The organism is Achromobacter sp. GbtcB20 (genome assembly GCF_019091095.1).
Lineage (GTDB): Bacteria > Pseudomonadota > Gammaproteobacteria > Burkholderiales > Burkholderiaceae_B > Achromobacter > Achromobacter mucicolens.
In genome coordinates, this window is the sequence record NZ_JAGXJZ010000021.1 from 1 (window position 1) to 56,319 (window position 56,319).

Here is a 56,319-nt window from a genome sequence, read left to right on the forward strand (position 1 = left end):
GACTGGTGCTCGGTGGTGCTGCGCTGCTCGTAGGCCTGAGTGATGCCATGCGCCTTGAGCACGGCCTCGGCGATCTGTGGAACGGTCAGCGCCTGGAAGATCCGCCAGTCAGAACTGAGCGCGAGGCGTGCCAGACGCGGTTCGACGACAGCCGAATAGCGCGTGCGCCGAAAGCCGGTTTCGCCCTGGACGAATGAAGACACCGCGCCGTGCACGTACCGGACAGGCATGTCGCCGTGCCAGATGGTAAGCAGCGCAGCGCGGTCCAGCACCGCGCCGAAATCGATGGCGGGATTGGCGCTGGCCAGTTCCGCTTGCAGCACGAAAGGCTCGGACAAGCCTTCCTGGAGCGAGAACTCGACGACCTCGAAGGGCTCTTCGCCAATGGCGAACGTGAAGCGAAGATCGGATTGGGTAGGCATGGCGAGCTTCCGGTTGGGACAGACCGCTCGGGTCGTCCTTGGTGCCAAAGGGCACCACCGGTTGTAAAAGCCGCCGATATTTCGTGTAAATCAGAAGAGTCTTATTAATTAAGAAAATCGATGTGCGCAAGCATGTTGCGGGTGAAGACCTGACTACTTCCCGATGCAAAAACTGGAAAAAATCTCCCCCAGCAAATCATCGCTGGTGAACTTGCCAGTGATACTCGACAAGCTGTCGTGCGCCAGCCGCAGTTCCTCGGCAAACAGGTCCAGCACCCGGTCATCCTGACTGGCATGCGCGGCGGCCAGTTCCAGATGTTCGGCAGCCTCCTGCAATGCATGCAGATGCCGTTCGCGCGCGAGCCACGGCGACTCGGCGCCAGGGTTCCATCCCGCGATTTGAAGCAGTTCGGCGCGAAGCGCGTCCAGCCCCGCGCCGCGTTTGGCCGAGATGCCCAGTTCGCCGGGACCGGGGACGAAAGGCTCGGGCAGCAGGTCGACCTTGTTGAATACCTTCAGCACCGGCGTGCGGGCGGGCAGGCGCGCGGTGATCTGCGCGTCGAGTTCGTCGCCCGGCTGGGTGGCATCCTGCAAATGGAGGATGACGTCGGCGCGTTCGATTTCCTGCCAGGTGCGCGCGATGCCGATGCTTTCGACGGTGTCTTCGGTTTCGCGCAGGCCGGCCGTGTCGACAATATGCAGCGGCACGCCATCAATATGGATTTCCTGCACCACTTTGTCGCGCGTGGTGCCGGCAATGGGGGTGACGATGGCGATGTCGTCGCCCGCCAGCGCATTGAGCAGGCTGGACTTGCCCACGTTGGGCTGGCCGGCCAACACCACATGCAGGCCTTCTCGCAGGATGACGCCCTGGCGTGCTTGCGCGATCAGCGCGGACAGGTCGCCGGCCAACGCGTCCAGGGTGGGACGCGCCTGATACTTTTCCAGGAAGTCGATCTCTTCTTCGGGAAAATCCAGCGTCGCTTCGACCAGCATGCGCAGGTGAATGATGCGGTCGGACAGGTCGTTGACGCGCGCCGAGAATTCGCCCGATAGCGACGCCATGGCGCCGCGCGCGGCCGCGACCGACGAGGCTTCGATCAGGTCCGCCACCGCTTCGGCCTGCGCCAGATCCATGCGGTCGTTCAGGAAGGCGCGGCGCGTGAATTCGCCGGGTTCGGCCAGTCGCACGCCCAGGTCGCGGCCGGCGGCAAGGCAGCTGTCCAGCACGCGGCGCAGCACGGCCGGGCCGCCGTGGCCCTGCAGTTCCAGCACGTCTTCTCCGGTGTAGGAATGCGGCGCGCGAAAGTAGATGGCGATGCCTTCGTCCAGCAGTTCGCCTTCGACAGTCTTGAAGGGAAGATAGTGCGCATGGCGCGGCGTGAGATCGCGCTGAAACAGGCGCCGCACCAATTCGGACAGGTCCGCACCAGAAATGCGCACGACGCCGATGCCGCCTCTTCCGGGAGCGGTGGCAATGGCGGCAATGGGGGCGTAAGCGGACATATCGGGGCAGATGACAAGGCGAAACAATAGGGGAATATAACTGTTGCGCGGCGCGTTGTTTGCTGGTTACTGTGGCCCCGAGGTTCAAAACCCGAAACAACTCTGGGAGATCACGATGGCATCTCGGTTTTCGCGTGTCTTGGCCTGCGGCGCTGCCGCGGTGGTGATGGCCTGTGGCACATTCAGTGCGGCCATGGCCCGCGACCTGGTGATAGGACTGAAGACCGAGCCGTCTTCGATGGATCCGCAATACCACGCGTTGACGCCGAACACGCAGATCTCCCAAACCATTTTCGATACGCTTGTTGCCACCGACGCGCAGCTCAAGCCTCAGCCGTCGCTGGCGGAATCCTGGACGGTCGATGGCAAGGTCTGGACCTTCAAGCTGCGCCCGAACGTGAAGTTCTCCGATGGCACGCCGTTCACCGCCGAGGACGTCGTGTTCACGTACGACCGCGTGCCGAAGGTGCCCAATAGCCCCTCGCCGTTCACGCTGTATCTGGGATCTGTCGCCAAGACCGAAGCGGTCGATCCGATGACGATCCGCATCACCACCAAGGACGTCGCGCCCAATCTGCTGGTCAACCTGGCGCAGCTGCCCATCATGTCGAAGAAGGCCGCGTCTGGCCCCGCCGCGGAAGGCAAGACGACGACTGAATTGAACAGCGGCGACGGCCTCATCGGGACGGGGCCCTACAAGTTCGTGTCCTGGAAGCGCGGCGCGGAGTTCGTGCTGGCCCGCAACGACAACTATTGGGGCAAGAAACCCGAATGGGATCGCGTGGTCTATCGTCCGATCAGTAACGCCGCCGCGCGCGTGGCCGCGCTGTTGGCGGGCGACGTGGACATGATCGAAGATCCTCCCACCGACGACCTGCCCAAGCTCAAGTCCGACAAGAAACTCTTTGTCGAGGAAACGCCGTCGGTGCGCGTGGTGTACGTGGCGCTGGACCAGTACGCGGAGCCCTCGCCCGGCGTGCAGGGCACCGACAAGAATCCGATGAAGGACAAGCGCGTGCGCGAGGCCTTGTCGCTGGCGATCAATCGCGATGCGCTGGTCGAACGCGTGATGGGTGGCGTCGCCCTGCCCGCGGGCAACCTGCTGCCGTATCCGATGTTCGGCGCCAGCAAGGAACATTCGAAGGCCCCCAAGGCCGATGTCGAAAAGGCCAAGGCGCTGCTCAAGGAAGCGGGTTATCCCAACGGGTTTTCGATCACGCTGGGTTCGCCGTCCGGCCGCTATGTCAACGATTCGAAGGTGGCGCAGGCCATTGCATCGATGTGGACGCGCATCGGCGTGAAGACCAGCGTGGATGCGATGGCGCCCCCGGTGTTCTTCAAGAACCGCGACAGCTACTCGTTCTCGGCTTACCTGGCGGGCTGGTCGGTGACCAGCGGTGAAATGTCGAACGCGCTGACGTCGCTGCTGATGACGCGCAACCCGGAAGCGGGCCAGGGCACGACGAACCGCAGCCGCTACTCCAACCCCAAGATGGATGAACTGGTGAAGCAGGCCTCGTCCACGATGGATGACGCCAAGCGCGCGGAGCTGCTGTCCACGGCAAGCAACATCGCCATGGATGATTTCGCGATGCTGCCCGTGCATTTCGAGCTGTCGGTCTGGGCGATGAAGAACGACATCCGCTATCAAGGCCGTCCGGACCAGGTCACCTTGGCGCAGAACGCTACGCTGAAGAAGTAAGCGCGCCGGGCGATATCTCGTGCTTGCAACCATTGTCAGAAGGCTGCTGCAGACCATCGTCGTCATGCTTGTCATGTCGGCGTTGGTCTTTGCCGGCATTTACATGGTCGGCGATCCGGTCTCGATGCTGGCCAGTCCGGAAGCGACCGAGGCGCAGCGCGCCGCGATCAGTGCATCGCTGGGGTTGGACCAGCCCTTGTGGCGGCAGTACCTGATCTTCATGAGCCAGGCCGTGCGCGGCGATTTCGGGAACAGCTTCCTGACCGGCGAACCGGCCATGCACCTGATCCTGGAGCGCATGCCGGCGACGGTCGAGCTGGCCTGTGTGGCGATGCTGCTGTCGGTGCTGATCGGCGTGCCGCTCGGCATCCTGGCGGGTTTGAAACCCGCGGCGGTGGGCTCGCGCGCGATCATGACGGGCTCTGTGCTGGGATTTTCGCTGCCCAATTTCTGGGTGGGCCTGATGCTCATCATGGTGTTTGCGGTGATGCTGGGCTGGGTGCCGGCCGGCGGCCGCGGCGACACCGTCAGCATCGGCTCGCTGCAACTGAGCGTCCTGACGCTCGACGGCTGGCTGAGCCTGGCCCTGCCCGCCGCGACCATCGCGTTCGCCAAGTGCGCGATGATCATCCGCGTGACGCGGGCCGCCACGCGCGAGGCGCTGCCCATGGACTACATCAAGTTCGCGCGCGCCAAGGGCCTGTCTGAAAAGCGTGTGCTGGGCGTGCATCTGCTCAAGAACATCCTGATTCCCGTAGTGACGGTGGCCGGCCTGGAGTTCGGTCAGGTGATGGCATTTGCCGTCGTGACGGAGACCGTGTTTTCGTGGCCGGGCATGGGCAAGCTGCTGATCGATTCCATCATCAACCTGGATCGGCCGGTGGTGGTGGCGTATCTGCTGCTGATCGTTTTCTTCCTGGTCATGTTGAATCTGGTGGTGGACATCATCTACACGGTGCTGGACCCCCGCGTACGCCTGGATAGCCGCCGATGATGAATACGCCCGCCACCGCTGCCTCGCCCCCGGCGCCGACGAAAGAGCAGTCGCCCTGGCGCCGTTTCGTGTCGGACTTCTTTGCCAGCAAGCTGGCTACGCTGGGTCTGGTGATGCTGGTCGTGATCGTGGGGGCGGCGCTGCTGGCGCCGTGGATCGCGCCGCAGAATCCCTATGATCTGGCCAGCTTGGACATCATGGATTCGAAGCTCAAGCCGGGCAGCGAAAGCGGGGATGGTTCGATGCGGCATTGGCTGGGCACCGACGGCCAGGCGCGCGACCTTTTTTCCGCCATTCTTTACGGCATGCGCACGAGCCTGATGGTGGCCACGGTGTCGGTGCTGGCCGCCTTTGGCATCGGCGCCACCGTGGGGCTGATTGCCGCGTACTTTGGCGGACGCATCGACGCCTTGCTGATGCGGGTTGTGGATATCCAGTTGTCGTTCCCGGCGATCCTGGTGGCGCTGATGCTGCTGGCCATTCTGGGCAAGGGTGTGGATAAGGTGATCATCGCGCTTATCGTCGTGCAATGGGCGTATTTTGCGCGGGCCGCGCGTGGCGCGGCGCTGGTCGAGCGCGGCAAGGAATACGTGGAGGCGGCGCGGTGCATGTCGCTGTCGTGGTCGCGCGTGTTGTTCCGGCACGTGCTGCCGAACTGCATGCCGCCGCTCATCGTGATCGCCACGATCGACCTGGCGCACGCGATTGCGCTGGAGGCAACGCTGTCGTTCCTGGGCGTGGGCGTGCCGGTCACCGAGCCGTCGCTGGGCATGCTGATCTACAACGGCTTCGAGTACCTGCTTTCCGGCCAGTATTGGATTTCGTTCTTTCCCGGCATTGCGCTGGCGCTGGCCATCATCGCCATCAACCTGGTGGGCGACCACCTGCGCGATGTGCTCAACCCGCGGCACGCGAATTGAGGACAGGGGCGATGCAGACGAACGCCGCGCAGCGATCCGTGCCGGGCCCGGCACCAGTGCTTGATGTGCATGGCCTGAAGACGCATTTCTTCACGCGCAATGGCGTGGTCAAGGCCGTGGACGGCGTGGACCTGACGCTGGCCGAAGGAGAGATCCTGGGGCTGGTGGGCGAGTCCGGATCGGGCAAGAGCATCACGGGCTTTTCGTTGATGGGGCTGCTGGATGAGCCCGGGCGCATCGTCGACGGCGATCTCAGGCTGAACGGCGAGGACCTGCGCGCGGCCACGCCTGCGCGATGGCGTCAGTTGCGGGGACAGGAGATCGCGATGATCTTCCAGGATCCGATGATGACGCTCAATCCGGTGCTGCGGGTGGACACGCAGATGATCGAGGCGGTGCAGGCGCATGCCAAGGTCTCGCGCGAAGCGGCGCGAAAGCGCGCGCTGCAGACGCTGGCGATGGTGGGCATTCCCTCTCCGGAAGAGCGCCTGCGCACGTATCCGCATCAGCTGTCCGGCGGCATGCGCCAGCGGGTGGCGATCGCCATTGCGCTTCTGAATTCGCCGCGCCTCATCATTGCGGACGAGCCCACGACCGCGCTGGACGTCACGATACAAGGGCAGATCCTGTTCGAAGTGCAGAAGCTCTGCCGCGAAACGGGCACGGGCCTCATCTGGATCACGCATGACCTGGCCGTGGTGGCGGGCCTGGCCGACCGTGTGTCGGTGATGTATGCGGGCCGTGTCGTGGAAACGGGCAGCACCGAGGCGGTCATCAGCCATCCGATGCATCCGTATACGCACGGGTTGATCGCGTCGATTCCGACGCCGGCGTCGCGGGGCAAGCCGCTGGTGCCGATTCCCGGCATGACGCCGTCGCTCTTGAACCTGCCGCAGGGCTGTGCATTCCGGGGGCGCTGTCCGCGCGCTACGGACGCGTGTCTGACCGAACCGCCGCCTGTCGAAGTCCGCCCGGCGCAATGGGTGCGCTGCTGGCATGCCGGAGCGCCGGACACGTTATGACCGAAGCTGCAATCAACCCCACGCCGATCCTCGCGCTGAACGAAGTCGAACTGCGCTTCGTGCAACCGGTGGATCTGGCCGGCCGCATTGCCAACCTGCTGGGTGCGGGCCTGAAGACGCAGGTGGTGCATGCCGTGGCGGGCGTCGACCTGGCGGTCAAACCCGGCGAAGTGATCGGCATCGTTGGCGAATCGGGCTGTGGAAAATCCACATTGGGCCGCATCGTGTCGGGCATCCTGCCGCCCACTGCGGGCCAGGTGCACTATCAGGGCAGGCCCGTGCATGCCATGAAGGGCGCGGAGCGGCGCGCGTACGAGCTGGGCGTGCAGATGATCTTTCAGGATCCGTACGCGTCCCTGAATCCGCGCATGCGGGTGCGCGACATCATCGGCGAAGCGCCTGCGGCGCACGGCCTGATTGCCTCGCGCGACAAGCTGGAGTACGTGGCCGGGCTAATGCGTCAGGTGGGCTTGGATCCGAGCTTTGCACAGCGTTATCCCCATCAGTTCTCGGGCGGCCAGCGCCAGCGCATCGGCATTGCACGGGCGCTGGCGCTCAAGCCTTCGGTGATCGTCTGCGACGAGGCCGTGGCTGCGCTGGATGTGTCGATCCAGGCGCAGGTGCTGAACCTGTTCGAACAACTGCGCGCGGACCTGGACCTGACGTATCTGTTCATCAGCCACAATCTCAGCGTCGTGAGCCACATTTCGGACCGCGTGGCGATCATGTATCTGGGACGCATCGTCGAACTGGCCGATACCGATACGGTTTTCGCGCGCGCCAACCATCCTTACACGCAGGCGCTGCTCAAGGAGCTGCCCACGCTGACGCCCGGGCGCCGCGCCTATCAGCCCATTCGCGGCGAGCTGCCCTCACCGCTGGATCCGCCCTCCGGTTGCGCGTTTCACCCCCGATGTCCCCACGCGATGCCGCGCTGCAAAACGGAACGCCCGCTCCTGCGGGAAGTCGCGCCGGGCCAGTTCAGCGCCTGCCATTTGAACGATGGCGCCTGACCTGCGCCGAAAAAGGGCTGGACGCGGGGCGCGGGGCGGCGCGAGAATTCCCGCACCAGCAAGCCTTTTACGCCTGCGCCATCCATCCACCCAGACAGCTTATCCACAGCCATGAAAACCATTGCCGAAATCGAACGCGTACACGGGGACCTGACTGCGCTGAGGCGCGATATCCATGCCCATCCCGAACTGGCGTTTCAGGAAACGCGCACTTCCAACCTGGTGGCCGAGCGCCTGCGCGGCTGGGGACTGGAAGTCCACACGGGGCTGGGGAAAACCGGGGTGGTGGGCATTCTGCGCGCCGGCAGCGGCGGCAAGACCATCGGCCTGCGCGCCGACATGGATGCGCTGCCGATGCCGGAGCACAACCGGTTTGCCCACAAGTCCACGATCAGCGGGCGCATGCATGGCTGCGGCCACGATGGGCACACGACGATGCTGCTGGGCGCTGCGCAGTATCTGTCGACGCATCGCAATTTTGACGGCACCGTGGTGTTCATCTTCCAGCCGGCCGAGGAAGGCGGCAACGCCGGCGCGCGCGCCATGATGCAGGACGGGCTGTTCGACAAGTTCCCCTGCGATGCGGTCTTTGGCATTCACAACATGCCCGGCATGCCGGTGAATCAGTTCGGGTTCCGCTCCGGTCCCACGATGGCTTCGAGCAACCGCTGGGACATCGTCATCAAGGGTGTCGGTGGCCACGCCGCGCAGCCGCATTCGTCGGTCGACCCCATCATCGTGGCCGCCGACATGGTGCATGCGCTGCAGACGGTCATTTCGCGCAGCAAGAATCCGCTGGAGCAGGCGGTGCTGTCGATCACGCAGATCCACGCAGGCGATGCCTACAACGTGATTCCCGGCGAAGCCGTGCTGCGCGGCACGGTGCGCACGTATTCGGTGGACACGCTGGACAAGATCGAAGCCGACATGCGGCGCATCGCGACCACCTTGCCGCAGGTGTATGGCGGCACGGGCGAGCTGGATTTCGTGCGTGCGTATCCGCCGCTGGTGAACTGGGAAAAGGAAACTGCCTTTGCGGCGAAGGTCGCCGAAGACGCCTTTGGCGCGGAGAACGTGCTGCGCGACATGCCGCCGTTCATGGGGGCGGAAGACTTTTCGTTCTTCCTGGAATCCGTGCCGGGCTCGTATTTGTTCCTGGGCAATGGCGACGGCGACCACCGCATGGAAACCTATCACGGCATGGGTCCGTGCCAGCTGCACAATCCGAATTACGACTTCAACGACGCGTTGCTGCCGGTGGGCGCGACGTATTGGGTGAAGCTGGTCGAGGCGTTCTTGCCGGCCCGGTAACGACCGATCCGCTATTTGTTTATGTGCGGTTGGCCATGAAGCCGCGGGGCGCCCCCGCGGCTTTTTGCTATATGACGTAGAGCTTTGATCAAACGCCGATAACTTCGTTTGAGATGGATGGCGGCGTTTTCATAATCGGTCGTTCCTGCCATGCCGATAAGGCGAACCGGAGCGACCGATGTCCCAGAGCAATGCCTTGCGGCGCGAAGCGCACGCCGCCTCCCAACCTGACACGCAAACGTTTGACGTGCGCCCTCTGCCCGGTCCGCTGGGCGCGGAGGTCATCGGCCTGGACCTGTCGCGTGAACTGGCGCCTGCCGATTTTGCCCGCGTGCACAAGGCCCACCTGGACCATCACCTGCTGGTGTTTCGCGACCAGCGCGTCACGCCGCAGCAGCACATCGATTTCAGCCGCCGCTTCGGCCGCCTGATGATCCACGTGCTGCACCAATTCCATTTGCCCGGTCATCCGGAGATCCTGACGGTCTCGAACATTGTTGAGGACGGCAAGCCCATCGGTCTGGGCGACGCGGGCAAATACTGGCATTCGGATATCTCGTACAAGGAACTGCCCAGCCTGGGTTCGCTGCTGCACGCGCAGGAACTGCCTGCCGAGGGCGGAGACACCTTGTTCGCGAACATGCATCTGGCCTACGACACGCTGCCGCAGGCGCTCAAGAACGCCATCGACGGCAGGCGCGGCGTGCATTCCTATCTGGCGCAATACGGCCAACTGCAGAAGGAAGGCAACTGGCGCCCAAATCTGAGTGCCGCGCAGATTGCGCAGGTGCAGGAGGTGGTGCATCCGGTGGTCCGCACGCACCCCGAGAACGGCCGGCGCGCGCTGTTTGTGAGCGAAGGCTTCACGACCCGGATCGAGGGCCTGCCGGACGACGAAAGCCGCGCGCTGCTGAACGAGTTGTTTATCCACAGCGTGCGTCCAGAGCATATCTACCGCCATCAGTGGCAGCCGCATGACCTGGTGTTCTGGGACAACCGGTCGCTGATCCACCTGGCCGGCGGCACGCCCGATCACCTGCGCCGCAAGCTCTACCGCACGACGATCGAGGGCGATGCGCCCTTCTGACGCCGCGCTCGTGACCTCACACCACTTATCCACAAGGAACGCCATGCGTTTGACCTCCACGCTACGGGATCGACTGGTCCAGACCGCCACGGGCGCCGGCCTGGCGCTGATGCTCGCCGTGCTGGCGCTGGCTTCGCCCACGCCCGCCCAGGCCGAAGGACGCATCCGGATTGCCGAGCAATACGGCATCGTCTATCTGCTGCTGAACGTCGCACGGGACCAGCAGCTGATCGAAAAGCACGGCAAGGCCGAAGGTGTGGATATCTCGGTCGAATGGGCCAAGCTGTCCGGCGGCGCGGCCGTGAACGATGCGCTGCTGTCCGGGGCTGTGGATATCGCGGGGGCGGGTGTGGGACCGTTGCTGACGATCTGGGATCGCACGCACGGCAAGCAGAACGTGAAGGGCGTGGCGTCGCTGGGCAACTTCCCATACTACCTGGTGACCAACAATCCGAACGTGAAGACGATTGCCGACTTCACGGACAAGGATCGCATCGCCGTGCCCGCGGTGGGGGTATCGGTGCAATCGCGTGTGCTGCAACTGGCATCGGCCAAGCTGTGGGGCGATGCGCATTACAACAAGCTGGACAAGATCTCGGTGGCACTGCCGCACCCGGACGCGGCGGCGGCCATCATCGCCGGCGGCACGGAAATCACGGGCCATTTCGGCAACCCGCCCTTCCAGGAGCAGGAACTGGCCGAGAACCCGAAGGCACGCATCGTGCTCAATTCGTACGACGTGCTGGGCGGGCCCAGTTCGTCTACCGTGCTGTTCGCCACCGAGAAATTCCGCCGCGAGAATCCCAAGACCTACAAGGCCTTCCAGGAAGCCTTGAAGGAGGCGGCCAGCTTTGCGGCGGCCAATCCGGAACAGGCGGCCGACATCTATCTGCGGGTCACGGGCGCCAAGCAGGATCGCGACTTCCTCATCAAGGTCATCAAGAATCCCGATGTGCAGTTCAAGCTGGCGCCGCAGAATACGTACGCGCTGGCGCAGTTCATGCACAAGGTCGGCGCGATCAAACATGCGCCGGCAAGCTGGCGCGACTACTTCTTCGACGATCCCGTCACGGCGCAGGGAAGCTGACATGGCCGTGAGCCGCGCCACCCCTGTGGATAACGTTGATCGGCCCTCGCCTTTGCTGGCTGTGGATAAGGTGTCGATCGAATATAAGACGCGCGAACGGCGCGTGCGGGCGACGCATCAGGTCAGTTTCGACGTGCATGGCGCCGAGCGATTCATCCTTTTGGGGCCGTCCGGCTGCGGGAAATCGACGCTGCTCAAGGCGATCGCCGGATTCATCGAACCGACCGAGGGACGGATCGCGATCGACGGCAAGACGATTCAGGGGCCGGGCCCGGACCGCATCGTGGTGTTCCAGGAATTCGACCAGCTGCCGCCGTGGAAGACGTTGCGCCAGAACGTGGCGTTTCCGCTGGTGGCGTCGCGCAAGCTCAATCGGCGCGAGGCCGACGAACGGGCGATGCACTACCTGGACAAGGTCGGGCTGGCGGCGTTTGCCGATGCGTATCCCCACACGCTTTCCGGCGGCATGAAGCAGCGCGTGGCCATTGCGCGAGCGCTGGCCATGCAGCCGCGCGTGCTGCTGATGGATGAGCCGTTTGCCGCGCTGGATGCGCTGACGCGGCGGCGCATGCAGGAGGAACTGATGGCGCTGTGGGACGACGTGCGGTTCACGCTGCTGTTTGTCACCCATTCCATCGAAGAGGCGCTGGTGCTGGGCAGCCGCATTCTGCTGCTCTCCCCGCATCCGGGCCGTGTGCGCGCCGAACTGAATGCGCACAGCTTTGACCTGCACAGCCAGGGATCGGCCGCCTTTCAATCGGCGTCGCGCCGCATTCACGACCTGTTGTTCGATACCCCGCCGCTGGCTCAGGCCGCGCGCGCGGCGGCATGAAGGAGCGCGCATGAGCATCGGCCATGCCGGATCGGCGTTCACCCGCCCCGAGGTGGAATACGACCTGCCGCCCCTGCCCCCGCAAGCCGCCGAGACGCCGCTGCCGTGGCACGAACGGCTGTGGCAGCATGCCGCCCTGCGCAAGGGCGTGATCCTTGCCCTGTTGGCGGTGGTGTGGGAACTGGCGGCGCGCTATACCGACAACGACCTGCTGTTGCCCGGCGCCTGGCAGACCGCCCAGGCCTTTGTCGAGGGCGTGACCAGCGGTGAGCTGCTGGCGCGCGCCGGTCAGTCGATGCGCGTTCTGGTGCAGGGCTACCTGGCGGGTGTCGTGCTGGCCTTTGTGCTGACGACGCTGGCGGTGTCCACGCGGTTCGGCCGCGATCTGCTGTCCACACTGACCGCGATGTTCAATCCCCTGCCGGCGATCGCCCTGTTGCCGCTGGCGTTGCTGTGGTTCGGGTTGGGCGAAGGCAGCCTGGTGTTCGTGCTGATTCACTCGGTGCTATGGGCGTTGGCGCTGAACATGTATGCGGGCTTTCTGGGAGTGTCTGACACCCTGCGGATGGCGGGGCGCAATTACGGGCTGACCGGGTTGCGCTATGTGCTGCAGATTCTGGTGCCGGCCGCGCTGCCCGCCATTCTGGCCGGGTTGAAGATCGGCTGGGCGTTTGCGTGGCGCACGCTGATCGCCGCCGAACTGGTGTTTGGCGCATCCAGCGGCAAGGGTGGATTGGGCTGGTACATCTTTCAGAACCGCAACGAGTTATACACAGACCGGGTGTTCGCAGGTCTGGCCGCGGTGGTCATCATTGGGCTGCTTGTGGAAAACCTGGCGTTCGATACGCTGGAACGGCTGACGGTTCGGCGTTGGGGGATGCAGCGGTGATTGTTGCAGTGATCGAGCGATCAGAATGAAAAAGGGGGCGGCCATGATGCCGCCCCTTTTTTTCATGGTTGGCGCGTAACGTTTACAGCTTCAGCCCCAGCGCCTTGGCCACGCCTTCGGCATAGGCCGGGTCGGCCTTCTTGAAGTGATCCAGCTGGCGGCGCTGGATGACTTCGGGCACGCCCGCCATGTGGCGGCCGATGTTGCCAAAGAGCTGCTCCTGCTGCGCCGGCGTCATCAGGCGGAACAACGCGCCCGGCTGCGAGTAGTAGTCGTCGTCGACGCGATGGTTCCAGCGGGCCGCGGCCTGGCCGTCCAGCGCCAGCGGCGGTTCGGCGGCAGACGGGGTTTCCTTCCACTCGCCCGCGCTGTTGGGCTCGTAGTTGATGGTGGCCCCGGCGTTGCCGTCCACGCGGCCCGCGCCGTCGCGATGGAAGCTGTGGAACGGGCACTTGGGCGCGTTCACCGGGATCTGGTGATGGTTGATGCCCAGGCGATAGCGGTGCGTGTCGCCATACGAGAACAGGCGCCCCTGCAGCATCTTGTCCGGCGAGAAGCCGATGCCCGGCACCACGTTGGCCGGCGTGAACGCGGCCTGCTCGACCTCGGCAAAGTAGTTTTCGGGGTTGCGGTTCAGTTCCAGCACACCGACTTCGATCAGCGGATAGTCGCCATGCGGCCAGACCTTGGTCAGGTCGAAGGGGTTGATGTGATACGTCGCTGCTTCGGCCTCGGGCATGATCTGCACCTTCAGCGTCCACTTCGGGAAGTTGCCCTCTTCGATGTTCTGGAACAGGTCGCGCTGCGAGCTTTCGCGGTCATGGGCGACGACCTGCGCGGCTTCCTCGTCCGTCAGACAGGCGATGCCCTGCTGCGACTTGAAGTGGAACTTCACGTAGAAGCGCTCGTTGTTGGCGTTGATGAAGCTGAACGTGTGCGAGCCGAATCCGTGCTGTTGGCGCAGGTTGGCGGGGATGCCGCGATCGCTCATCAGCGTGGTGACCTGATGCAGCGATTCGGGGTTGAGCGACCAGAAGTCCCAGGCGGCCGTGGCGTTGCGCAGGTTGGTCTTGGGATCGCGCTTCTGGGTGTGGATAAAGTCGGGGAACTTCAGGGGGTCGCGGATGAAGAAGACCGGCGTGTTGTTGCCCACCAGGTCCCAGTTGCCTTCCTCGGTGTAGAACTTGATCGCAAATCCGCGCACGTCGCGTTCGGCGTCGGCGGCGCCGCGTTCGCCGGCGACCGTCGAAAAGCGCAGAAACAGCGGGGTCTGCTTGCCGACCTGGGAAAAGATCTTGGCGCGGGTGTAGCGGCTGATGTCGTGGGTGACGGTAAAGGTGCCGTAGGCGCCGGAGCCCTTGGCATGGACGACGCGCTCGGGGATGCGTTCGCGGTCGAAGTGGGCAAGTTTTTCAATGAGCCAGAAATCTTCCAGCAGGGCGGGACCGCGGGGGCCGGCGGTCAAGGTGTTGTTGTTGTCCGGCACTGGGGCGCCCGAGGCGGTGGTCAAAGGCTTCTTGTCGGTCATGGCACACTCCCTAAGTCATTCCTGGATGTCGCGGATCCGCCTTGCGGGCCGCGCGCGTTGCAGCAAAAACTCCGGCGCACAGGACGCCGGAGGGCAAATTCAGAGCCATCATAGGTGCCATGGTTGGCTGTGTGAAGTTGATTGATCCTGCTTTGCCGATAAGTAATACCTATGTATAGGCCTCGTGGGCATGGAAAGTGCTGAATGTGCCTTCCGCGTTTCGATCGCAACGGGCAAAAAAAACCGGCCTCGAAAGGCCGGTTTCTTGTTTCTGAAGGGCGATCAGCGATTGGCCGCCACTTCCGATTTCTTCTGGATGGCGCGGGTGATGGACCACTGCTGCGCGATCGACAGGATGTTGTTGACGCACCAGTACAGCACCAGGCCGGCCGGGAAGAAGAACATCATCCCGCCGAACACCAGCGGCATGATCATCATGACCTTGGCCTGGATGGGATCCGGCGGCGTCGGGTTCAGTTTGATCTGCAGGAACATGGTGGCCATCATGATGGCGGGCAGAATGAAGAACGGATCGCGAACGGACAGGTCGTGCACCCACAGGATCCACGGCGCGCCGCGCATTTCCACGCTGGCCAGCAGCACCCAGTACAGCGAGATGAACACCGGAATCTGAACCACCATCGGCAAGCAGCCGCCCAGCGGGTTGATCTTTTCGGTGCGGTACATCTCCATCATGGCCGCATTGAGCTTCTGCTTGTCGTCGCCGTACTTTTCCTTCAGGGCCTGCAGGCGCGGAGCCACCTGCTTCATGCGGGCCATCGAGCGGTAGCTGGCGGCGGCCAGGGGGTAGAACACGGCCTTGATCAGCACGGTCAGCGCGACGATCGTCCAGCCCCAGTTGCCCAGGATGGAATGCAGCCAGGTCATCAGCGTGAAGAGCGGCTTGGCGATGATGGTCAGCCAGCCGTAGTCGACCACCAGTTCCAGGCCCGGGGCCAACGCGGCCATGGCCTTCTGGTCCTGCGGACCGACCCACAGGTGCGAGTCGACACGCGCGGCAGCGCCCGGGGCGATCTCGCCGACGGCTTCGATGCTGCGACCGGCGTACAGGTTCGGCTGGACTTCGAGCAGTTCGTTCGTGCGCGGCTTGCCTTGCGGGGGCACCCAGGCCGTGGCGAAGTAGTGCTGGACCACGGCGATCCAGCCGTTGTCCGCCTGCTTGATGTAGCTGGCCTTCTTCTTTTGGATGTCGCTGAACGTGCTCTTCTGGAACTTGTCCTGTTCCGAGTAGACGGCAAAGCCCGTGAACGTGTGATAGAAGCTGGACGTATCGGCCGGATCGTTGCCGTCGCGCTCGATCTGCAGATACAGGGACGGGGCCACGGGGGCGGCGCCGACGTTGGCCAGGTCATGGCGCACGTCGATGTCGTAGCGGCCGCGATGCAGGGTGAACGTCTTGGTGACCTTCACGCCGCCGGATTCGCCTTCGAACGTGACGACCAGGTTGTCGCCGGTCAGTTCGCGTTCTTGCGAGACCAGGCGGAACGGCGTCTGGTGCGTGGGGAAGCTCTGGCCGCTGGGTGCGCCGACCACGCCGGTCTGCACCACGTAGTTCAGGCCCGCCGAGCGGTCCAGAAGCACCGTGGGCTTGTCGGGCTGGCCGGTGGCCGGATACTTCAGCAGCTCGGCGCGCACCAGCTGGGCGCCCATCGTGTCGAAGGTCAGGCGCAGCACGTCGGTGGTGATGACGACTTCTTCGGAACGCGTGGGGACGGGGGTAGCGGCGCCAGGCACCGTGGAGGCCGGTGCGGCGGCCGCGGTCGGCGCGCTGGGCACGGACGGCGTCGCATTGTTGGCGGCAGCCGGAGATTCGGTCGTGCTGGCCGCGGGCGGGGCCCCGAACAGCGACGGCTTGCCGTTATGGATTTGCCAGTTGTTCCAAAGGAGCAACAGCGAAAAGGAAAAAATCATCCAGAGGACGGTTCGTCGGATATCCATGGTGCCTACTGAAGTGAATACGGGCCAGCAAAGCCCGCCAGTTTAGCGTCAATCGTGCTCGATGCGGTGGCTGTGGGAGCAGCACCGGGCGTCGTTGGTTCCCTTGGCCGGCGGAACCGGATCCAGTCCGCCGGGTGACCAGGGATGGCACCGGCCTATGCGCCGGACCGCCATCCAGAAGCCGCGCCATGCACCGTGGCGCTCGATCGCTTCGATCGCGTACGCCGAGCAGGTCGGAGTAAAACGGCACTGCCTGCCAATCCAGGGACTCAGGAAAAACCTGTAGAACCGGATCGGGGCAATGAGTAGAGCCTTGATCATCGCGCGATGCGCTCAAAGTGAGCGTCCACTTCGGCTCTGGCGGCGCGTTTCAGTGCCGTGAGCGTGGCGGGAGCGACCTTGCTGTGCAGGCGCACGACGTAATCTTTCGCCGGCAGCGCCAGGCGCCGATGGCGGAACGCTTCGCGGATGACCCGCTTCAAAGCGTTGCGCGTGGTGGCGTGGGCGGCAAACCGCTTGGCGATGACGAGCCCCAGGCGAGCACAGGCGTCCTGGCCGGGAGGCAGATCATTGGGAGCCGCGCTCACAATGAAGAATGCCCCTCGGGCAAGACGCCGGCCTTTGAGGGCGGCGGCAAACTCGGAGGGGCGATGCAGCCGCGCCTCCCGAGGAAGCGTGGAGCGCGGCATGGACTGCGGGTCAGGCGGTTGCGCGGAACCGGGACAGGATTGCGAGAGGTCTTGCAATATGGTCGGTCCGTGCGAAAGTCAGATTCCGGAAAACCGGAAAACTGGACTTAGACGGCCAGACGCTTGCGGCCCTTGGCGCGACGGGCGCTCAGGATCGCGCGGCCAGCGCGGGTTTTCATGCGCACGCGAAAGCCATGGGTGCGCTTGCGGCGGGTAACGGAAGGTTGGTAGGTGCGTTTCATGGACGATCCACAAAAAGAACAAAGTCAGAAGGGACCTGCCCGGAGGGTTCCACGTCGCGCTAAGCAGAAGCGGGTATCTAGGAGCATTTTTGCAACGGGTTTCGCAACCGGTGCGAAAAACGACTCTAAGACGGGGCTCTGTACCGAGAATTTCATCTCGGGCGACCTATTCAGCAAAGCTAAAAACCGGACAAATTGCTCTTGTAGGAGCGTGTCCGGCCAGCTTTCTGCGAAACCTTCTGACAGACAGAATTCGGAAAAGCCCACCATTTCAGCAAGTTTTCCCTGTCTTGTCAAACAGTTAAGGGGGCGCCATGTAGACGCTTATGGCCCTCCCTGTGGATAACCCCAGCCCAGGCAAGGTAGAATCGAGGTTTGAATAAGAGCGACATGAAAGAATTCTGGCAGACCTGCGTCAGTCGTCTTGAGCAGGAACTCCCCCCCCAACAAATCAGCGCGTGGATACGACCGCTGGTCCCGCTTGCGTACGACGAAACGCAGGCGGTGCTGCGCGTTGCCGCGCCCAACCGCTTCAAGCTGGATTGGGTGCGCAAGAACTTTTCCCACCAGATCGAAGCGTTGGCCGCGGAGTGGTTCAAGCGTCCGGTGCAGGTTCTGTTCGAGCTGCCTTCGCACGGCGCCGCGCCGCGCATGCCGGTCGCGCCCGTGCGCGCCCAGCAGCCCGCCCAGCAGCCGCACCTGTCCGCTGCTCCTCCCTCCGGCGCTGCGCCGCCAGTGACCGTCACCGTGACGACCGCGCCGCCGGCGCCCGCCACGACCGCCGCTGCGCAGGCCGTGAACGCGGACGCCGCCAACATCGTGTACGAGCGGTCGCGCCTGAACACCGACCTCACGTTCGAGAACTTCGTGACCGGTAAGGCCAACCAGCTTGCGCGCGCCGCCGCGCTGCAGGTCGCTGAAAACCCGGGCACCTCGTACAACCCGCTGTTCCTGTATGGGGGCGTCGGCCTGGGCAAGACCCACCTGATCCACGCCATCGGCAACGCCATGGTTGCGGCGGGCACCGGGGTGCGCGTGCGTTACGTGCATGCGGACCAGTACGTGTCCGACGTGGTGAAGGCCTACCAGCGCAAGGCGTTCGACGATTTCAAGCGTTACTACCATTCGCTCGATCTGCTGCTGATCGACGACATCCAGTTCTTCTCCGGCAAGAACCGCACGCAGGAAGAATTCTTCTATGCGTTCGAGGCGATGGTTGCGCAGCGCAAGCAGATCATCATCACAAGCGATACGTACCCGAAGGAACTGTCGGGCATCGACAGCCGCCTGATTTCGCGCTTCGACTCGGGCCTGACGGTGGCCATCGAGCCGCCGGAGCTGGAGATGCGCGTGGCGATCCTGCTGCGCAAGGCCGAGTCCGAAGGCGTGCCCATGCCCGAGGAAGTGGCGTTCTTCATCGCCAAGCATCTGCGCAGCAACGTGCGCGAGCTGGAAGGCGCGCTGCGCAAGGTGCTTGCCTATGCGCGTTTCCACGGCCGCGACGTGCTGACGGTCGATGTCTGCAAGGAAGCGCTGAAGGACCTGCTGTCGGTGTCCAACGGCCAGATCACCGTCGAAAACATCCAGAAGACGGTGGCGGACTTCTACAAGATCAAGGTCGCCGACATGTACTCGAAACGCCGGCCGGCCAATATCGCCTTGCCGCGCCAGGTCGCGATGTATCTGGCCAAGGAGCTGACCCAGAAAAGCCTGCCGGAAATCGGCGATTTATTCGGCGGCCGTGATCACACCACGGTGCTGCACGCCGTTCGCAAGATTTCCGATGCCCGCGCCAAGCAAGCGGAGCTCAACCATACCCTGCACGTGTTGGAACAAACTCTAAAAGGATGAACATGCAACTCGTACAAACCACACGCGATGCATTGCTGAAACCGCTGTCGACTGTGGCGGGCATCGTCGAAAGACGCCATACCCTGCCCATTCTTGCGAACATCCTGATGCGCAAGGAAGGCAACAAGGTTGCCTTCATTGCGACCGACCTGGAAGTGCAGATCACCACGCATGCCGACTTTGGTGTCGGCCAGGACAACGAGTCCACCACGGTGGCCGCGCGCAAGCTGCTGGACATCCTGAAAGCCCTGCCCGATACCGGCGACGTGCGCCTGGCCCTGGCCAGCAACAAGCTGTCGGTGCAGTCCGCCAAGAGCCGCTTTGCGCTGCAGACGCTGGCCGCCAGCGAATTCCCCACCGTCGCTCAGCCCGAGCAGTGGGACGTGTCGCTGACCATGCCGCAGCGCACCCTGCGCCACCTGTTCAACATGGTGCATTTCGCCATGGCCCAGCAGGACATCCGCTACTACCTGAACGGCATGCTGCTGGTGTTTGAACCGGGCCGTGTGCGCGCCGTGGCCACCGACGGCCACCGCCTGGCGCACTGCTCGACCGAAGCCGACGGCATCGCCGAGCGCCACGAAGTCATCGTGCCGCGCAAGACCGTGCTGGAAATGCAGCGTTTGCTGGAAGACTCCGATGAGACCGTCTCCATCGACGTGGCGCCGGGCCAGATCCGTTTCCGTTTTGGCGACGTCGAGCTGGTCTCCAAGCTGGTCGAAGGCAAGTTCCCCGATTTCACGCGCGTGATTCCCACGAATTACACGCGCCATTTCCTCGTCGGCCGCGAAGCGCTTCAGGGCAGCCTGCAGCGCGCCGCCATCCTGACCACGGACAAGTTCAAGGGCGTGCGCCTGCAACTGGCGCAGAACCAGATGAAGATCTCGTCCTCGAACGCCGAGCAGGAAGAGGCGCAGGAAGAAATCGACATCGACTACAGCCATGAAGCGCTGGACGTGGGCTTTAACGTCGGCTACCTGCTCGACGTGCTGTCCAACGTGAAGGTCGACAACATCCAGTGGTCGGTCATGCCCGATGCCAACGCGTCGGCGCTCATCACCCTGCCCGAAGACGACCAGTTCAAGTACGTCGTCATGCCCATGCGGATCTGATCCGCACTCCCCCCGTGGGTTTGTGCCGCTTGCGGACCGGATGGTCCGCGGGCGGTCCGGCCGCCAGGCCGTTCTTTAAAGCGTTATCGATACAGACATGTCAGATCAGCAGAACACCACTCCCGAGACCAGCGGCTACGGCGCTGACTCGATCAAGATGCTCAAGGGGCTGGAGGCCGTGCGCAAGCGCCCCGGCATGTACATCGGCGACACGTCCGACGGCACGGGCCTGCACCACATGGTGTTTGAGGTCGTCGATAACGCCATCGACGAAGCCCTGGCCGGCTATTGCGACGACATCGTCGTAACCATCCACACCGACAATTCCATCTCCGTCACGGACAACGGCCGCGGCATCCCGACCGATATCCACAAGGACGACGAGTTCCACCGCAGCGCGGCCGAAATCGTCATGACCGAACTGCACGCCGGCGGCAAGTTCGACCAGAACTCGTACAAGGTGTCCGGCGGCCTGCACGGCGTGGGCGTGTCCTGCGTGAACGCACTGTCCGAATGGCTGCGTCTCACCATCCGCCGCAACGGCCAGGTGCACCAGATGGAATTCCGCCAGGGCGAGCGCGTGGCGCCCCTGGCCGTGACCGGCACGACCGACAAGCGCGGCACCGAAGTGCGCTTCTTGGCCGATCCGATCATCTTCAACAACATCGAATACCACTACGAGATCCTCTCCAAGCGCCTGCGCGAGCTCTCGTTCCTGAACAACGGCGTCAAGATCCGCCTGATCGACCAGCGCCAGGGCAAGGAAGAGAACTTCGCCTTCTCGGGCGGCGTGAAGGGTTTCGTCGAATACATCAACCGCGCCAAGACCGTGCTGCATCCGAACGTGTTTTCGGTCACCACGGAATCGGCGGCCGGCGGCGTGCCGGTGGGCGTGGAAGTGGCGATGCAGTGGAACGACAGCTACAGCGAAAGCGTGCTGTGCTTTACCAACAACATCCCGCAGCGCGACGGCGGTTCGCACCTGACCGGCCTGCGCGCCGCGATGACGCGCATCATCAACAAGTACATCACCGACAACGAACTGGCCAAGAAGGCCAAGGTCGAGACGTCCGGCGATGACATGCGCGAAGGCCTGGCCTGCGTGCTGTCGGTGAAGGTGCCCGAGCCCAAGTTCAGCAGCCAGACCAAGGACAAGCTGGTATCCAGCGAAGTGCGTCCGGCCGTTGAAGAAGCCGTGGCCCGCACGCTGGAAACCTGGCTGCTCGAACACCCGAACGACGCCAAGGCGCTGTGCAACAAGATCGTCGAGGCCGCCCGCGCCCGCGAAGCCGCGCGCAAGGCGCGCGAGATGACGCGCCGCAAGAGCGTGCTGGAAGGCGCCGGCCTGCCCGGCAAGCTGGCCGACTGCCAGGAGAAGGACCCCGCGCTGTGCGAGCTGTACATCGTCGAGGGCGACTCCGCAGGCGGCTCGGCCAAGCAAGGCCGCGACCGCAAGTTCCAGGCCATCCTGCCGCTGCGCGGCAAGGTGCTGAACGTCGAGAAGGCACGCTTTGACCGCCTGATCGCCAGCGAACAGATCGCCACGCTGATCACGGCGCTGGGCACCAGCATCGGTCCGGACTTCAACGTGGACAAGCTGCGCTACCACCGCCTCATCATCATGACTGACGCGGACGTCGACGGCGCGCATATCCGCACCCTGCTGCTCACGCTGCTGTACCGCCAGATGCCCGAGCTGGTGCAGCGCGGCTATGTGTACATCGCCCAGCCGCCGCTCTACAAGGTCAAGGTTGGCCGCGAAGAGCGCTATCTGAAGGATGACCAGGAAGAAGCGCAGTTCATGCTGACGCTCGCCCTGAAGGACGCCGAGATCATCTCGGGCGGCAACATCATCCGCGGCGAAGAGCTGAACGACCTGGCCCGCCAGTACGTGGCGGCCGACGGCGTCATCGCCCGTCTGTCGCGCGTCTTCGACGTGGGCGCGCTGTCGGCCATGGCCGAAGGCGTGGAGATCAACCTGGACACGGCCGAGTCCGCCGCCGACTCCGCCAAGCGGTTGGCCGACGCCATGCGCGATCCCATCAACGGCAACGGCGTCGAAGTCGTGCCGCAATTCGACGAGGCCACCGAACGCCATCGCCTGTCCGTGCAGCGCATGCATCACGGCAACGTGCGCGTCAGCATCATCGATGCCGACTTCATCAATGGCTCGGATTACGCCATCCTGTCCAAGGCCGCCAAGAGCTTCCTGGGCAAGGTCGGTCCGCGCTCGCTGGCCGCTCGCGGCGAAGGCGACAAGCGCAAGGAGCAGCCGGTGTCCGACTTCCGCGAGGCCATGCAATGGCTGCGCAGCGAAGCCGACCGCAGCATCTCCAAGCAGCGCTACAAGGGTCTGGGTGAAATGAACCCCGAGCAGCTGTGGGAAACCACGATGGACCCGAAGGTGCGCCGCTTGCTGCGCGTGCAGATCGAGGACGCCATCGCGGCCGACGAGGTCTTCACCACGCTGATGGGCGACGACGTCGAACCGCGCCGCAACTTCATCGAAACGCATGCGCTGTCGGCGGGCAACATCGACGCCTGATCGCACGCCTGCTTGGGTCACCGAAGGCCAGCCCGAGAGGGCTGGCCTTTGGTTTTGTGGTCTCGACAGTCTTCCAGACTTGCTGCAACGGTGTCTGACACCCTGGGGAGACCGTCGTTGGTTTGCGGCAGTGCCTCAGCGGGTGTCAGACACCTGGCCTACCTGTCACCTGGCTTACCTGGCCCTGGCGTCCCGCCGTAGCGCCCTTCTACCTGGGCGGCCGCGCCTTCAGGTCTCCCATTTCCTCCAGCATGAGCTGATGCGCGTAGCGTGAAAATACGCTGACCAGCCGGGTGCGCGTGTGATACGGCGGATATAGCAGCGCCACCGTGACCGGCACTGCCGGGCTGAAGGGCCGGACTTCCACGCCGTTGGCTTCGTATTCCTCGCGTGCGGCCAGCGGGTTGATCAGCGCCACGCCCAGGCCCGCGCCCACCAGCGCGCAGACCGACGAACCCAGTCCGGCCTCGGCCACCGTGTGGCGTTCGACCTTGGCGGACTTGAAGACGGCGTCGATCTTTTCGCGCAGCGGCGTGCCGCTGGGAAAGGCGATGAAGGGCTCGCCGGCGAAGTCGGCGGGCTTGAGCTTTTTCAGTTTGGTCAGGCGGTGTCCGCGCGGCAGCACGGCCACGCAGCTCATCGTGAGGACGGGTTCGACCTGGATGCCGGGGGTTTCGCCCGACAGCATGGCCAGGCCGGTGTCGCAGAAGCCCGAACTGATCCAGTTGTGGACCGTGCTGGCGTTGCCCGAGTGGATCGCCACCATGACTTCCGGGTACTCGGTCTTGAAGGCAGCCACGATGCGCGCCAAGAGGCCGCCCGCCAGGCGCGGCATGGCGGCCACGCTCAGTCGGCTGGCGCTGAACGAGCGGATGCTGGCCGCCGCCGACTCCAGGCCGGCCAGGCCGATGAAGGTCTTTTCCACCTCCTGAAAGAAGCGGGACCCGTCCTGGGTTGGACTGAGCCGGCTGCCGTTGCGGTCGAAGAGGGGAAACTGGGTGATGGCTTCCAATTGCGCAATTAAGCGGCTAACGTGCGGCTGCGAGGTATGCACTCGACGGGCTGCTGCCGTCATGGAACCGGTCATCATGACGGCGCGGAACGCCTCGATGTGTCGCAAGCCCATCCGGGGAATGGCCATGTCAAATCCGTATAGAGGAATACTTGATTGGAACTGGATAAAACCATACTGCTAGTTGATACTTTTTGCCAGCCGCGGGGCTCATCGCGGGACGCGGCGGTCACCAGCAAGCCTGGATCCGCCGATCGTGAACATAAACACGCGCCGCACGCACGGCGCCAAGGGAATCAGATGAAAGCACTTGCCGCGATCTCCGTCGTCGCCACCCTTCTGGGCAGCGCCGCGACGGCTCATGCCGAAGGTCCCAGCCGTCTGGACAAGATCCGGGAAACCGGCGTCATCACGCTCGGCCACCCCGAGACGTCGGTGCCGTTCGCGTACCTGGACGGCAATCAGAAGCCCATTGGCTACACGGTCGAGATCTGCCAGGAAGTCGCCAAGTACGTGCAAGCGGCGCTGAAGCTGCCCAAACTGGAAGTGCGCTACAACCCGACGACGTCGGCCACGCGCATCCCGCTGCTGGCCAACGGCACGATCGATCTGGAATGCGGCAACACCACCAACAACGAAGCGCGCCACAAGCTGGTGTCGTTCGCGCCCACGACCTTCGTGGCGCAAGTGGTGCTGGTGGCGCGCAAGGACGGCGGCGTGGACCCCAATGACCTGTCCTCGTTCCGCGGCAAGACCATTGCGGCGCAGGCCGGCGGCCAGACGTTCAAGCTGATCTCGCAACTGAATGCGCAGGGCAACCTGGGCATTTCGATGGCGCCCACCAAGGACACCGCCGAAACCATCCTGATGGTGGAATCGGGCCGCGCGGCCGGTTCGGCCAACGACGACGGCATCGCCTACGGCGCGGTCGCGTCGTCCAAGAACCCGGATGCGTTCGTGATCGGCAAGAAGGGCCTGGAAATGGCGCCCTACGGCATCATGGAGCCCAAGGATGATCCGAAGTTCAAGAAGGTCGTTGACGACGCCGTGATCGATCTCATGAAGACCGGCAAGGTCGCCGCGCTGTACGACAAGTACTTCAATTCGCCGATCCCGCCCAAGCAGATCAACCTGAAGTACCCCATGAGCGACGCGCTCAAGCGCGCGTTGGCCAACCCCACTGACTCCGGCGATCCCAAAGCCTACGAGTAAGCAGCATGCCGCGGGGCGCAGCGCGCGGCCGCGGCGCATGAAGGGGCAAGGACGCCGGCAGCGACCGGCGCCGCGATCAAGGGCGAGGGCATGAATTACAACTGGAGTTGGAGCGTCTTCCTGGAGATGTCGCCGGACGGCGTGCATACCTTCCTGGAGACGATCCTGATCGGCGTGGGCTGGACGCTTGCGCTGGCGTTGACGGCGTGGGTGTTTTCGCTGCTGCTGGGATCCTGGCTGGGTGTAATGCGCACGGTGCAGTCCCGTCTGATGAACGCCATCGGCGCTACCTACGTGGAACTGTTTCGCAACGTCCCGCTGCTGGTTCAGATGTTCCTGTGGTATTTCGTGCTGCCCGAATTGCTGCCGCATGCATGGGGCCTGGCGATGAAGCAGATGCCGCAGCCGTGGGGGCAGTTCGTGCCTGCGGTGCTGTGCCTGGGTTTTTACGGGTCGGCGCGCGTGGCCGAGCAATTGCGCGCCGGCATCCAGTCGCTGCCGCGCGGCCAGTTTCAGGCGGGGACCGCGCTGGGCCTGACCGAGGCGCAGGTCTATCGCCACATCATCCTGCCCGAGGCCTATCGCATCGTGCTGCCGCCACTGACCTCGGAGTTCATGGGCACGATCAAGTATTCGTCGGTGGCGCTGACCATCGGCCTGTTGGAGCTCACCGGACAGGCGCGCTCGATGGCGGAGTTCAGCTTTCACATCTTCGAGGCGTTTTCGGCCGCGACCGTGATCTACCTGATTCTGAACGGCATCGTCGTGCTGGGGATGCGCACGCTCGAGCGCCGCGTGGCGGTGCCCGGCCTGATCGGTGCGTCGGCAAAGTCGCCTGCGGGATCGGGGCGCTAGCATGGGCAAATTCGATTTCGATGTGATCTGGGGCGCGCTGCCGTACCTGTTCCAGACCGGCATGACGTTCACGCTGACCCTGACCGTGCTGGCGGCGGTGATGGGGCTGGCGCTGGGCACGCTTCTGGCGATGATGCGGCTGTCGCGCTACAAGATCCTGTCGGTGCCGGCGGGCATCTACGTGAACGTGATGCGGTCCATCCCGCTTCTCTTGGTGATCTTCTGGTTCTACTTCCTGATGCCGTACATCGCGGCATGGGTCGTGGGATCGCCCACGCCGCTGCGTGTGGGGGCGTTCAATTCGGCGGTGATCACGTTCACGCTGTTCGAGGCCGCGTACTTCTGCGAGATCATGCGCGCCGGCATCCAGTCCATCGCACGCGGCCAGGTGTCGGCCAGCATGGCGCTGGGCCTGAACCATTGGCAAGGCATGCGGTATGTCGTGCTGCCGCAGGCGCTGCGCAACATGGTGCCGGCGCTGCTCACGCGCGTCATCATCCTGTTTCAGGACACCTCGCTGGTCTACGTGCTGTCGCTGACCGACTTCCTGGGCGCGGCGTCCAAGATCGGCCAGCGCGACGGACGGCTGGTCGAACTCTATCTCTTCGTGGCGGTGGTGTATTTCGTGATTTGCTTCACGGCATCGCGTCTGGTCAAGCATCTGGAAAAGCGCACGCGCGTGCTGCGCTGAGCCGTCCACGTTATCCACAGGTTCAACGATGCAACTCTCTTCCAATCCTCCGATGATCGAGATTCGCCAGGTCAGCAAGTGGTACGGCGACTTCCAGGTGCTGGACGAATGCTCGACCACGGTGCGCCGCGGCGAGGTCGTGGTGGTGTGCGGTCCGTCGGGATCGGGCAAGTCGACGCTCATCAAGACCGTGAACGCGCTCGAGCCCTTCCAGAAGGGCGAAATCGTGGTGAACGGCGTGTCCGTGGGCGATCCGCGCACCAACCTGCCCAAGCTGCGCGCCGTGGCCGGCATGGTGTTCCAGCACTTCGAGCTGTTCCCGCACCTGTCGGTGACCGAAAACCTGTGCCTGGGGCAAATCAAGGTGCTCAAGCGCGGCAAGGACGAAGCGCGCCAGCGCGCGCTTGCCCTGCTCGAGCGCGTGGGCCTGTCGGCGCACAAGGACAAGCATCCCGGTGAACTGTCGGGCGGCCAGCAGCAGCGCGTGGCGATTGCGCGCGCGCTGTCGATGGACCCGGTCGTGATGCTGTTTGACGAACCCACGTCGGCGCTGGACCCGGAGATGGTCAACGAGGTGCTGGACGTGATGACCGACCTGGCGGGCGAAGGCATGACCATGATGGTGGTGACCCACGAGATGGGATTCGCGCGCCGCGTCGCCGACCGTGTGATCTTCATGGACGGCGGCAAGATCGTCGAGGACTGCCAGAAGGAGCAGTTCTTCGGCAACGTCGAGGAACGTGCCCCGCGCACGCGCCAGTTTCTTTCCAAAATTCTGCAGCACTGAAAGCCATGACCCAGCGGACCCTCGCCGAACCTCCCCCACCGCCCGTCGACCTGCGCAGCGACACGGTCACCCACCCGACCGCGGCCATGTACGAGCGGATGCGCACCGCCCCCATCGGCGATGACGGCCTGGACGGCGACCCCACCGTGCGCGAGCTGGAAGCCTGTGTGGCGGCCAGCCTGGGCAAGGAAGCGGGCCTGTTCGTACCCAGCTGCACGATGGCCAACCTGCTGGCAGTGCTGGCGCAGACGCAGCGCAGCGAGCAGGTGGCGCTGGAATCGACCGCCCACATGTACACGTCTGAACGCGGCGCGGCCACGTTCACGGGACTGTTCTATCAAGGCGTGCCGGGCACCGCGGGCGCGATGGACCTGAACCGGCTGGAGGACGCCCTGCTGACCGGCGGGCACCGGCTCAAGACCGCGCTGGTGGCGATGGAGACGTCCCACAACAATGCGGGCGGCACCGTGCTGCCGCTGGACCACATGCAGGCTGTGTACGGCATGGCGCGTGCGGGCGGCGTGCCGGTGCACCTGGACGGGGCGCGGCTGTTCAACGCGGCCGTGGCGCTGGGCGTGCCGGCCAGCGAGATCACCTGCCACACCGATACGGTGTCGCTGTGTTTGTCCAAAGGCCTGAGCGCGCCGGTGGGCGCGGTGCTGGCCGGCAGCCAGGCGGTGGTGGCCAAGGCGCGCTCGCTGCGTCGCATGCTGGGCGGCACGCAGCGCCAATCCGGCATCATGGCCGCCGCGGGCCTGGAGGGCGTGCAGCACATGAGCGGCCGGCTGGCCGAAGACCACGTGCGGGCGCGCCGCCTGAGCGACGGCATCAACAAACTGGCCCCGGCGCTGATGGCCACGGTGCCGCAAACCAACATCGTGCAGGTCGAGACCGCGGATACCGGCATGACCAACGCGCAGTGGGTCTCGGCCCTGCAGGCGCAAGGTGTGCTGACGCGCCCCTGGGGCCGCACGCGGCTGCGTTGCGTCACGCATCGGCATATCGGCGATGCCGATATCGATGTGGCCGTCCAGGCGTTTGCCGCGGTGCTGAACGCGCGCTGATTCAGCCGGCTTTGGGGTGGGCGATGCGATAATGCCCCGCATGTCCACCCCCACTCATCTTTCCCGAAAAGACTATTTCTGCGCCCTTGCGGTGGTGGTCATCTGGGGCCTGAATTTCGTCGTCATGAAGGTCGGCATGCGGGGCCTGTCTCCCATGATGCTGGGCGCGTTGCGATTCGCGCTGGCGGCCTTCCCCCTGATCCTTTTCGTGCGCATGCCGCGGCTGCCGTGGCACTGGGTCGCGGCCTACGGGCTGGTCCAGGGGCTGGGCCAGTTTGGCCTGCTGTTTACCGCGTTGAACTTCGGCATGCCGGCGGGCATGGCCTCGCTCGTCATCCAGACCCAGGCGTTCTTCACGCTGCTGCTGGCCGCGCCGGTCCTGCATGAACGGGCGCGCCGGCATCACTGGTTCGGTCTTGGCGTGGCGGCGATGGGTCTGGCCGTCATTGCCGGGGGGCGCGGCGAAGGGCCCGGGCAGATGACGATGCTGGGCTTTGTGCTGACGCTTGGCGCCGCGTTCATGTGGGCGGTGTCGAACATGATCGTGCGGCTGGCCAGCCGCAAGGCGCCCGGCTACGACCCCTTCGCATTCATTGCCTGGAGCAGCGCCGCGCCGGTGCTGCCCTTCCTGGTGCTGGCCGTGCTGATCGACGGCTGGGAGCCGGTGATGGGCATGGTGACCGGCATCGGCTGGGGCGAGGCGTTATCGGTGCTGTACCTGGCGGTGCTGGCGACCCTGCTGGCCTACACGTTGTGGACGCAGCTGCTGTCGCGCCACCCCGCCGCAAAGGTTGCGCCGTTCTCGCTGCTGGTGCCGGTGGTGGGGCTGTGGGCCGCGTCCATGGCCTTCGGCGAGCGCCTGCAACCGCTGCAATGGCTGGGCGCTGCCTGCGTGCTGGCCGGGCTGGTCATCAATCAGGTCGGCGGACGCTGGATGCGCTCGCGCTGACGCCGTCAGCCCTTGCGGCGTGGCCGACTCGTCCGGCCGGATTACATCGTGCCGGCTAGGGCGGCGCTGTTCAAAGTTGTTCGAAGCGGATGTAACGCTTATCGGTGTACTCCCGTCGCGTGATGATTTCCTGCACGGACGCGCCGGGCGGACCGCGCCGCAGCCATTCCAGCATATGGTCCACCTGGTCGGGCGTGCCCTGAACCAGCGCCTCGACCGTGCCGTCCAGCATGTTCTGCACCCAACCCTTCGCGCCCAGCATGTGGGCGCGCCGCACCGTCGCGTGACGGTATCCCACGCCTTGGACCGTGCCGCTGACGGTGACGTGGACGGTTTCGATATGGGAATCGGCCTTAGGGTCTTGCATGGTTTTTCCTTCGGATGATGCGCCGCCACGCACGAGATACGTAGGCGGAATCGGCTACAGCGGATGGTCTATAGGCCCGGCGGGCTTCGAAGCGATACGTTAGAGCACATGTCAAAACGTGCCAGCTTAGAAATACCCATTACCGAGAGCTTGGAGAAGCCATTATGGAAGAGACCAGTTTGTTGTCGGATGCCGAGACAGCGCGCTACAGGGATCAGGGCTACCTGGCCTTGAAGGACATGTGCCCTCAGGATGAGGTCGGCTACATCCGCAGGACGCTGCTGGACTTGTTCGCGAACAAGACGGGATATAACGAGGGTGCGCAGTATGACTTCGTCAGCCGCGACGACCCGACCAAGCCCGCCAAGTTTCCCAGTCTGCATGATCCGCGCCATTATGCCCCGGGCCTGTTGAAGACGGTTTACCACGAACGCACGCTGGAACTGGCGCGGCAGCTGCTGGGCCCGCAGGCGGCGCTCTATGGCGAGCACGCGTTGCTCAAGCCCGGTCCGCACGGACCAGAGACGCCGTGGCATCAGGACGAAGCGTTCCGTTCGCCGGACTTCGTCTACAACGAATTGAGCATCTGGCTGGCGCTGCAGCCGGCCACCATCGAGAACGGCTGCATGCAGTTCCTGCCGGGTTCGAACAAATGGGACGTGCTGGAGCACCGTTCGCCGGGAGGCGACAAGAGCCTGCATCCGCTGGAATGCTGCGGCGATTTTCCGCGCGAACAGGCCGTGGCCGAGCCGCTCGATCCGGGCGGCATCACGGTGCACGACGCGCGCACGCTGCACTTCACGGGGCCCAACACGTCGCAGACGCCGCGGCTGGCGTACATCCTGATCTACAACACGCCGCCGGTCTATAAGCCCGGGCGCCGCGAATTCCCATGGCTGGAGGGCCGCTGGACCGACAGCCAGACGCGCAAGAAGCAATGGCACAAGCGTGGCGGGCTGGCGGTGGACGTGATGCGCCGGCTGCCAGGCGCGCGGCTGACCAGCCCGCGCTGGGTCGCATGGGCGACCATCCGCGCGGTCAGCAAGGTGTGGCCGCGCTAAGGCTGGGCGTGCAGGGACCGTAGAGTCTTTGCGCAGGGGGGCGAACGGGGCCGGCAAGCGACGCTTGCCGGCCCCGGCGCGTATACTGAGCGGCGCTGGCGCCCCCCTATCACTCCACAGACACTCCATGACCGCTAACCTTTCTACGATCACCTGCATCGAAGATTTGCGCGTCGTCGCGCAGAAGCGCGTGCCGCGCATGTTCTATGACTACGCCGATTCCGGCGCCTGGACAGAAGGCACCTACCGCGCGAATGAAAGCGACTTTCACAAGATCAAGCTGCGCCAGCGCGTGGCGGTGAACATGGAAGGCCGGTCGCTGCGCACCACGATGGTGGGCCAGGATGTGGTGATGCCGCTGGCGATTTCCCCCACCGGCCTGACCGGCATGCAGCACGCCGACGGCGAGATCCTGGCTGCCAAGGCCGCCGCCGATTTCGGCGTGCCCTTCACGCTGTCCACGATGAGCATCTGCTCGCTGGAAGACGTGGCGCAGGCCACCGGCAAGCCGTTCTGGTTCCAGCTCTACGTGATGCGCGACCGCGAGTTCGTGGGCAACCTGATCGACCGCGCCAAGGCCGCCGGCTGCTCGGCGCTGGTGCTGACGCTGGACCTGCAGATCCTGGGCCAACGCCACAAGGACATCAAGAACGGCCTGTCGACGCCGCCCAAGCCCACGCTGCGCAACCTCATCAACCTGGCGACCAAGCCGCGCTGGTGCATGGGCATGCTGGGCACCAAGCGCCGCACCTTCGGCAACATCGTCGGCCACGCCAAGGGCGTGAGCGACCTGTCGTCGCTGTCGTCCTGGACGGCCGAGCAATTCGAACCGCGCCTGAGCTGGGACGACGTGGAATGGATCAAGCAGCGTTGGGGCGGCAAGCTCATCATCAAGGGCATTCTTGACGTCGAAGACGCGCAGCTCGCCGCCAACAGCGGCGCCGACGCGCTCATCGTCAGCAACCATGGCGGGCGCCAGCTGGACGGCGCCATGTCGTCCATCGCGGCCTTGCCTGCCATTGCCGATGCCGTGGGTTCGAAGATCGAGGTGTGGATGGACGGCGGCATCCGCTCCGGCCAGGACATCCTGAAGGCGGTGGCGCTGGGCGCGCGCGGCACGATGATCGGCCGCGCGTTCCTGTACGGGCTGGGCGCGTACGGCCAGGCCGGCGTGACCCGCGTGCTGGAGATCCTGTACAAGGAGATGGACACGACGATGGCGCTGTGCGGCCGCCGCACGATCGAGCCGGGCGACCGCAGCATCCTGCTGCCGGGCACGTACCCGACCTGATTGCAGACGCGCATGACAAGAACCCGGACCGCCAGCATGTCCGGGTTTTTTTTCGCGCCGATGCCGGCGCTGGCTAGGCCCCGTTGCCGGTGCCCAGAAACTGGCTGGGCCGGCGCAGCGCCGGATCGAAGGGATTGATCTGCGCACCTACCGCGTCGGCCTCGCGCCGCAACATTTCCACGATCAGCGGCAGGCGTTCATCGCTGATGCGTTCGATGGGCGCGGCCACGCTCAGCGCGGCGACCGTGACGCCGTTGGGGTCATAGACCGGCACGGCCAGCCCGGCGATATTGGGAAACACGCCCTGCCCCTGGCTGCGCGCGTAGCGTAGTTCCAGGCATTCCTTGATGCGCACGCGCATCGAGATCTCGTCCACGAAGCCCAGATGATGCAGGCGCGGAATGTTAAAGCGCATGACCTCTTCGCGCTCGGCCTCGGGCAGGCTGGCCAGCAGCACCAGGCCGCCCTGTCCCATGCCGAGCGGCACGCGCCCGCCGATGTCGCCCGTGTGCGAGCGCACCGGAAATGCGCCATCCACGCGGTCGACGCAGACGGCGTCAAAGCCGCTGCGCACCAGCAGAAAAATGGTGTCGTTGAGCATGCCGGACAGCCGCAGCATGGCGGGACGGTACAGGGTGCGCAGGCTGGACTGGTGGGTGCCGGCGGCCGCGGCCAGCGAAAAGAAGGCGACGCTGAGCTGATACCCCTTGCTTTGCGCCGGCTGCTCCACCACGCCCTCCTGCATGAGTCCTTGCAGCACCCGATGCACCGTGGCCTGCGCCTGTCCCGTGCGGGCGGCGATATCCGTCAGGCGCAGCTTTTCGCCCTTGGCGTCGGCCAGCACGCGCAGCACCGCGAACGCCCGCTGCAGCACGCCCTGGCCTGCGGAATCCTCCGAAGCTTCTGATTTCTTCATTCTTCAGTTCCGATAATCAAAATAGTCGAATGTATTTTTATCAAGAAATTCAGTCTAACGGAATTATTAGATAAAAAATTCGATTCTTCGGAAAACCCTAATTGCCCCGCATTTTCTCGCCTCCTAGACTGCCCCCATCGATCAAGCAGCTGGGGTGGGGGCAAACCCCTCCGGCGGCGCAAGGCCCGGATGGGTCACGGGGTGTGGAACATGGCATTTCTGCGGCTGGACAACGTCTCCAAGAACTATGGCGACCTGCGTGTCGTCTCGGACCTGAACCTGTCGGTCGACAAGGGCGAGTTCGTCTCCCTGCTTGGCCCCTCCGGTTGCGGCAAGACCACCACGCTGCAGATGATTGCCGGCTTTGCCGACGTGACCTGCGGCACCATCACGCTGGACGGGCGCGACATCACGCACGCCAAGCCCAACACGCGCGGGCTGGGCATCGTTTTTCAGAGCTATGCGCTGTTCCCGCACCTGACCGTGACCGACAACGTCGCCTTCGGCCTGAAGATGCGCAAGGTCGAACGCGCCGAGCGCCAGGACCGCGTGCGCGAGGCGCTGGCGCTGGTCAAGCTGGACAAGCATGCGGACCGTTTCCCGCGCGAACTGTCGGGCGGCCAGCGGCAACGCGTGGCGCTGGCGCGCGCGCTGGTGATCCGCCCGCCCGTGCTGCTGCTGGACGAGCCGCTGTCCAACCTGGATGCCAAGCTGCGCGAAGACATGCAGTTCGAACTGCGCAGCATCCAGCGCAAGATCGGCACCACGACCGTCATGGTCACGCACGATCAGGCCGAAGCCCTGTCCATCAGCGATCGCGTCGTGGTCATGCAGGACGGCCGCGCCACGCAGGTGGACGCGCCGTATCGCATGTACGAGCACCCGCAAACCGAGTTCATCTCGCGCTTCGTGGGCAAGACCAATCTGCTCGCCGGGCGCGTGACGCGCTGCGGCGTGCAGGCAGAAGTCCAGACCGGCGCGTTGAGTCTCCTGGTCGACGGCGAAGGCCTGCGCCACGGCGATAGCGTGCAGTTGTCGCTGCGGCCCGAAAAGCTGGTGCCGGTGCCGTCCGGGCAAGGCAAGCTTGCCTGTGTGGTCAACACGCGCTACTTCCTGGGCAGCCAGTGGATGTACGACCTGGATTCGCCCGTGGGGGCGTTGACCATCCTGACGCCCAACGACGGCCGCCGTCCGCACGACGACGGCGAAGCCATCGGGCTGGACTGGGCGGACGGCGTGCTGCGCGTGCTGCGCGCGCCCGCCGCGGCGGTGGCGGCGGACTGACATGGCGACGCTCACGCAACGCGGCGCTGCCGCCAGCCTGCCCAAGCCGCGCAACGACGGCCTGCTCGCCATCCTGGGATCGATCCCGCTGGCGCTCGTGTTCCTCACGCTGGTGCTCACGCCGCTGGCGCTGACGTTCGCCTTGTCCTTCCGGCCGTTCGATTACGCCGCAGGCATCCAGCCGGGCCACACGTTCGAGCACTACCTGGCCGTGGTCACGGACAGCTATTTCATCGAGATCTTCTGGCGCACCTTCTGGATCGCCGGCGTCACCACGCTGATCTGCGTGCTGATCGGCGCGCCCGAAGCCTACATCCTCTCGCGCATGGGCAAGCCCTGGCGCTCGATCTTCCTTCTGGTGGTGCTGTCGCCGCTGCTGATCTCGCTGGTGGTGCGCGCGTTCGGCTGGAGCATGCTGCTGGGCCCGGGCGGACCGCTGGGCAAGGCGGCCGCCGCGTTAGGGCTGGGAACGCTGCTGTACACGCCCACCGCCGTCATCATCGGCCTGGTGCACGTCATGCTGCCCTTCATGGTGATCCCCGTCTGGACGTCGCTGCAGAAGCTGGACCCCACCGTCGAGCATGCGGCGCTGTCGCTGAACGCCTCGCGCTTTCAGACGCTCACGCGCATTGTGCTGCCGCAGGCAATGCCAGGCATCCTGTCGGGCAGCCTCATCGTCTTCGGCCTGTCGGCCAGCTCGTTTGCGATTCCCGCGCTGCTGGGCGGACGTCGCCTGAAGATGGTGGCCACCGTCGTGTACGACGAGTTCCTGACCGAGCTGAACTGGCCGCTGGGCGCGGCCATCGCGATCGTGCTGCTGATCGTGAACGTGATCGTCATGATGGCGTACAACCGCGTCGTCGAACGCTCTTACCGCCGCAGCCTCGGCTGAGCCGCGCAAGGAATCGAACATGCAGAAGAACGGTCCTTTCGCGCTGGCGTTCAACTTCCTGGTGGTGGCCTTCGTGCTGGCGCCGCTGGTCATCGTGTGCCTGGTGGCGTTCACGCCGGACTCGACGCTTACCGTGCCCACCACAAGTTTCTCGCTGCGCTGGTTTTACGCGGTATTCGAGCATCCCAACTTCATGCAGGCGTTCAAGAACAGCCTGTGGCTGGCGTTCCTGTCGGCCAGCATTGCCGTGTGCCTGGCCGTGCCCGCGGCCATCGCCATCACGCGCTACCGCTTTCCGGGGCGCGACGTGCTCAACGGCCTGTTCCTGTCGCCGCTCATGATCCCGCACCTGGTGCTGGGCGTGGCGCTGTTGCGTTTCTTTGCGCTGATGGGCATGGCCGGCAGTTTTCCGTGGCTGGTCGCCAGCCACGTGGTCGTCATCACGCCTTACGTGATGCGCCTGGTGATCGGCGCGCTGGTCGGCTTTGACCGGTCCATCGAGCACGCCGCGCTGTCGCTGGGCGCCAGCCGCGCCACGGTGTTCTTTACGGTGACCCTGCCGCTCATCATTCCCGGGGTATCCGGCGGCTGGCTGCTGGCATTCATCAACAGCTTCGACGAACTGACCATGTCGGTGTTCATCACGGCGCCGTCGACCATCACGCTGCCCGTGCGCATGTACATGTACGCCACCGAATCCATCGATCCCATGATGGCCGCCGTGTCCGCGCTGGTGATCGCGCTGACGGCCGTGACCATGCTGCTGCTGGACCGGGTGTACGGACTGGACCGCGTCCTGGTGGGCCAGAAATGAAATCGCTGCCGACAGCCGCAAAGGAGCCGCGCGCGCCATGGCAATCCTGAAACGCCTGGCCGAAACCGGCCGGCCCGCGTTGACCTTCACGTTCGACGGACAGCCCTGCACGGCGCTTGCCGGCGACACGGTCCTGACCGCCGTCCTGACGCAGGGCGAGCGCCTGCGCGTCTCGGAATTCGGGGGCGGGCCGCGCGCTGGCTTCTGCATGATGGGCGCCTGCCAGGACTGCTGGGTGCAGCTTGAAAACGGCGAGCGCGTGCGCGCCTGTTCCACGTATATCGAGCCCGGCATGCGGCTGCAGAGCGCCGCGCTGGCGCCGGCCGCCGCGCCCGGCACGCTGTCGGCCGCCGCCTGGCCCGAGGACGACACGCCATGACCGCCGTGATGCCCGTGATCGTCGGTGCGGGTCCGGCCGGCATCCGCGCGGCCCAGACGCTGGCCACGCAAGGCCTGCGGCCCGTGATTCTGGACGAAGGCCTGCGGCCAGGCGGCCAGATCTACCGGCAGCCGCCGCCCGGCTTCTCGCGGCCCAAATCCGCGCTGTACGGCTTTGAACATCGCAAGGCCGACGCCGTGCACCGGACCATGCAGGCGTTGCAGGGCAGCGTGGAGTACCGCCCCGGCTGTCTCGTCTGGAACGCCGAGGGCAGGACGCTGGACGTGCTGCGCGACGGCGTCAGCACCACCGTGCCCTACACCCACCTCATCCTTGCCACCGGCGCCACCGACCGCGTGCTGCCGTTTCCCGGCTGGCTGACGCCCGGCGTCTACACGCTGGGCGGATCGCAGGTGGCGCTCAAGCACCAGGGATGCGGCATCGGTTCGCGCGTCGCGTTCATGGGCACCGGCCCCCTGCTGTATCTGGTGGCCTATCAGTACGCCAAGGCGGGCGCGCAAGTCGCAGCCGTCCTGGACACGTCCCGCTTTGCCGACCGCGCTGCCGCGCTGCCCGGCATGCTGCGCGCGCCCGCGCTGCTGGCCAAGGGCCTTTACTACATGGCGTGGCTGCGCGCACACGGCGTGCCGCTGCGCAGCGGCGTGCGGCCCGTGGCCGTCGCGGGCACGGACCGCGTCACGGGTCTGTCGTACCGGCAGGGCGCACGCACCCACACGCTGGACTGCGATGCGGTGGGCTTTGGCCTGTCGCTGCGGCCCGAAACCCAGCTTGCCAGCCTGATCGGCTGCGACTTTGAATTCAACGAACGTGACCGCAACTGGATCCCGCGGCGCGATGCCGCTGGCCGCAGCAGCGTGGCGGGCGTCTACGTCGCCGGCGATGGCGCAGGCATCGGCGGCGCCGACGCCGCCGAACTGGCGGGCGAACGCGCGGCGCTGGCGCTGCTTGAAGACACCGGGCATCCGCACGACGCGCGCCGCGCGCGCGTGCTGGAATCGCAACTGACGGCCAACGGCCGCGTGCGCGACGCGCTTGAACGCGCCTTCCCGTTTCCAGAGGACTGGGCCGCCGGCATCGCCGACGACACCGTCGTCTGCCGCTGCGAGGAAGTCACCGCCGGCGCCATCCGCCAGGCCGTGCACGAGAACGGCGTGCGGGAGATGAATCGCCTGAAAGCGCTGACGCGCGTGGGCATGGGCCGTTGCCAGGGCCGCATGTGCGGCGTTGCCGGCGCGGAAGTCCTGGCCCACGCCGTGGGCTGCGCGCCGCGCGCCGTGGGCCGGCTGCGCAACCAGCCGCCGGTCAAACCCATCCCGGTCAACGTGGTGTGCCTGGAACGGCCCGCGAAAAGGGCCGCATGATGGAACGCATCGACACCGAAGTCGCGATCATCGGCGGCGGCATCGTTGGCGGCAGCGCCGCGCTGTTCCTGCGCCGCCAGGGCGTGCCCGTGGTGCTGCTGGAAGCGGCGCTGTGCGGCGCCAAGGCCAGCGGCGTCAACTACGGCGGCGTGCGGCGGCAGGGCCGCGGCGTTGAACAGCTGCCGCTCGCGCGGCGCGCGCACGAACTGTGGGGCAAGCTCCCCGAGCTGATCGGCATCGACGGTGAGTATGTGCGCTCCGGACATTTGAAGCTGGCCTGCTCCGACGCCGACCTGGCGTTGCTGCAGGCCTATCGCGACAGCACGCGCGGCTTTGGCATGGATCTTCAAATCCTGGACCGCCGCGCGCTGGCGCGGCGCTTCGGCTGGCTGGGCCAGGGCGTGGTGGGCGGCTCGTTCTGCCCGCAGGACGGCCACGCCAACCCGCGACTCGTGTCCCCGGCGTTCGGGCGTGCCGCGGCCGCGCTGGGCGCCGACGTGCGCGTAGGCGTGCGCGTCACATCAGCCACGCACGACGGCACGCGTTTCACCGTGCGCGCCGGCGATACGCTTGAAGTGCGCGCGCGCGTGCTGCTCAATTGCGCGGGCGCCTGGGCCGGCCGCTTCGCCGAAGGCTTTGGCGAACCCGTGCCCGAAACGTCCATCCACCCCTTGATGATGGTGACCGAACCCCTGCCGCTGTTCATGGACGTCAGCCTGGGCATGCAAGGCGGCGGCATCTACGCGCGCCAGGTCGCGCGCGGCAACTGCGTCATCGGCGGCGGGCGCGGCGTCTCGGCGGACGCCGACTACGCCCGCCCGGGGCGCGACAACCTCGGCGCGCTGATGGCCAATGCGGCAACGCTGCTGCCCGTGCTGCGCGGCGCGCAGGTCATCCGCTTCTGGACGGGGGTGGAAGGCAACATGCCCGACCACAATCCCGTGCTCGGACCCAGCGCCATCGTGCCCGGTCTCTTTCATGCCTTCGGCCTGTCCGGCGCGGGCTTTCAGATCGGCCCGGCCGTCGGCGAAGTCCTGTCCGAACTGGTCGTGCACGGCCGATCCTCCATTCCTATCGATGCCTTCCGCATTGAACGGTACGCGCCCGCCGCTCACGGCGCCGCGGCCCGGCCTGAGAGTCTTCGTGAGCAAACGCTGGAGTCACCATGATGCACAAGAAACAGGGCGCGCAGCGCCTGACCAAGGGGAAGCGCCTGCTGGGCGCGGCGGTGCTGGCATTGCTGTCCGCCGGCGCAATGGCGCAGCAAAAGACGTTGTACGTCGGCATGAACGGCGGCGACATGGAACGCGCCTTCACGCAGCACGTGTTCCCCGACTTCGAGAAGGCCAACAACGTCAAGATCGTCGTCGTGCCCGGCACCTCGACAGACGTGCTGGCCAAGGCGCAGGCCTACAAGGACAATCCGCAGATGCACGTCATGTTCCTGGATGACGGCATCATGGCCCGCGCGATCTCGATGGGCCTGTGCGAACAGCTCAACGACGACCCCGTCCTGAAAGAGCTGTATCCCACCGCCCTGATGAAAGACCGCATGGCCGCCGGCATCGACATCGGCATGACCGGCCTGGGCTACAACACCCGCCTCTTCCAGAAGAATGGCTGGACGCCGCCGACCTCGTGGCTGGACCTGGCCGATCCCAAGTACAAGGGCAAGGTCGTCTTCCAGTCTGCTTCCGGCAGCACCTTCGGCCTGCACGGCTTCCTGATGTTCAACCGTATCGAAGGCGGCAACGACCAGAACTACGAGCCCGGTTTCAGGAAGTGGCCCTCCACCATCGGCCCCAATGTGCTCGAGTACATCCCCAACTCCGCCAAGCTGGCCGAGATGATCCAGTCCGACGAGGCCGCCATCTTCCCGCTCACCCCCACCGCCATCGCCCGCCTGAAAAAGCGCGACATCCCGGTGGAATACGCCCAGCCCAAGGAAGGCTCCGTCATCCTCATGGTCGGCGAATGCGTCATCGCCAAGAACAGCGAACCCGAACTCGCGCAAAAGCTCGCGCTGTACCTCTTGTCCGCCAAGGCCCAGGCCAAGGCGCTGGAAATGGGCGGCCACTTCCCGTCCAACAAGAACGTCCAGGCGTCCGCCGACAACGCCGAGACGCTCAAGCGCTTCCAAGGCTACATGGCCAACGCTAAGATCCTGGACTGGGACCAGATCAACGCGGCCCGGCCCGCCTTCAACGCCCGCTGGAACCGCACGGTCGAACGTTGAGGCCAACGCGCGGCGTCCTGTGGACAACCCGCAGGCGCGCCGCGCCGGCCTTCCAGCAGCAAGGACACGCATGCGCCTCATCATCAATTCCGGCGGCCCCCAGGCGACAGAAGAATGGCGCGCGCATTTCCGCGCGTTCGCGCCGGAACTGGACGTTGCCGGCTGGCACGAAGACCCCGACCCCGCCACCATCGACTACGCCCTCGTCTGGGCCCCCGACGCCGGCCGCCTGGCCACCTTCCCCAACCTGAAACTCATCATCAGCGCCGGCGCCGGCGTCGACCACATCCTCGCCGACCCCGGCCTGCCGCGCCACCTGCCCATCGCCCGCATGGTCACCGCGCGCACCCAGACCGAAATGGCCGAGTACGTGCTCACCAGCGCCCTCATGATCACGCGCAACGTCAAACGCATCACCGACAACCAGGCCCGCCGCCACTGGGAATTCTTCGACTCCCTGCGCGTCGCCGCCGACGTGCGCGTCGGCATCATGGGCCTGGGCCACCTTGGCATCGCCTCAGCCCAACTCCTGTCCGGCGCAGGCTTTCCCGTCAGCGGCTGGTCGCGCGGCGCCAGCAGGCTCCCCGACATGCCGTCCTACGCAGGCCAGGACCAGTTCGCCGACTTTCTCGCCAACACCGACCTCCTCGTCTGCCTCCTGCCCGCCACCGAAACGACGCGCGGCATCCTCAACCGCACGACGCTGTCCCAGCTCCCAAAAGGCGCCAGCCTCATCAACGCCGGCCGCGGCACCCACATGGTCACCGAGGACATCTTGGATGCGCTGAACAGCGGCCATCTGGACCAGGCCATCCTGGACGTCTTCGAGCAGGAACCCTTGCCTGAAGACTCCCCACTGTGGACGCACCCAAGAATCACCATCACGCCCCACTGCGCGGCGATCCCCGACCGAAAGGAGCGCGCGCGCCACACCGCGCTGCTGATCGCAGCCAACGAGCGCGGCGAGGCGCTTCCCAACATCTACGACCCTCAGCGCGGCTACTGACGCCCAGTCACCGTGTCACGCAAGTCGGCTACTCGGCAAAACGTCACGGCACCCAGCGGAGCGCGCAGCGCCAACGTATGACGCAAGACACCGCGTAAGCGCCACCAGGCCGCCCGCGCGGCCGCCGTGGAGCGGGCACCGCAAGATCTTCCCTCCCAAGCACCGCCCGAGCATAAAAACGCCAAGCACCCCGCCCGCCCCAGCGATGCGGAAACTCGAACTAACAGAGCACGGTGTGGCGGCGGCCTTGGGGCGCGGGGCGTGTAGATGCGCCCGAGGGAATCTGAAGGGAGCCGAAGGCGGACGAAGATGACGAAGGGGCAGTCCGGAGCGAAGGCTCCGGACCGCAATCGTAGCCCCGCGTCCCAAGGCCGCCGCCGCGCCGTGCGTCTAAAGAACCGAACCGGCGCAACCCAGAGAAAAAAACCGCAAAATCTGCAAACCCCCAAACGCTAAATTGCCCCTACCAAGGAGCAACCCATTGAAACCCGCAACGCGATCCCTCCACGCCCAACGCCTGGACCCCGTCCTACGCTGGCTAGCCGCCAACCCAGACGCCCCGCCCGACCTGCACCACCTGGCCGACCTGGCCTGCCTATCCCCCTACCACTTCCACCGAGTCTACCGCGCCATGATGGGAGAAACGGTCAACGCCACCGTCCAGCGCATCCGTATGCACCGCGCGGCTGCCGCCCTGGCCGGCTCCGAAACCCCATTGAGAGATATCGCCCAACGCGCCGGCTACGAATCCGACGCCGCCTTCAACCGCGCCTTCGGCGCCCTCTTCGGCACCCCGCCGGGCCGGTATCGCGCCGCCCGCTCCCAGTCTTCCACCCCCAAGGAGTTGACCATGTACCCCGTCGTCATCGAGAACTTCCCCGGAACCACCCTGGCCGTCCTGCCCCACCGCGGCAGCTACCAGGACATCGGCCCCGTCTTCTCAAGGGCCTTCATGCTCGCCATCGGCCGCGGCATCGCCACCCCGGACACCATCGGCTACGGCATCTATTTCGATGACCCCGAGCAGGTCCCCGAAAGCCAGTTGCGATCGCTTGCCGGCATGCCCGTCGCGCCCGATGCCGACATCGGCCAGGAACTCGAACGCTTCGAAATCCCCGCCGGCCGCTGCGCCATCCTCACGTACACCGGCCCCTACAACGAAATGCGCAAGCCCTACGACTGGCTCTTTGCCGAATGGCTGCCGTCCAGCGGCATGGCCCCCGCGGACTTCCCCATGTTCGAGCAATACCTGAACGACCCGCGCACCACCCCGCCCGCGCAATTGCAGACCCGCATCTGCCTGCCGCTGCAATAGCAGACTGCGCCTCCTGCTACCCGAGCACGCCTGCCAGATATTGCCGCAGCCAGGCGTGCGCCGGATCGTCCTGATAGCGCTCGTGCCAGTACAACGACACCGCAATGGGCGGCAACGTCAGCGGCACTTTCTGCGTCACGATGCGCGCGCTGCCCGACATCGCCTTCGCAATGCTCACCGGCATCGTCGCGATCAGGTCAGATCCCTCTACGATGAACGGACACACCAGATAGCTGGACAGCGTCGCCACGATCTTGCGGCTGCGGTTCTGGCCCATCAGGATGCGATCGATCGCCGTGCTGAAGTAGCGCGTGTGCGCGGCCAGATCCAGATGCCCGTAGCTCAGGTAGGCGTCCAGGTTCCAGCGCTTGCGCAAACACGGATGCCCTTCGCGCACGATGCACACCGCCGGCTCCTGGTACAGAAAGCGCGTGCGCAGATCCGGCGCCGGGTCCGGAAAATAGCCCGCGATCAACTCCACATGATTGGTGTCCAGCATGCTCAGCCCGTGCTGCGGCCGCGCCGGCACGATCTGCAACTGGAAGTGCGGTGCGTCCACCGCAAGCCGCGGAATCAGCTTGGGCAGCAGCGTGTACTGCACATAATCGGTCGCATACAGCGACAGCGTGCGCGACGAATGCGCCGGGTCGAACGCCTCGCGGGTGCGCGTCGCGCGGTGCCAGCCCTCCAATAGCGGCTTGAAATGCTGGTGCAGTTCCAGCGCCCGCAGCGTCGGCTGCCACGCGCCGCCCTCGCGCACCAGCAGCGGATCGCCGAACAACTGGCGCAGCCGGTTCATTGCCGCGCTCATGGCCGGCTGGCTGATGTTCATCGCCTCGGCCGCGCGCGACACATTGCGGCATGCCATCAGCGCATCGAAGTGCAGAAGCAGATTCAGGTCCGGATTCTTCATCGCCGCGCGTCCATAAATGGCATCTATACAAATATAAACCTGTAGGACTGCTGTCATCGCGGCGCCAGGCCTAGCATGACTTCGTTGTTGCAGCGAACCAAGGTCGGACACGCATGATCCGGCCATAAGGAAGTTCTATCAACAAGGGGAAACCAAGCCATGAAAACAGGGCTACTTCGCAGTTGCTGTCGCATTGCCGCCGGCGTCGCGCTCTTTGCCGCCGCCGGAACCGCCAGCGCCGCCTGGCCTGACAAGGTCATCCGCATCGTCGTGCCGTTCGCGGCCGGCGGCTCCACCGACCTGGTGGCGCGCAAGATCGCTGAAGGACTGAGCCAGCGCCTGGGCGCCAACGTCATCGTCGAAAACCGGCCAGGCGCGGGTGGCACCGTCGGCACCGAGTACGTCGCGCGCCAACCCGCCGACGGCTACACCATCCTCATGGGATCGGTCAGCACGCACGGCAGCGCGCCCTGCGTCTATTCCAAGTTGCCGTACGACGCGGTCAAGGACTTCACGCCGCTGACGGTCGTGGCCACGATCCCCAACGTCATGTCGGTGAACCAGTCCGTCCCCGCCAACAACCTGCAGGAGTTTGTGGCCCTGCTGAAGAAAGAGCCCGAGAAGTATTCCTTCGCCTCCAACGGCCAGGGCACGTCCAATCACCTGGCCGCCGAACTCTTCAAGTCCACCGCCGGGGTGTCGATGGTGCATGTGCCTTACCGCGGCTCCGGCCCCGCGCTCATCGACCTGGTGGGCGGACAGATCAACATGATGATGGACGTCGTGATGACGTCGTACCCCTACATCAAGGACGGCAAGATCAAGGCGCTGGCGGTGACCTCGCCGCAGCGCTCGGCCATGTTGCCCGACGTGCCCACCGTCGCCGAGTCCGGCTACCCCGGTTACGAGGCCATGGTGTGGTTCGGCATGCTGGCGCCCGCCAACATGCCCGAACCCTTGCGCACCAAGCTGACCGACGGCCTGGTGCAGACCCTGCACGCGCCCGCCATGAAGACCTATCTCGAGCAGCAGGGCGCTCAGGTGTCGGACGTTGCGGGCCCGGCGTTCGGCTCGATGATCAAGGACGAAATCAGCAAGTGGTGCCAGGTGGTGAAGAAAGCCGGCATTCGTCTGGACTGACCCTCTTTTTTGGAAAGAACGATATGTATCGCATAGGGATAGACGTCGGAGGCACGTTTACCGATTTCACGATGATCGACGAGGACGCCGGCGTGGTGCACTTTCACAAGGTGCCCTCCACGCCGCACGATCCCTCCGAGGCCATCGCCACGGGCATCGGGCAGATGCTTGCGGATCATGGCGTCGCGCCTTCGCAGGTGTCGCACGTGGGCCACGGCACGACGGTGGCCACCAACCTCATCATCGAACGCAAGGGCGCGCGCGTCGGCCTGATCACCACGCGGGGCTTTCGCGACGTGCTGGAGATCGGCCGCCAGACGCGCCCGCACCTGTACGACTACAGCGTGGGCAAGCCGCCCGTCGCGGTGCCGCGCGAATTCCGCGCCGAAGTCGACGAGCGCGTCAACGCGGCGGGCGAGGTCCTGACGGCGCTGGACGAAGCGCAGGTGCGCGATGCGGCGCGGCGCTTCGCCAAGGCCGGCATCGAGGCCGTGACGATCTGCTTTCTGCATGCTTACCGCAACCCGGCGCACGAGCGGCGCGCGGCCAGCATCGTCCAGGAAGAAATGCCGGATGCGTACATCAGTCAGTCGTCCGAGGTGTTGCCCGAGTTCCGCGAATACGAGCGCCTGTCCACCACCGTGCTCAATGCGGCGGTCGGGCCGAAGATGGCGCGCTACCTGGAGCGTTTCCTGAAGCGGGTGCGGGAACTGGACATCGGGCATGAACCGCACACCATTCACTCCAACGGCGGCCTGATGTCGATCGCCACGGTGCGCCAGTATCCAGTGCGCACCTGCCTGTCCGGCCCCGCCGCCGGCGTGGTCGGCGCCGCGGCCGTGGGACGCGCCATCGGCAGCCTGAACCTCGTGACGTTCGACGTGGGCGGCACCAGCACGGACGTGTCGCTGGTGTGCGAAGGCAGGCCGCTCTTCACCTCGCATCGCCATGTCGCCGGCTATCCGGTCAAGACGCCGATGGTCGACATCCATGTCATCGGCGCGGGCGGCGGCAGCATTGCGTGGCTGGACGATGCCGGCGCGCTGAAGGTGGGTCCGCACAGCGCGGGCGCGGTGCCGGGCCCGGTGGGCTACGGCCGTGGCGGCCAGGAGCCCACCATCACCGACGCCGAAATCGCGTTGCAGCGGCTCAACCCCGTGGCGCTCTTGAACGGCCGAATGCCGGTGTATGCCGATGCGGCGCGCGAGGTCATCCGCGGCCGCGTCGCCGAACCGCTGGGATTGACCATGGAGGCGGCTGCCGAGGGCATCCTGCGCATCGCCGCCGCCAACATGAGCCGCGCGATCCGGGCGGTTTCCACCGAGCGGGGCTACGACCTGTCGCGCTTTGCGCTGTATGCCTACGGCGGCGCGGGTCCGCTGCACGCCGTGGAAGTGGCCGAGGAATGCGGCATCCCCGTGGTCATCGTGCCGCAGGAACCCGGCACGATGTGCGCGCGCGGCATTCTGCTCAGCGACATCTCGTTCGACTTCGTGCAAAGCGAGATATCGCTCGCCAGCCAGGACACGTGGCCCGCCATCACCGCCATCTTCGAAGGGCTTGCCGCGCAGGCGCGCGACTGGCTCGCGTCCGAACGCGTCGATCCCGCGCTGCGCGTGTGCCACAGCGCGATCGACGCGCGCTACGAGGGGCAGAACTTCGAGGTGCAGGTCAGCCTGGACGACACGGGCCCGGGCGGCTACGCGCAATTCGCGCGGCGCTTTGCAGAGGCCCATGAGCGCGAATACGGCTACACGGTGGACGATCGCAAGGTGCAGATCATCAATTGCCGCATGCAGGCGGTCGGACAGGTGGTGAAGGCGCCGCTCGCGCCACGCCATGTGGGCGGCACGCTGCAGGACGCGCGGCTGGGCGAGCGCAAGGCGTACTTCGGGCCGGCGCATGGCTGGCTGCAAACGCCCGTGTACGACCGCGACCGCGTGCCGACCGGCGCGCGCTTTCAGGGCCCGGCGCTGCTCGAGGAAATGAGCTCGACCACGGTGGTCGGCGTGGGCCACGAGGCCAGCGTCGACGAATTCGGCAACCTGATCATCCGTTTGCAAGGAGGCTCGCATGAACAAGCCTGATTCCATTGACCCGCGCGAGGCGGACAGCGCCTCGGTCCTGGCGGATCCGATCGGCATGGAGGTGTTCTGCAACCGCCTGCTGTCGATCACCGAAGACATGAACAACACGCTGGTGCGCGCCTCGTTCTCGACCAACATCAAGGAACGCAAGGATTGCTCGGTGGCGCTCTTTGACGCGGCAGGGCGGCTGGTCGCGCAGGGCACGCAGATCCCGCTGCACCTCGGATCGCTGGACGGCGCCATGCGCGCCATCCTGCGCACGTTTGCCGAAGACCAGATCCGCGACGGCGACGTGTTCATCTGCAACGATCCGTACCTGGCCGACGGCAGCCACCTGCCCGACATCAACATCATCACGCCGGTGTTCTGGGAAGGCACGCTGCGATTTTTTGCCGCCAACATCGCGCATCACTCCGACGTGGGCGGCGCCGTGCCTGGCTCTATCGCCGGCGGGCTGAAGTCGATCTTCGAGGAAGGCATCCGCATCCCCGCCTGCCGCCTGGCCCGCGCGGGCCAGACCGACGAGGACCTGCTGCGCCTCATCTGCGCGAACACCCGCGATCCGGAAGAGCGCGTGCTCGACCTGCGCGTGCAGATGGCGACCAACCGTCGCGGCGCGGCCGCGGTGCAGGGACTGATCCGCCAGATGGGGCTGCAAGCTGTGCTGCGCTCGGTGGACGACGTGATCGCCTATACGCGCAAACGCCTCTTGAACCGCATCGCCGAGCTGCGCCCCGGCAGCTACACCTTCCGCAGCGATCTTGACGACGACGGCATGGGCGGCGATCCGGTGCCCATCCAGGTGACGCTGACCGTGGGCCCGGACAATCTGCATTTCGACTTCGACGGATCGGGCAAGCAGGCGCGCGGCGCCATGAACCTGCCGTTCAATGCCCTGCGCGCCTGCGTCTACTACGCGGTGAAGGCGCTGCTGGATCCGGATCTGGCGCCCAATGCCGGGCTGTTCGACCCGATCACGCTGTCCGCGCCCGTGGGCACCATCACCAATCCCGAGCATCCGGCCGCGGTGGGCGCGCGGTCCATCACCGCGCAGAAGGTCGCCGGCGCGATCTTCGGTGCATTTCGGGGCCTGCTGCCGCCGGAAAAGACCATGGCTTCCAGCAACGACTGCTGCCCCGCCATCGTGTTCTCGGGCCGGTGGCGCGAGCGCGCGGGACACTTCGTGTACCTGGAAACCTTGGGCGGCGGCGCGGGGGCGCGATTCGATGCGGACGGCATGGATGCGGTGCATGTGCACATGACCAACACGTCGAACCTGCCGGTCGAAGCGCTGGAGAACGAGTATCCCCTGCTGATGGACGAGTACGCGATGATTCAGGACTCGGGCGGCGCGGGCCGCACGCGCGGCGGCATGGGCATCGCCAAGCAGATACGCGCGGTGGGACCAGGCATCGTGTTCTCGGCGCGCTCGGACAGCCACACCGTCGGCGTGGCCGCAGGCGTTGACGGCGGTGGAGATGGCCGCCGCGCGCGCCTGATCCGCAACTTCGGGACGCCGCAGGCCGAGGAGCTTTTTTCCAAGACCGCCAACATTGCGCTTGCGGCTGGCGATAGCGTGCGCATCGAAACGCCGGGGGCCGGCGGTTATGGCGCGCCGTCGGAGCGGCCGCGGGCGCGCGTGGAACAGGACCTGGCTGACGGCAAGATCAGCCCTCACGCGGCGCGTGCGGACTATGGGCTGTCCGCGTAGACCGAGCCGCGCGTCAACTGACGTTCAGGGTCATCGAGTACTTCATCTTGTCGTGCGGAAACGTGGTGATGGTGGCAAGCAGCAGCACGCCGCCGTCGCCGTAGTATCGGCGGGTGATGACAAAGCCCGGCGTGCCGGTATCGACTTGAAGTTGCCTGGCGATCGCCGCGCCGATCGGCGTGGCGGAGAACTCCTGGTTGACCTCGGTGATGCGGTCGCCGAAGTGGTCCTCGATCAGCCGCAGCAGCGAGATCCGGGACTTCACGTCCACCAGCACGTCCGAATGCGCCGGGTTCGTGTAGATGAGCGTGCTGGCGGCCGGCACGTCGGGATCGTCCAGCGTCTTGATCGAGTTGATGTGCAGCCATTCTTGCCCGGCTTCGCAGCCCAGCGTTTCGGCAAGGCGCTTGGTCAGCTTGACGGTGCGAACGTCCTGCACCAGCAGTGCCGCGTTGCGCGCGTACTGCAGCAGATCGGGAAACTGCGAGATGCGCTGCGTGAAACGGGTCGTCGCGCGGGCCGTTTCGACACGCGTGCCCACGCCCGGCCGGCGCGACACCACGCCCGCCACCGTCAGCATGCGGATCGCTTCGCGGATGGTGTGGCGGCTGGCGCCGAATTGTTCGCACAGTTCGTGCTCGGTGGGAAGCAGCGTCATGACGGGGTAGCGCCCGGAGCTGATGTCCTGCGAGAGCGACTGATAGATGCTCTTGTAGCGGGGGCCACCCGACATGTCTGCCGGGAGCGCCGCGCCGGGCCGGCCGCGGGCTTGCCGCTCCCCGCCGGGGCTGGCAGCGCGCTCGGAGGATCGGGTCATGAGGTTGGCTCCTTGATTGGTTTTATAGGGTTTGTCCGGACAATAACCGATTGACAAGGCAGTCATGCGGGATTCATTATTTGTCCGGACATTCATGTACGGACAAATTGTACGGCGGACATGAGGTCGCCGGGCAACAAATCAGTCGGTTCTTGCAGTTCTCTTCCAAAATTCGGGGGTTCTCATGAGCAAGGTACTTGCAGTGCTCGCGGCGGCGGCGGTAGCGGCCGGGCTGGGCGCAAACGCACAGGCGCAGCAGAAACTGGTGGTGGCCGGCTACGGCGGCTCGTTCGAAGACATCATGCGCAAGGACATCTTCCCGCCCTTCGCCAAGCAGCATGGCGTCGAGCTGGATTACGTGGCCGGCAATTCCACCAACACCGTGGCGCGCCTGCAGGCGCAAAAGAGCAACCAGCAGATCGACGTCGCCATCATCGATGACGGCCCCATGTACCAGGCCATTGCGCTGGGTTTTTGCGAACCCATCAAGAACCTGCCCGCCGACGACATCTACACCACCGCGCGCTACAAGGACGACAAGGCGGTCGCCATCGGCATCGTGGCCACGGGCATCATGTACAACAAGAAGGTCTTCGACGAGAAGAAATGGGCGCCGCCCACGTCCTGGAAGGACCTGAAGGATCCCAAGTACAAGAAGCAACTGGTCATTCCGCCGCTGAACAACACCTATGGCCTGCACACGCTGGTGGAATACGCCCGCGAAGGCGGCGGCGGCGAAAAGAAGATCGATCCGGGCTTCACCACGTTCAAGAACGAGGTCGGTCCCAATGTGCTGGTCTATGAGCCCTCGCCCGGCAAGATGACCGAGCTTTTCTCCAGCGGGCAGGCCACCATCGCGGTCTGGGGCAGCGGCCGCGTCAAGGCGTTTGCCGACACGGGCTTTCCGGTCGGATTCGTCTATCCGCAGGAAGGCGCCTACGCGCTGCTGTCTTCCGTGTGTCCGATCGCCAAACCCAATGCCAACCCGAAGGCGCAGGCCTTCGTCGAATACCTGGTGTCGCCCGAGGTCCAGGAAAAGCTCGCTTCCGCGTACGGCTATGGTCCGGTCAACAAGAAGGCCAAGGTCACGGACGATCCCCGTGTACCGCTGCCCATCGGCAAGCGCGCCGCCGATCTCATCGTGATCGACTGGGATACGGTCAACCAGAATCGGGACGACTGGAACAAGCGCTGGACGCGGGAAATCGAGCGCTGACGCGTGGGCATACGGGCGGCGCCACTGCCGCCCACCGGGAGCATTCATGACCTATCTTGTGCTTGACCGCCTGAGCAAGCGCTACGGCGACACTACGGCCGTCGAAAACCTGAGCCTGTCGGTAAACAAAGGCGAGTTCATTTCGCTGCTGGGGCCCTCCGGCTGCGGCAAGACGACGACCCTGCAGATGATTGCCGGCTTCGTCGAACCGTCCGGCGGCAGCATCGTGCTGAACGGCAAGGACGTCAGCAAGGTGCCCGCCAACAAGCGCGGGCTGGGCATGGTGTTCCAGAACTACGCGCTCTTTCCGCACATGACCGCGGCCGAGAATGTGTCGTTCGGCCTGGAGATGCAGCGCGTGAAAAAGGACGAGCGCCAGGCCCGCGTGGCCGACGCGCTCAAGCTCGTGGGCCTGTCGCATCTGGCCGACCGGCACCCGGCGCGCATGTCCGGCGGCCAGCAGCAGCGCGTGGCACTGGCGCGGGCGCTGGTCATCCGGCCCAGCGTGCTGCTGCTGGACGAACCGCTCTCCAACCTGGACGCCAAGCTGCGCGAAGAGATGCAGCTGGAATTGCGCAGCATCCAGCGCACGGTCGGCACCACGACCATTCTCGTCACGCACGATCAGTCCGAGGCGCTGGCGCTGTCGGACCGCATCGTGGTGATGAACCAGGGCCGCGTCGAACAGGTGGCCGAACCCTTTGCCGCGTACGAAGGGCCTGCCAGCCATTTCGTGGGCGGCTTCCTGGGCAAGGCCAACGTGTTCACGCCGCAAGCCGAGCAGTACGAGGGCGAGACCCGCGCGCGCATCGGCGAGGCCCACATTGGTCTGGCGGGCGCACCGGTGCCGCAGGGCGCGGTGATCGTGCGGCCGGAAAAGATCCTGTTTTCCGAGCCCGCGGCCTGTGCATTGCCGGGCCGCATGAAGACGCGCGTCTTCCAGGGCAACCATTGGTTGTGCCAGGTGGAGACGTCGGTCGGCGAAGTGATGGTGATCCGGCAGAACGACGGCGTGCCGGTGCCCGCCGAAGGCCAGACCGTGCATCTGCGCTGGCGCGCGCAGGACATGTGCGCCGTCGATCCGGCGGCCGCGCCGCAAGGCAACGCGTCATGAGCGCGCGCACCAATCCGTGGGTGCTGAGCGCCCCGGCGCTGGTGGTGTATGCCACGTTCCTCGTGGTGCCGATGGCGCTGGTGTTTCTGATCAGCTTCTTCGACTTCCAGTTCTACGGCGGCATCGAGGCCACCTTTACCTGGAAGAACTACATCGAGATCTTCTCGGACGGTTACTACTACGAGATCTACGCGCGCACGTTTGGCGTGGCCGCGGCCGTGACCGTGGCGTGCCTGGTGCTGGGCACGGCCGAAGCCTACGTGCTGTCGCGCATGGCCAACCCGTGGAAGGGCCTATTTTTGATGGTGGTGCTGGGCCCGCTGCTGATTTCGGTGGTGGTGCGCACGCTGGGCTGGGCGTTGCTGTTCGGGTCCACCGGCCTCATCAACAAGGCGCTGATGGGCATCGGGCTGATCTCCACCCCCATCGATCTCATGTACAGCAACCTGGGCGTGGGCATTGCGCTGACGCACGTGCTGGTGCCCTTCATGGTGATCTCGGTGTGGGCGTCGCTGCAGCGGATCAACCCCGCTACCGAGGCGGCCGCGCTGTCGCTGGGCGCCAGCCAGTTCACCGTCATCCGGCGCGTGATCGTGCCGCAGGTGATGCCCGGCATCCTCTCGGGCGCAATCATGGTGTTTGCGATGGCGGCCAGCTCGTTCGCCACGCCGGCCATCATCGGCGGGCGGCGCTTGAAGAACGTGGCCACCGCCGCCTACGACGAGTTCCTGAACACCCTGAACTGGCCGCTGGGCGCAGCGCTGGCCGTGGTGCTGCTGGTGGCGACCGTGGTGGTGCTGCTGTCGGCCAACCGCATCATCGAGCGCCGCTACGGAGCCGTGTTCAACCAGGCCGGAGGCTGACATGCAATTTCGCAACGGCCCCATCGGCCTCGTCTTCCACACGCTGTTCATCTTGTTCATCCTGGCGCCCATCGTCATGGTGTGCGCGGTGGCGTTCACGTCCGAAGGCTTTATTTCGCTACCCTCGGGCGGGCTGTCGCTGCGCTGGTTCCGCGCCATCCTGGACAACCCGCGCTTTGTCGATGCGTTCTGGTTCAGTCTGGGCCTGGGCACGTTGTCGGCCACGCTAGCCATCGGACTGGCCGTGCCCAGCGCATTGGCGATCGCCCGCAACCGCTTCACGGGCCGCGAAGCCCTGGTGGCGTTCTTCCTGTCGCCGCTGATGATTCCGCACGTGGTGCTGGGCCTGGCGTTCCTGAAGTTCTTCACGACCGTGGACCTGGCCGGCACGTATTTCGGCCTGGTCGTGGCGCACGTGATCCTGGTCATGCCGTATGCGCTGCGGCTGGTGCTGGCCTCGGCAACGGGCATCGATCCGGCGCTGGAGCGCGCGGCGCAGTCGCTGGGCGCGTCCAACTGGACGGCATTCCGGCGCGTGGTGCTGCCGCTCTTGCTGCCGGGCGTGGTCAGCGGCTGGGTGATCGCGTTCATCACCAGCTTCGACGAACTGACGATGTCGATCTTCATCGCCTCGCCGTCCACCACGACGCTGCCGGTGCGCATCTTCCTGCATATCGAAGACACCATCGATCCGCTGGTGACCGCCGTGTCGGCGGTGCTTATCTACGTGACGATCATTGCCATATTCATCCTGGACCGCGCGGTCGGCCTGGAGAAGCTGTTTGTAGGAAAGGGACGCTGATGACGGAAGAGAAAGAACTGGCGCCGCGCGCGCCCGTGCACCGCGGCATCTACGATGCGGCGGTGATCGGGGGCGGTCTGGTCGGATCGGCCGTGGCCTACGGGCTGCGCCGCCAACTGGACCACGTGGCCGTGCTGGACGAAGGCGACGTGGCCTATCGGGCTTCGCGCGGAAACTTTGGTCTGGTGTGGGTGCAGAGCAAGGGCATGGGCCTGCCGCGCTATGGCGTGTGGACCATGACGTCGGCCACCGGCTGGCCCCGGCTTGCCGCCCTGCTGCAGGAAGAGACCGGGGTCGACGTGCACCTGGAGCAGCGCGGCGGCCTGCACGCGCTCCTGAGCGACGAAGAGGTCGAGGCGCGCACACGCTTCATGAATACGCTGCTGGCGCAGCCGGGCATGGCGCAGTACGAATGGAAGATGCTCGATCGCGCCGAGGTCGCGGACCTGGTGCCGGGCATCGGACCCGAGGTGCGCGGCGCGACGTGGACGCCGGTGGACGGCATCGCCAATCCGCTCAAGCTGCTGCGCGCGCTGCACATGAGTTTTGCACAGCGGGTTGTGGATTACCTGCCGCAGCGGCCGGCGCAAAGCATCCGCCTGCGTGACGGCGTGTTTGAAATCGCCACGCCCGGCGGCACGGTGCGCGCGCACAAGGTGGTGCTGGCCTCGGGGCTGTCCAACAAGCAGCTTGGCGAGCAAGTCGGGCTGGATGTGCCGGTGCGGCCGCAGCGCGGCCAGATCGTCGTGCTGGAGCGCACGCGCCGCATGCTCGAGACGCCGTTGTCCACGCTGCGCCAGACCGACGAAGGCACGTGGCTCATCGGCGATTCGCAGGAAGAGGCCGGCTATGTGGACAACCTGGTTGGCCTGCCGATCCTGGGCACGCTTGCCGACCGCGCCGTTCGCACCCTCCCCGCGTTGCGGGACGTGCGCGTGGTCCGCAGCTGGGCAGCGCTGCGCGTCATGTCCAAGGACGGCTTTCCGATCTATCAGCAATCCGAAACGTGCCCGGGGGCCTTCGTCGCCACCTGTCACAGCGGCGTGACCCTCGCCGCCGCGCACGCGCTCAACTTGGCGCCCATGATCGCCGCCGGCAAGCTGGCCGACGACATGGCGCCCTTCTCGACCCGGAGGTTTCATGTTCAAGCGGCTTGACGAGGCGCAGCGGCAGGCGCAGGGCGCGCCGGTGCGGGTAACGGTCAATGGCGCCGAAATGCTGTGCCGCCAGGGCGACAGCGTGGCGGCGGCGCTCTTTGCGGGCGGCGTGCAGGCCTGCCGCGACACGGCCGTCAACGAGGTGCCGCGTGGCCCCTACTGCATGATGGGCGTCTGCTACGACTGCCTGGTCACCATCGACGGACAAGCGAACCAGCAGGGCTGCATGACGCCCGTGCGGGAAGGAATGAAGATCGAGCGCCAGTTGGGCGCGCGCAAGGTGCAGGCATGATCGACACGATGCAATGCGATTTGCTGGTGGTGGGCGCCGGTCCGGCCGGTTTGGCAGCCGCGACGCTGGCCGCGAACCTGGGCGTGGATACCATGCTGCTCGATGAGCAGCCCGCGCCCGGCGGCCAGATCTACCGCGCCATCACCACCACTCCGGTCACTAACCGCGGCATTCTGGGTGAAGACTACTGGCACGGCGCGACGCTGGTGCCGCCGTTCCAGAAATCGGGCGCGCGCTACGTGCCGGGAGCGACGGTCTGGGCCGTGGCGCAGCGCACCGCGCCCGAGCCGGCCGACGGTTTCGAGGTGGCGTACTCGGTGGCGGGCGAGGCCCGCATCGTGCACGCACGCCGCCTGCTGCTGGCCACCGGCGCACAGGAGCGGCCCTTCCCCATTCCAGGCTGGACGCTGCCGGGCGTCATCACCGCGGGCGCTGCGCAGATCCTGTTGAAGTCGTCCGGCGTCGTGCCGTCCGATCGCACCGTGCTGGCCGGTTGCGGGCCGCTGCTGTACCTGGTGGCCTGGCAGTACCTGAATGCGGGCGTGAAGGTCGATGCGCTGCTGGAAACCACGCCGCCGGGACGCATGGGACAGGCGCTGCCCAAGGTCTGGGGCTTTCTGCGGTCGCCATATCTGGGCAAGGGACTGAAACTGCTGCGCGCGGTCAAGGCAGCCGTGCCCATCGTCAAGGGCGTGACGGCGCTGGAAGCGCTGGGCGACGGCAAGCTGCAAAGCGTGCGTTACACGGCGGGCGGCGTCACCAAGATGTTGCCTGCGGATCAGCTGATGCTGCACCAGGGCGTGGTGCCCAACGTGAACCTGTCGCGCGCGGTGGGCGTGGCGCACCGCTGGAATGACGCGCTGGACTGTTGGGAGCCGGAGGTCGACGAGTGGGGCACGACGGCGGTGGACGGCATCGGCATGGCCGGCGACGGCGCGGGCATCGCGGGCGCGGTGGCGGCCGAACACCGCGGCCGGTTGGCTGCGTTGCAGGCCGCGCATCTGCTGGGCCGCATCGACGCCCGCAAGCGCGACAGCGAGGCCGCCGCGCCGCGCGAGGCGCTGGCGCGGGCTGTGCGGGGCCGCGAATTCTTCGACACGCTCTATAAGGCGCCCGAGGCATTCCGCCGGCCCACCGGCGACACCATCGTCTGCCGCTGCGAGGAAGTGACCGCCGCGCAGGTGCGCGAGACCGTCAAGCTGGGCTGCAGCGGGCCGAACCAGATGAAGGCCTTCCTGCGCTGCGGCATGGGTCCGTGCCAGGGCCGCTTCTGCGGCCTGACGGTGTCGGAAATCATTGCCGAGGAACGCGGCGTGCCAACCGAGGAAGTGGGCTATTACCGGCTGCGCTTCCCGACCAAGCCGCTCACGCTGGGCGAACTGGCCTCGCTGCCCCAGACCGACGATTCGCGCCAGGCGGTCGTCCGCCTGAAGAAATGACGGGTGGACACCATGACCGTTCACCCGCGGGCGGCTGAAGTCATCATCATCGGCGGCGGGCTGCATGGCAGCTCGGCCGCATTGCATCTGGCGCGCGCTGGCGTGCGCGCGCTGGTCGTCGAAAAGAACTACGTGGGGCGTCACGCCTCCGGCGTCAATGCGGGCGGCGTGCGCACGCTGTCGCGCCATCTGGCCGAAGTGCCGCTGGCGCTGGCCTCGCGCGAGATCTGGCACCGCATCGGCGAACTGGTGGATGACGATTGCGGCTTCGAGCAGCACGGGCAGGTGCGCGTCGCCGAGAACGCGGCGGATGCCGAGACGCTGCGCGCGCGGCTCAAGACCATGACCGATCACGGCTACACCCACGAGCAGTGGATAACGCGTGAAGACCTGCTGGAGATGATTCCCGCGATTGCGCCCACGGTGCAGGGCGGCCTGATCGCGCGCGAGGACGCGGCGGCCGATCCCTACCGCACCACCCTCGCCTTTCGCATGAAGGCCGCCAGCCTGGGCGCGCGCTTTCTGGAAGGCGTGCGCGTGCAAG

The 56,319-nt window shown here is 65.6% G+C and carries 53 protein-coding genes (1 of these 53 only partly in view); 41 read left to right on the forward strand and 12 right to left on the reverse strand.

The genetic code is table 11. From position 1 onward, the window contains the following. Both KVT32_RS22350 and mnmE read right to left on the reverse strand, forming a co-directional pair. Window positions 1-422 (reverse strand): contractile injection system protein, VgrG/Pvc8 family (locus KVT32_RS22350; RefSeq protein ID WP_254636990.1); only part of this gene is annotated, 422 nt, incomplete at its 3' end. Window positions 423-575: 153 nt separating this feature from the next. Continuing rightward, complete coding sequence (mnmE, locus tag KVT32_RS22355) at window positions 576-1,928, reverse strand: tRNA uridine-5-carboxymethylaminomethyl(34) synthesis GTPase MnmE (protein WP_056327776.1); 1,353 nt, start codon at window positions 1,926-1,928, stop codon at window positions 576-578. A gap of 115 nt (window positions 1,929-2,043) precedes the next feature. Here mnmE and KVT32_RS22360 point away from each other — a divergent pair, with 115 nt between their 5' ends. The 10 genes from KVT32_RS22360 (at window position 2,044) to KVT32_RS22405 (ending at window position 12,785) form a co-directional block, all read left to right on the forward strand. Next, a complete protein-coding gene (locus KVT32_RS22360) occupies window positions 2,044-3,630 on the forward strand; it encodes an ABC transporter substrate-binding protein (RefSeq protein WP_062839295.1) in 1,587 nt (528 codons plus the stop codon). 19 nt (window positions 3,631-3,649) lie between these two features. After that, window positions 3,650-4,624, forward strand: a complete 975-nt coding sequence (locus tag KVT32_RS22365) for an ABC transporter permease (protein ID WP_062839296.1) — start codon at window positions 3,650-3,652, stop codon at window positions 4,622-4,624. After that, window positions 4,624-5,544: an ABC transporter permease gene (locus KVT32_RS22370; RefSeq protein ID WP_056327777.1), complete on the forward strand. Its 921-nt coding sequence runs from the start codon at window positions 4,624-4,626 to the stop codon at window positions 5,542-5,544. The genes KVT32_RS22365 and KVT32_RS22370 overlap by 1 nt, the downstream gene beginning before the upstream one ends. Window positions 5,545-5,555: 11 nt before the next feature. After that, on the forward strand, window positions 5,556-6,566 hold the full coding sequence (locus KVT32_RS22375; RefSeq protein ID WP_152383037.1) for an ABC transporter ATP-binding protein: 1,011 nt from the start codon (window positions 5,556-5,558) through the stop codon (window positions 6,564-6,566). Further along, window positions 6,563-7,579 carry an ABC transporter ATP-binding protein gene (locus tag KVT32_RS22380; RefSeq protein ID WP_175157302.1) on the forward strand — a complete coding sequence of 339 codons (1,017 nt, stop codon included), beginning with the start codon at window positions 6,563-6,565 and terminating at the stop codon, window positions 7,577-7,579. Before KVT32_RS22375 ends, KVT32_RS22380 begins: the two co-directional genes overlap by 4 nt. A 111-nt stretch (window positions 7,580-7,690) precedes the next feature. Further along, entirely contained in the window at window positions 7,691-8,890 is a 1,200-nt protein-coding gene (locus KVT32_RS22385) for a M20 aminoacylase family protein (protein WP_056327635.1), read from the forward strand. Window positions 8,891-9,068: 178 nt separating this feature from the next. Further along, on the forward strand, window positions 9,069-9,977 hold the full coding sequence (locus KVT32_RS22390; protein ID WP_152383038.1) for a TauD/TfdA family dioxygenase: 909 nt from the start codon (window positions 9,069-9,071) through the stop codon (window positions 9,975-9,977). Between the two features lie 43 nt (window positions 9,978-10,020). Further along, complete coding sequence (locus KVT32_RS22395) at window positions 10,021-11,064, forward strand: ABC transporter substrate-binding protein (RefSeq protein ID WP_152383039.1); 1,044 nt, start codon at window positions 10,021-10,023, stop codon at window positions 11,062-11,064. A gap of 1 nt (window position 11,065) precedes the next feature. Then, window positions 11,066-11,896: an ABC transporter ATP-binding protein gene (locus KVT32_RS22400; RefSeq protein WP_152383040.1), complete on the forward strand. Its 831-nt coding sequence runs from the start codon at window positions 11,066-11,068 to the stop codon at window positions 11,894-11,896. Between the two features lie 10 nt (window positions 11,897-11,906). Further along, window positions 11,907-12,785 carry an ABC transporter permease gene (locus KVT32_RS22405; protein ID WP_217618867.1) on the forward strand — a complete coding sequence of 293 codons (879 nt, stop codon included), beginning with the start codon at window positions 11,907-11,909 and terminating at the stop codon, window positions 12,783-12,785. A gap of 82 nt (window positions 12,786-12,867) precedes the next feature. Here KVT32_RS22405 and KVT32_RS22410 read toward each other — a convergent pair whose 3' ends face one another. From KVT32_RS22410 to rpmH, 5 genes are all read right to left on the reverse strand, one after another. Continuing rightward, a complete protein-coding gene (locus KVT32_RS22410; protein ID WP_056327640.1) occupies window positions 12,868-14,313 on the reverse strand; it encodes a catalase in 1,446 nt (481 codons plus the stop codon). A gap of 282 nt (window positions 14,314-14,595) precedes the next feature. Continuing rightward, the gene (gene yidC, locus KVT32_RS22415; protein WP_152383043.1) at window positions 14,596-16,272 is read right to left on the reverse strand and encodes a membrane protein insertase YidC; all 1,677 of its coding nucleotides are present in this window, start codon (window positions 16,270-16,272) and stop codon (window positions 14,596-14,598) included. 48 nt (window positions 16,273-16,320) lie between these two features. Beyond that, complete coding sequence (gene yidD / locus KVT32_RS22420) at window positions 16,321-16,593, reverse strand: membrane protein insertion efficiency factor YidD (protein ID WP_056327642.1); 273 nt, start codon at window positions 16,591-16,593, stop codon at window positions 16,321-16,323. Next, entirely contained in the window at window positions 16,590-16,961 is a 372-nt protein-coding gene (locus KVT32_RS22425; protein WP_152383044.1) for a ribonuclease P protein component, read from the reverse strand. Before KVT32_RS22425 ends, yidD begins: the two co-directional genes overlap by 4 nt. Before the next feature lie 107 nt (window positions 16,962-17,068). Next, on the reverse strand, window positions 17,069-17,203 hold the full coding sequence (rpmH, locus tag KVT32_RS22430) for a 50S ribosomal protein L34 (protein ID WP_006228069.1): 135 nt from the start codon (window positions 17,201-17,203) through the stop codon (window positions 17,069-17,071). 390 nt (window positions 17,204-17,593) lie between these two features. On the opposite strand from rpmH, the gene dnaA reads away from it, so the two are divergent. The 3 genes from dnaA to gyrB all read left to right on the forward strand — a co-directional run bounded on the left by dnaA (window position 17,594) and on the right by gyrB (window position 22,711). Continuing rightward, on the forward strand, window positions 17,594-19,054 hold the full coding sequence (gene dnaA, locus KVT32_RS22435) for a chromosomal replication initiator protein DnaA (RefSeq protein ID WP_152383045.1): 1,461 nt from the start codon (window positions 17,594-17,596) through the stop codon (window positions 19,052-19,054). A 2-nt stretch (window positions 19,055-19,056) separates the two neighbouring features. Next, the gene (gene dnaN / locus KVT32_RS22440; RefSeq protein ID WP_056327779.1) at window positions 19,057-20,166 is read left to right on the forward strand and encodes a DNA polymerase III subunit beta; all 1,110 of its coding nucleotides are present in this window, start codon (window positions 19,057-19,059) and stop codon (window positions 20,164-20,166) included. Between the two features lie 97 nt (window positions 20,167-20,263). Next, entirely contained in the window at window positions 20,264-22,711 is a 2,448-nt protein-coding gene (gyrB, locus tag KVT32_RS22445; protein WP_152383046.1) for a DNA topoisomerase (ATP-hydrolyzing) subunit B, read from the forward strand. Window positions 22,712-22,919: 208 nt separating this feature from the next. Here the strand turns inward: gyrB and KVT32_RS22450 are convergent, their stop codons facing one another. Then, window positions 22,920-23,852 (reverse strand): LysR substrate-binding domain-containing protein, encoded by a 933-nt coding sequence (locus KVT32_RS22450; protein ID WP_056327646.1) that lies wholly within the window; start codon window positions 23,850-23,852, stop codon window positions 22,920-22,922. Window positions 23,853-24,023: 171 nt separating this feature from the next. Between KVT32_RS22450 and KVT32_RS22455 the strand changes: the two genes are divergently transcribed. From KVT32_RS22455 to KVT32_RS22480, 6 genes are all read left to right on the forward strand, one after another. Beyond that, window positions 24,024-24,935 carry an amino acid ABC transporter substrate-binding protein gene (locus KVT32_RS22455; RefSeq protein ID WP_152383047.1) on the forward strand — a complete coding sequence of 304 codons (912 nt, stop codon included), beginning with the start codon at window positions 24,024-24,026 and terminating at the stop codon, window positions 24,933-24,935. A gap of 90 nt (window positions 24,936-25,025) precedes the next feature. Continuing rightward, window positions 25,026-25,790, forward strand: coding sequence for an amino acid ABC transporter permease (locus tag KVT32_RS22460; protein WP_152383048.1), 765 nt, complete (start codon window positions 25,026-25,028; stop codon window positions 25,788-25,790). Window position 25,791: 1 nt separating this feature from the next. Continuing rightward, window positions 25,792-26,481 (forward strand): amino acid ABC transporter permease, encoded by a 690-nt coding sequence (locus KVT32_RS22465; protein WP_056327649.1) that lies wholly within the window; start codon window positions 25,792-25,794, stop codon window positions 26,479-26,481. Between the two features lie 52 nt (window positions 26,482-26,533). Further along, complete coding sequence (locus KVT32_RS22470) at window positions 26,534-27,268, forward strand: amino acid ABC transporter ATP-binding protein (protein WP_056327650.1); 735 nt, start codon at window positions 26,534-26,536, stop codon at window positions 27,266-27,268. A 5-nt stretch (window positions 27,269-27,273) separates the two neighbouring features. Continuing rightward, window positions 27,274-28,332 (forward strand): low specificity L-threonine aldolase, encoded by a 1,059-nt coding sequence (locus tag KVT32_RS22475; RefSeq protein WP_152383049.1) that lies wholly within the window; start codon window positions 27,274-27,276, stop codon window positions 28,330-28,332. 40 nt (window positions 28,333-28,372) lie between these two features. Next, window positions 28,373-29,281: an EamA family transporter gene (locus KVT32_RS22480; protein WP_152383050.1), complete on the forward strand. Its 909-nt coding sequence runs from the start codon at window positions 28,373-28,375 to the stop codon at window positions 29,279-29,281. Window positions 29,282-29,351: 70 nt separating this feature from the next. Here the strand turns inward: KVT32_RS22480 and KVT32_RS22485 are convergent, their stop codons facing one another. After that, window positions 29,352-29,648: an acylphosphatase gene (locus KVT32_RS22485; protein ID WP_056327653.1), complete on the reverse strand. Its 297-nt coding sequence runs from the start codon at window positions 29,646-29,648 to the stop codon at window positions 29,352-29,354. 164 nt (window positions 29,649-29,812) lie between these two features. Between KVT32_RS22485 and KVT32_RS22490 the strand changes: the two genes are divergently transcribed. After that, window positions 29,813-30,709 carry a phytanoyl-CoA dioxygenase family protein gene (locus KVT32_RS22490; RefSeq protein ID WP_152383051.1) on the forward strand — a complete coding sequence of 299 codons (897 nt, stop codon included), beginning with the start codon at window positions 29,813-29,815 and terminating at the stop codon, window positions 30,707-30,709. Window positions 30,710-30,836: 127 nt separating this feature from the next. After that, a complete protein-coding gene (locus tag KVT32_RS22495; RefSeq protein WP_217618868.1) occupies window positions 30,837-32,000 on the forward strand; it encodes an alpha-hydroxy acid oxidase in 1,164 nt (387 codons plus the stop codon). A gap of 73 nt (window positions 32,001-32,073) precedes the next feature. On the opposite strand, the gene KVT32_RS22500 is transcribed toward KVT32_RS22495, so the two are convergent. Further along, window positions 32,074-32,916, reverse strand: a complete 843-nt coding sequence (locus KVT32_RS22500; protein WP_128829685.1) for an IclR family transcriptional regulator — start codon at window positions 32,914-32,916, stop codon at window positions 32,074-32,076. Window positions 32,917-33,126: 210 nt separating this feature from the next. Between KVT32_RS22500 and KVT32_RS22505 the strand changes: the two genes are divergently transcribed. The 9 genes from KVT32_RS22505 (at window position 33,127) to KVT32_RS22545 (ending at window position 42,224) form a co-directional block, all read left to right on the forward strand. After that, window positions 33,127-34,200, forward strand: a complete 1,074-nt coding sequence (locus tag KVT32_RS22505; protein WP_175157307.1) for an ABC transporter ATP-binding protein — start codon at window positions 33,127-33,129, stop codon at window positions 34,198-34,200. 1 nt (window position 34,201) lies between these two features. Beyond that, window positions 34,202-35,092 carry an ABC transporter permease gene (locus KVT32_RS22510; RefSeq protein ID WP_056327658.1) on the forward strand — a complete coding sequence of 297 codons (891 nt, stop codon included), beginning with the start codon at window positions 34,202-34,204 and terminating at the stop codon, window positions 35,090-35,092. Window positions 35,093-35,111: 19 nt separating this feature from the next. Further along, the gene (locus KVT32_RS22515) at window positions 35,112-35,906 is read left to right on the forward strand and encodes an ABC transporter permease (RefSeq protein WP_056327659.1); all 795 of its coding nucleotides are present in this window, start codon (window positions 35,112-35,114) and stop codon (window positions 35,904-35,906) included. Between the two features lie 37 nt (window positions 35,907-35,943). Beyond that, window positions 35,944-36,285 (forward strand): (2Fe-2S)-binding protein, encoded by a 342-nt coding sequence (locus tag KVT32_RS22520; RefSeq protein ID WP_142052102.1) that lies wholly within the window; start codon window positions 35,944-35,946, stop codon window positions 36,283-36,285. Next, a complete protein-coding gene (locus KVT32_RS22525) occupies window positions 36,282-37,667 on the forward strand; it encodes an NAD(P)/FAD-dependent oxidoreductase (RefSeq protein WP_217618869.1) in 1,386 nt (461 codons plus the stop codon). The genes KVT32_RS22520 and KVT32_RS22525 overlap by 4 nt, the downstream gene beginning before the upstream one ends. After that, window positions 37,664-38,836: an FAD-binding oxidoreductase gene (locus KVT32_RS22530; protein WP_217618870.1), complete on the forward strand. Its 1,173-nt coding sequence runs from the start codon at window positions 37,664-37,666 to the stop codon at window positions 38,834-38,836. Before KVT32_RS22525 ends, KVT32_RS22530 begins: the two co-directional genes overlap by 4 nt. Further along, window positions 38,833-39,903 carry an ABC transporter substrate-binding protein gene (locus KVT32_RS22535; RefSeq protein WP_193725344.1) on the forward strand — a complete coding sequence of 357 codons (1,071 nt, stop codon included), beginning with the start codon at window positions 38,833-38,835 and terminating at the stop codon, window positions 39,901-39,903. The genes KVT32_RS22530 and KVT32_RS22535 overlap by 4 nt, the downstream gene beginning before the upstream one ends. Window positions 39,904-39,973: 70 nt before the next feature. After that, the gene (locus KVT32_RS22540) at window positions 39,974-40,909 is read left to right on the forward strand and encodes a glyoxylate/hydroxypyruvate reductase A (RefSeq protein WP_217618871.1); all 936 of its coding nucleotides are present in this window, start codon (window positions 39,974-39,976) and stop codon (window positions 40,907-40,909) included. Window positions 40,910-41,390: 481 nt separating this feature from the next. Beyond that, window positions 41,391-42,224 (forward strand): GyrI-like domain-containing protein, encoded by an 834-nt coding sequence (locus KVT32_RS22545; RefSeq protein ID WP_175236644.1) that lies wholly within the window; start codon window positions 41,391-41,393, stop codon window positions 42,222-42,224. Between the two features lie 16 nt (window positions 42,225-42,240). Here the strand turns inward: KVT32_RS22545 and KVT32_RS22550 are convergent, their stop codons facing one another. Continuing rightward, window positions 42,241-43,137, reverse strand: a complete 897-nt coding sequence (locus KVT32_RS22550) for a LysR family transcriptional regulator (protein ID WP_180099905.1) — start codon at window positions 43,135-43,137, stop codon at window positions 42,241-42,243. Between the two features lie 159 nt (window positions 43,138-43,296). Here KVT32_RS22550 and KVT32_RS22555 point away from each other — a divergent pair, with 159 nt between their 5' ends. From KVT32_RS22555 to KVT32_RS22565, 3 genes are read left to right on the forward strand one after another with little or no spacing between them, the layout of a single operon-like run. After that, on the forward strand, window positions 43,297-44,277 hold the full coding sequence (locus KVT32_RS22555) for a tripartite tricarboxylate transporter substrate binding protein (protein ID WP_062839321.1): 981 nt from the start codon (window positions 43,297-43,299) through the stop codon (window positions 44,275-44,277). A gap of 23 nt (window positions 44,278-44,300) precedes the next feature. Further along, window positions 44,301-46,364, forward strand: coding sequence for a hydantoinase/oxoprolinase family protein (locus tag KVT32_RS22560; RefSeq protein WP_217618872.1), 2,064 nt, complete (start codon window positions 44,301-44,303; stop codon window positions 46,362-46,364). After that, the gene (locus tag KVT32_RS22565) at window positions 46,351-48,075 is read left to right on the forward strand and encodes a hydantoinase B/oxoprolinase family protein (protein ID WP_175157314.1); all 1,725 of its coding nucleotides are present in this window, start codon (window positions 46,351-46,353) and stop codon (window positions 48,073-48,075) included. Before KVT32_RS22560 ends, KVT32_RS22565 begins: the two co-directional genes overlap by 14 nt. Before the next feature lie 13 nt (window positions 48,076-48,088). Here the strand turns inward: KVT32_RS22565 and KVT32_RS22570 are convergent, their stop codons facing one another. After that, the gene (locus tag KVT32_RS22570; protein WP_062839324.1) at window positions 48,089-48,892 is read right to left on the reverse strand and encodes a GntR family transcriptional regulator; all 804 of its coding nucleotides are present in this window, start codon (window positions 48,890-48,892) and stop codon (window positions 48,089-48,091) included. A 184-nt stretch (window positions 48,893-49,076) separates the two neighbouring features. On the opposite strand from KVT32_RS22570, the gene KVT32_RS22575 reads away from it, so the two are divergent. The 8 genes in view from KVT32_RS22575 to KVT32_RS22610 are tightly spaced (at most 46 nt apart) and all read left to right on the forward strand, a layout consistent with a single transcriptional unit that may run on beyond the window. Next, entirely contained in the window at window positions 49,077-50,108 is a 1,032-nt protein-coding gene (locus KVT32_RS22575; RefSeq protein ID WP_056327670.1) for an ABC transporter substrate-binding protein, read from the forward strand. 46 nt (window positions 50,109-50,154) lie between these two features. Further along, the gene (locus tag KVT32_RS22580) at window positions 50,155-51,222 is read left to right on the forward strand and encodes an ABC transporter ATP-binding protein (RefSeq protein WP_180099889.1); all 1,068 of its coding nucleotides are present in this window, start codon (window positions 50,155-50,157) and stop codon (window positions 51,220-51,222) included. Next, on the forward strand, window positions 51,219-52,085 hold the full coding sequence (locus KVT32_RS22585; RefSeq protein WP_056327672.1) for an ABC transporter permease: 867 nt from the start codon (window positions 51,219-51,221) through the stop codon (window positions 52,083-52,085). The genes KVT32_RS22580 and KVT32_RS22585 overlap by 4 nt, the downstream gene beginning before the upstream one ends. Before the next feature lies 1 nt (window position 52,086). Beyond that, window positions 52,087-52,887: an ABC transporter permease gene (locus KVT32_RS22590; RefSeq protein WP_056327673.1), complete on the forward strand. Its 801-nt coding sequence runs from the start codon at window positions 52,087-52,089 to the stop codon at window positions 52,885-52,887. After that, on the forward strand, window positions 52,887-54,044 hold the full coding sequence (locus KVT32_RS22595) for an FAD-binding oxidoreductase (protein ID WP_193725345.1): 1,158 nt from the start codon (window positions 52,887-52,889) through the stop codon (window positions 54,042-54,044). Before KVT32_RS22590 ends, KVT32_RS22595 begins: the two co-directional genes overlap by 1 nt. Beyond that, window positions 54,028-54,336 (forward strand): (2Fe-2S)-binding protein, encoded by a 309-nt coding sequence (locus KVT32_RS22600; protein WP_056327675.1) that lies wholly within the window; start codon window positions 54,028-54,030, stop codon window positions 54,334-54,336. The genes KVT32_RS22595 and KVT32_RS22600 overlap by 17 nt, the downstream gene beginning before the upstream one ends. Then, window positions 54,333-55,775 carry an NAD(P)/FAD-dependent oxidoreductase gene (locus KVT32_RS22605; RefSeq protein ID WP_217618873.1) on the forward strand — a complete coding sequence of 481 codons (1,443 nt, stop codon included), beginning with the start codon at window positions 54,333-54,335 and terminating at the stop codon, window positions 55,773-55,775. The genes KVT32_RS22600 and KVT32_RS22605 overlap by 4 nt, the downstream gene beginning before the upstream one ends. A gap of 12 nt (window positions 55,776-55,787) precedes the next feature. Beyond that, window positions 55,788-56,319, forward strand: the 5' end (the start) of a protein-coding gene (locus tag KVT32_RS22610) for an FAD-binding oxidoreductase (protein WP_217618874.1). The gene runs 623 nt beyond the window's last position; 532 of the gene's 1,155 nt are visible here — the first part of the coding sequence; its start codon is at window positions 55,788-55,790; its stop codon lies beyond the right edge, outside the window.

Bases quoted from the DNA above. Each gene is read 5' to 3' on its own strand.
- mnmE (WP_056327776.1), bottom strand. From the start codon at position 1,928: ATGTCCGCTTACGCCCCCATTGCCGCCATTGCCACCGCTCCCGGAAGA.
- KVT32_RS22360 (WP_062839295.1), top strand. From the start codon at position 2,044: ATGGCATCTCGGTTTTCGCGTGTCTTGGCCTGCGGCGCTGCCGCGGTG.
- KVT32_RS22370 (WP_056327777.1), top strand. From the start codon at position 4,624: ATGAATACGCCCGCCACCGCTGCCTCGCCCCCGGCGCCGACGAAAGAG.
- KVT32_RS22375 (WP_152383037.1), top strand. From the start codon at position 5,556: ATGCAGACGAACGCCGCGCAGCGATCCGTGCCGGGCCCGGCACCAGTG.
- KVT32_RS22380 (WP_175157302.1), top strand. From the start codon at position 6,563: ATGACCGAAGCTGCAATCAACCCCACGCCGATCCTCGCGCTGAACGAA.
- KVT32_RS22385 (WP_056327635.1), top strand. From the start codon at position 7,691: ATGAAAACCATTGCCGAAATCGAACGCGTACACGGGGACCTGACTGCG.
- KVT32_RS22390 (WP_152383038.1), top strand. From the start codon at position 9,069: ATGTCCCAGAGCAATGCCTTGCGGCGCGAAGCGCACGCCGCCTCCCAA.
- KVT32_RS22395 (WP_152383039.1), top strand. From the start codon at position 10,021: ATGCGTTTGACCTCCACGCTACGGGATCGACTGGTCCAGACCGCCACG.
- KVT32_RS22400 (WP_152383040.1), top strand. From the start codon at position 11,066: ATGGCCGTGAGCCGCGCCACCCCTGTGGATAACGTTGATCGGCCCTCG.
- KVT32_RS22405 (WP_217618867.1), top strand. From the start codon at position 11,907: ATGAGCATCGGCCATGCCGGATCGGCGTTCACCCGCCCCGAGGTGGAA.
- KVT32_RS22410 (WP_056327640.1), bottom strand. From the start codon at position 14,313: ATGACCGACAAGAAGCCTTTGACCACCGCCTCGGGCGCCCCAGTGCCG.
- yidC (WP_152383043.1), bottom strand. From the start codon at position 16,272: ATGGATATCCGACGAACCGTCCTCTGGATGATTTTTTCCTTTTCGCTG.
- yidD (WP_056327642.1), bottom strand. From the start codon at position 16,593: ATGATCAAGGCTCTACTCATTGCCCCGATCCGGTTCTACAGGTTTTTC.
- KVT32_RS22425 (WP_152383044.1), bottom strand. From the start codon at position 16,961: ATGCCGCGCTCCACGCTTCCTCGGGAGGCGCGGCTGCATCGCCCCTCC.
- rpmH (WP_006228069.1), bottom strand. From the start codon at position 17,203: ATGAAACGCACCTACCAACCTTCCGTTACCCGCCGCAAGCGCACCCAT.
- dnaA (WP_152383045.1), top strand. From the start codon at position 17,594: ATGAAAGAATTCTGGCAGACCTGCGTCAGTCGTCTTGAGCAGGAACTC.
- dnaN (WP_056327779.1), top strand. From the start codon at position 19,057: ATGCAACTCGTACAAACCACACGCGATGCATTGCTGAAACCGCTGTCG.
- gyrB (WP_152383046.1), top strand. From the start codon at position 20,264: ATGTCAGATCAGCAGAACACCACTCCCGAGACCAGCGGCTACGGCGCT.
- KVT32_RS22450 (WP_056327646.1), bottom strand. From the start codon at position 23,852: ATGGCCATTCCCCGGATGGGCTTGCGACACATCGAGGCGTTCCGCGCC.
- KVT32_RS22455 (WP_152383047.1), top strand. From the start codon at position 24,024: ATGAAAGCACTTGCCGCGATCTCCGTCGTCGCCACCCTTCTGGGCAGC.
- KVT32_RS22460 (WP_152383048.1), top strand. From the start codon at position 25,026: ATGAATTACAACTGGAGTTGGAGCGTCTTCCTGGAGATGTCGCCGGAC.
- KVT32_RS22465 (WP_056327649.1), top strand. From the start codon at position 25,792: ATGGGCAAATTCGATTTCGATGTGATCTGGGGCGCGCTGCCGTACCTG.
- KVT32_RS22470 (WP_056327650.1), top strand. From the start codon at position 26,534: ATGATCGAGATTCGCCAGGTCAGCAAGTGGTACGGCGACTTCCAGGTG.
- KVT32_RS22475 (WP_152383049.1), top strand. From the start codon at position 27,274: ATGACCCAGCGGACCCTCGCCGAACCTCCCCCACCGCCCGTCGACCTG.
- KVT32_RS22480 (WP_152383050.1), top strand. From the start codon at position 28,373: ATGTCCACCCCCACTCATCTTTCCCGAAAAGACTATTTCTGCGCCCTT.
- KVT32_RS22485 (WP_056327653.1), bottom strand. From the start codon at position 29,648: ATGCAAGACCCTAAGGCCGATTCCCATATCGAAACCGTCCACGTCACC.
- KVT32_RS22490 (WP_152383051.1), top strand. From the start codon at position 29,813: ATGGAAGAGACCAGTTTGTTGTCGGATGCCGAGACAGCGCGCTACAGG.
- KVT32_RS22495 (WP_217618868.1), top strand. From the start codon at position 30,837: ATGACCGCTAACCTTTCTACGATCACCTGCATCGAAGATTTGCGCGTC.
- KVT32_RS22500 (WP_128829685.1), bottom strand. From the start codon at position 32,916: ATGAAGAAATCAGAAGCTTCGGAGGATTCCGCAGGCCAGGGCGTGCTG.
- KVT32_RS22505 (WP_175157307.1), top strand. From the start codon at position 33,127: ATGGCATTTCTGCGGCTGGACAACGTCTCCAAGAACTATGGCGACCTG.
- KVT32_RS22510 (WP_056327658.1), top strand. From the start codon at position 34,202: ATGGCGACGCTCACGCAACGCGGCGCTGCCGCCAGCCTGCCCAAGCCG.
- KVT32_RS22515 (WP_056327659.1), top strand. From the start codon at position 35,112: ATGCAGAAGAACGGTCCTTTCGCGCTGGCGTTCAACTTCCTGGTGGTG.
- KVT32_RS22520 (WP_142052102.1), top strand. From the start codon at position 35,944: ATGGCAATCCTGAAACGCCTGGCCGAAACCGGCCGGCCCGCGTTGACC.
- KVT32_RS22525 (WP_217618869.1), top strand. From the start codon at position 36,282: ATGACCGCCGTGATGCCCGTGATCGTCGGTGCGGGTCCGGCCGGCATC.
- KVT32_RS22530 (WP_217618870.1), top strand. From the start codon at position 37,664: ATGATGGAACGCATCGACACCGAAGTCGCGATCATCGGCGGCGGCATC.
- KVT32_RS22535 (WP_193725344.1), top strand. From the start codon at position 38,833: ATGATGCACAAGAAACAGGGCGCGCAGCGCCTGACCAAGGGGAAGCGC.
- KVT32_RS22540 (WP_217618871.1), top strand. From the start codon at position 39,974: ATGCGCCTCATCATCAATTCCGGCGGCCCCCAGGCGACAGAAGAATGG.
- KVT32_RS22550 (WP_180099905.1), bottom strand. From the start codon at position 43,137: ATGAAGAATCCGGACCTGAATCTGCTTCTGCACTTCGATGCGCTGATG.
- KVT32_RS22555 (WP_062839321.1), top strand. From the start codon at position 43,297: ATGAAAACAGGGCTACTTCGCAGTTGCTGTCGCATTGCCGCCGGCGTC.
- KVT32_RS22560 (WP_217618872.1), top strand. From the start codon at position 44,301: ATGTATCGCATAGGGATAGACGTCGGAGGCACGTTTACCGATTTCACG.
- KVT32_RS22565 (WP_175157314.1), top strand. From the start codon at position 46,351: ATGAACAAGCCTGATTCCATTGACCCGCGCGAGGCGGACAGCGCCTCG.
- KVT32_RS22570 (WP_062839324.1), bottom strand. From the start codon at position 48,892: ATGACCCGATCCTCCGAGCGCGCTGCCAGCCCCGGCGGGGAGCGGCAA.
- KVT32_RS22575 (WP_056327670.1), top strand. From the start codon at position 49,077: ATGAGCAAGGTACTTGCAGTGCTCGCGGCGGCGGCGGTAGCGGCCGGG.
- KVT32_RS22580 (WP_180099889.1), top strand. From the start codon at position 50,155: ATGACCTATCTTGTGCTTGACCGCCTGAGCAAGCGCTACGGCGACACT.
- KVT32_RS22585 (WP_056327672.1), top strand. From the start codon at position 51,219: ATGAGCGCGCGCACCAATCCGTGGGTGCTGAGCGCCCCGGCGCTGGTG.
- KVT32_RS22590 (WP_056327673.1), top strand. From the start codon at position 52,087: ATGCAATTTCGCAACGGCCCCATCGGCCTCGTCTTCCACACGCTGTTC.
- KVT32_RS22595 (WP_193725345.1), top strand. From the start codon at position 52,887: ATGACGGAAGAGAAAGAACTGGCGCCGCGCGCGCCCGTGCACCGCGGC.
- KVT32_RS22600 (WP_056327675.1), top strand. From the start codon at position 54,028: ATGTTCAAGCGGCTTGACGAGGCGCAGCGGCAGGCGCAGGGCGCGCCG.
- KVT32_RS22605 (WP_217618873.1), top strand. From the start codon at position 54,333: ATGATCGACACGATGCAATGCGATTTGCTGGTGGTGGGCGCCGGTCCG.